This is a genomic window from Rhizobium sp. WYCCWR 11152, from assembly GCF_013087615.1.
GTDB lineage: Bacteria > Pseudomonadota > Alphaproteobacteria > Rhizobiales > Rhizobiaceae > Rhizobium > Rhizobium indicum.
On the sequence record NZ_JABFCP010000005.1, the window covers coordinates 56842 to 112865 of the forward strand.

The 56024-nt window shown below is 60.0% G+C and carries 54 protein-coding genes and 5 pseudogenes (2 of these 59 only partly in view); 36 read left to right on the forward strand and 23 right to left on the reverse strand.

Annotation, left to right across the window (positions count from 1 at the left end; all coding sequences use genetic code 11):
- From G9X67_RS05600 to G9X67_RS05610, 3 genes are all read left to right on the forward strand, one after another.
- Positions 1–32 carry the 3' end of an XdhC family protein gene (locus G9X67_RS05600; RefSeq protein ID WP_138331135.1) on the forward strand. The gene continues 298 nt to the left of window position 1, outside the view, so only the last 32 of its 330 coding nucleotides appear in the window; its start codon lies off the left edge, out of view; its stop codon occupies positions 30–32.
- Positions 32–739, forward strand: coding sequence for an XdhC family protein (locus G9X67_RS05605; RefSeq protein ID WP_138331136.1), 708 nt, complete (start codon positions 32–34; stop codon positions 737–739). The genes G9X67_RS05600 and G9X67_RS05605 overlap by 1 nt, the downstream gene beginning before the upstream one ends.
- A 194-nt stretch (positions 740–933) precedes the next feature.
- The gene (locus tag G9X67_RS05610) at positions 934–1578 is read left to right on the forward strand and encodes a nucleotidyltransferase family protein (protein ID WP_171598370.1); all 645 of its coding nucleotides are present in this window, start codon (positions 934–936) and stop codon (positions 1576–1578) included.
- 249 nt (positions 1579–1827) lie between these two features.
- Here G9X67_RS05610 and G9X67_RS05615 read toward each other — a convergent pair whose 3' ends face one another.
- From G9X67_RS05615 to G9X67_RS05660, 10 genes are all read right to left on the reverse strand, one after another.
- Entirely contained in the window at positions 1828–2985 is a 1158-nt protein-coding gene (locus G9X67_RS05615; RefSeq protein WP_171598344.1) for an iron-containing alcohol dehydrogenase, read from the reverse strand.
- Positions 2986–2996: 11 nt separating this feature from the next.
- A complete protein-coding gene (locus G9X67_RS05620) occupies positions 2997–4748 on the reverse strand; it encodes a nitrilase-related carbon-nitrogen hydrolase (protein ID WP_171598345.1) in 1752 nt (583 codons plus the stop codon).
- A 28-nt stretch (positions 4749–4776) separates the two neighbouring features.
- Complete coding sequence (gene urtE / locus G9X67_RS05625; RefSeq protein ID WP_138331141.1) at positions 4777–5472, reverse strand: urea ABC transporter ATP-binding subunit UrtE; 696 nt, start codon at positions 5470–5472, stop codon at positions 4777–4779.
- On the reverse strand, positions 5472–6221 hold the full coding sequence (gene urtD, locus G9X67_RS05630; protein WP_171598346.1) for an urea ABC transporter ATP-binding protein UrtD: 750 nt from the start codon (positions 6219–6221) through the stop codon (positions 5472–5474). Before urtD ends, urtE begins: the two co-directional genes overlap by 1 nt.
- A gap of 1 nt (position 6222) precedes the next feature.
- On the reverse strand, positions 6223–7362 hold the full coding sequence (gene urtC / locus G9X67_RS05635) for an urea ABC transporter permease subunit UrtC (protein ID WP_138331143.1): 1140 nt from the start codon (positions 7360–7362) through the stop codon (positions 6223–6225).
- Between the two features lies 1 nt (position 7363).
- Positions 7364–8257 (reverse strand): urea ABC transporter permease subunit UrtB, encoded by an 894-nt coding sequence (gene urtB / locus G9X67_RS05640; protein WP_138331144.1) that lies wholly within the window; start codon positions 8255–8257, stop codon positions 7364–7366.
- A 146-nt stretch (positions 8258–8403) separates the two neighbouring features.
- Positions 8404–9654, reverse strand: a complete 1251-nt coding sequence (locus G9X67_RS05645) for a transporter substrate-binding domain-containing protein (RefSeq protein WP_138331145.1) — start codon at positions 9652–9654, stop codon at positions 8404–8406.
- 247 nt (positions 9655–9901) lie between these two features.
- A complete protein-coding gene (locus tag G9X67_RS05650) occupies positions 9902–10510 on the reverse strand; it encodes an ANTAR domain-containing response regulator (protein ID WP_072641334.1) in 609 nt (202 codons plus the stop codon).
- A 12-nt stretch (positions 10511–10522) separates the two neighbouring features.
- Positions 10523–11674, reverse strand: coding sequence for a transporter substrate-binding domain-containing protein (locus G9X67_RS05655; protein WP_138390770.1), 1152 nt, complete (start codon positions 11672–11674; stop codon positions 10523–10525).
- Between the two features lie 147 nt (positions 11675–11821).
- Entirely contained in the window at positions 11822–13432 is a 1611-nt protein-coding gene (locus tag G9X67_RS05660) for a GMC family oxidoreductase N-terminal domain-containing protein (RefSeq protein ID WP_138390771.1), read from the reverse strand.
- 108 nt (positions 13433–13540) lie between these two features.
- On the opposite strand from G9X67_RS05660, the gene G9X67_RS05665 reads away from it, so the two are divergent.
- The gene (locus tag G9X67_RS05665) at positions 13541–14461 is read left to right on the forward strand and encodes a LysR family transcriptional regulator (protein WP_171598347.1); all 921 of its coding nucleotides are present in this window, start codon (positions 13541–13543) and stop codon (positions 14459–14461) included.
- 335 nt (positions 14462–14796) lie between these two features.
- Here the strand turns inward: G9X67_RS05665 and G9X67_RS34865 are convergent.
- Positions 14797–15307, reverse strand: a pseudogene (locus G9X67_RS34865) (LysR substrate-binding domain-containing protein); the annotation flags it as partial.
- Between the two features lie 372 nt (positions 15308–15679).
- On the opposite strand from G9X67_RS34865, the gene G9X67_RS05670 reads away from it, so the two are divergent.
- The 8 genes from G9X67_RS05670 to G9X67_RS05705 all read left to right on the forward strand — a co-directional run bounded on the left by G9X67_RS05670 (position 15680) and on the right by G9X67_RS05705 (position 25206).
- Positions 15680–17263: an ABC transporter substrate-binding protein gene (locus tag G9X67_RS05670; protein WP_171598348.1), complete on the forward strand. Its 1584-nt coding sequence runs from the start codon at positions 15680–15682 to the stop codon at positions 17261–17263.
- Between the two features lie 130 nt (positions 17264–17393).
- On the forward strand, positions 17394–18374 hold the full coding sequence (locus G9X67_RS05675; RefSeq protein WP_171598349.1) for an ABC transporter permease: 981 nt from the start codon (positions 17394–17396) through the stop codon (positions 18372–18374).
- Positions 18374–19297, forward strand: coding sequence for an ABC transporter permease (locus tag G9X67_RS05680; RefSeq protein WP_171598350.1), 924 nt, complete (start codon positions 18374–18376; stop codon positions 19295–19297). Before G9X67_RS05675 ends, G9X67_RS05680 begins: the two co-directional genes overlap by 1 nt.
- Positions 19294–21117 (forward strand): dipeptide ABC transporter ATP-binding protein, encoded by a 1824-nt coding sequence (locus G9X67_RS05685; RefSeq protein WP_171598351.1) that lies wholly within the window; start codon positions 19294–19296, stop codon positions 21115–21117. Before G9X67_RS05680 ends, G9X67_RS05685 begins: the two co-directional genes overlap by 4 nt.
- A 114-nt stretch (positions 21118–21231) precedes the next feature.
- On the forward strand, positions 21232–21996 hold the full coding sequence (locus G9X67_RS05690; protein WP_171598352.1) for a DeoR/GlpR family DNA-binding transcription regulator: 765 nt from the start codon (positions 21232–21234) through the stop codon (positions 21994–21996).
- Complete coding sequence (locus G9X67_RS05695) at positions 21989–23275, forward strand: Zn-dependent hydrolase (RefSeq protein WP_138390774.1); 1287 nt, start codon at positions 21989–21991, stop codon at positions 23273–23275. Before G9X67_RS05690 ends, G9X67_RS05695 begins: the two co-directional genes overlap by 8 nt.
- 12 nt (positions 23276–23287) lie before the next feature.
- Positions 23288–24256, forward strand: coding sequence for a phosphotransferase (locus tag G9X67_RS05700; protein ID WP_138390775.1), 969 nt, complete (start codon positions 23288–23290; stop codon positions 24254–24256).
- Positions 24257–24267: 11 nt separating this feature from the next.
- The gene (locus tag G9X67_RS05705) at positions 24268–25206 is read left to right on the forward strand and encodes a choline/ethanolamine kinase family protein (protein ID WP_138390776.1); all 939 of its coding nucleotides are present in this window, start codon (positions 24268–24270) and stop codon (positions 25204–25206) included.
- Between the two features lie 105 nt (positions 25207–25311).
- Here the strand turns inward: G9X67_RS05705 and G9X67_RS35400 are convergent.
- Positions 25312–25428, reverse strand: a pseudogene (locus tag G9X67_RS35400) (DNA polymerase IV); the annotation flags it as partial.
- Positions 25429–25873: 445 nt separating this feature from the next.
- Between G9X67_RS35400 and G9X67_RS05710 the strand changes: the two are divergent.
- The gene (locus G9X67_RS05710) at positions 25874–26074 is read left to right on the forward strand and encodes a helix-turn-helix domain-containing protein (protein WP_138331155.1); all 201 of its coding nucleotides are present in this window, start codon (positions 25874–25876) and stop codon (positions 26072–26074) included.
- 180 nt (positions 26075–26254) lie between these two features.
- Here the strand turns inward: G9X67_RS05710 and G9X67_RS05715 are convergent.
- Positions 26255–26502 (reverse strand): annotated as a pseudogene (locus G9X67_RS05715) (chloride channel protein); the annotation flags it as partial.
- Between the two features lie 120 nt (positions 26503–26622).
- Positions 26623–27531: a LysR family transcriptional regulator gene (locus G9X67_RS05720; RefSeq protein WP_171598353.1), complete on the reverse strand. Its 909-nt coding sequence runs from the start codon at positions 27529–27531 to the stop codon at positions 26623–26625.
- Positions 27532–27814: 283 nt separating this feature from the next.
- Here G9X67_RS05720 and G9X67_RS05725 point away from each other — a divergent pair, with 283 nt between their 5' ends.
- From G9X67_RS05725 to G9X67_RS05745, 5 genes are read left to right on the forward strand one after another with little or no spacing between them, the layout of a single operon-like run.
- Positions 27815–28591 carry a 5-oxoprolinase subunit PxpA gene (locus G9X67_RS05725; RefSeq protein WP_138390779.1) on the forward strand — a complete coding sequence of 259 codons (777 nt, stop codon included), beginning with the start codon at positions 27815–27817 and terminating at the stop codon, positions 28589–28591.
- A gap of 20 nt (positions 28592–28611) precedes the next feature.
- Positions 28612–28854 carry an acetyl-CoA carboxylase gene (locus G9X67_RS05730; protein ID WP_138390780.1) on the forward strand — a complete coding sequence of 81 codons (243 nt, stop codon included), beginning with the start codon at positions 28612–28614 and terminating at the stop codon, positions 28852–28854.
- Entirely contained in the window at positions 28851–30236 is a 1386-nt protein-coding gene (locus G9X67_RS05735; protein ID WP_138390781.1) for an acetyl-CoA carboxylase biotin carboxylase subunit, read from the forward strand. The genes G9X67_RS05730 and G9X67_RS05735 overlap by 4 nt, the downstream gene beginning before the upstream one ends.
- Positions 30236–31111: a carboxyltransferase domain-containing protein gene (locus G9X67_RS05740; protein WP_138390782.1), complete on the forward strand. Its 876-nt coding sequence runs from the start codon at positions 30236–30238 to the stop codon at positions 31109–31111. The genes G9X67_RS05735 and G9X67_RS05740 overlap by 1 nt, the downstream gene beginning before the upstream one ends.
- Positions 31101–32072 (forward strand): biotin-dependent carboxyltransferase family protein, encoded by a 972-nt coding sequence (locus G9X67_RS05745; RefSeq protein WP_138390783.1) that lies wholly within the window; start codon positions 31101–31103, stop codon positions 32070–32072. Before G9X67_RS05740 ends, G9X67_RS05745 begins: the two co-directional genes overlap by 11 nt.
- Before the next feature lie 71 nt (positions 32073–32143).
- Here the strand turns inward: G9X67_RS05745 and G9X67_RS05750 are convergent, their stop codons facing one another.
- Positions 32144–33154 (reverse strand): GntR family transcriptional regulator, encoded by a 1011-nt coding sequence (locus G9X67_RS05750; protein ID WP_171598354.1) that lies wholly within the window; start codon positions 33152–33154, stop codon positions 32144–32146.
- A gap of 595 nt (positions 33155–33749) precedes the next feature.
- Here G9X67_RS05750 and G9X67_RS05755 point away from each other — a divergent pair.
- From G9X67_RS05755 to G9X67_RS05815, 13 genes and pseudogenes are all read left to right on the forward strand, one after another.
- On the forward strand, positions 33750–34823 hold the full coding sequence (locus tag G9X67_RS05755) for an ABC transporter ATP-binding protein (protein ID WP_138390785.1): 1074 nt from the start codon (positions 33750–33752) through the stop codon (positions 34821–34823).
- Between the two features lie 59 nt (positions 34824–34882).
- Positions 34883–35782 (forward strand): ABC transporter permease, encoded by a 900-nt coding sequence (locus tag G9X67_RS05760; RefSeq protein WP_138390786.1) that lies wholly within the window; start codon positions 34883–34885, stop codon positions 35780–35782.
- Between the two features lie 2 nt (positions 35783–35784).
- Positions 35785–36630: an ABC transporter permease gene (locus G9X67_RS05765; protein ID WP_138390787.1), complete on the forward strand. Its 846-nt coding sequence runs from the start codon at positions 35785–35787 to the stop codon at positions 36628–36630.
- Positions 36630–37373 carry a glucose 1-dehydrogenase gene (locus tag G9X67_RS05770; protein ID WP_138390788.1) on the forward strand — a complete coding sequence of 248 codons (744 nt, stop codon included), beginning with the start codon at positions 36630–36632 and terminating at the stop codon, positions 37371–37373. The genes G9X67_RS05765 and G9X67_RS05770 overlap by 1 nt, the downstream gene beginning before the upstream one ends.
- A 13-nt stretch (positions 37374–37386) precedes the next feature.
- Positions 37387–38154, forward strand: a complete 768-nt coding sequence (locus tag G9X67_RS05775; RefSeq protein ID WP_138390789.1) for a glucose 1-dehydrogenase — start codon at positions 37387–37389, stop codon at positions 38152–38154.
- Positions 38155–38266: 112 nt separating this feature from the next.
- Positions 38267–39499: an extracellular solute-binding protein gene (locus tag G9X67_RS05780; RefSeq protein WP_138390790.1), complete on the forward strand. Its 1233-nt coding sequence runs from the start codon at positions 38267–38269 to the stop codon at positions 39497–39499.
- A gap of 75 nt (positions 39500–39574) precedes the next feature.
- Positions 39575–40684, forward strand: coding sequence for an ABC transporter ATP-binding protein (locus tag G9X67_RS05785; RefSeq protein ID WP_138390791.1), 1110 nt, complete (start codon positions 39575–39577; stop codon positions 40682–40684).
- Positions 40685–40722: 38 nt separating this feature from the next.
- Positions 40723–41604, forward strand: a complete 882-nt coding sequence (locus G9X67_RS05790; RefSeq protein ID WP_171598355.1) for a polysaccharide deacetylase — start codon at positions 40723–40725, stop codon at positions 41602–41604.
- A 56-nt stretch (positions 41605–41660) separates the two neighbouring features.
- Positions 41661–41996, forward strand: coding sequence for a hypothetical protein (locus G9X67_RS05795; protein ID WP_138390792.1), 336 nt, complete (start codon positions 41661–41663; stop codon positions 41994–41996).
- Positions 41986–43056 (forward strand): GTP-binding protein, encoded by a 1071-nt coding sequence (locus G9X67_RS05800; RefSeq protein WP_138390793.1) that lies wholly within the window; start codon positions 41986–41988, stop codon positions 43054–43056. The genes G9X67_RS05795 and G9X67_RS05800 overlap by 11 nt, the downstream gene beginning before the upstream one ends.
- A complete protein-coding gene (locus tag G9X67_RS05805; protein WP_171598356.1) occupies positions 43056–44276 on the forward strand; it encodes an extracellular solute-binding protein in 1221 nt (406 codons plus the stop codon). The genes G9X67_RS05800 and G9X67_RS05805 overlap by 1 nt, the downstream gene beginning before the upstream one ends.
- A gap of 11 nt (positions 44277–44287) precedes the next feature.
- Positions 44288–45649 (forward strand): amidase, encoded by a 1362-nt coding sequence (locus tag G9X67_RS05810; RefSeq protein ID WP_171598357.1) that lies wholly within the window; start codon positions 44288–44290, stop codon positions 45647–45649.
- Positions 45650–46045: 396 nt separating this feature from the next.
- A pseudogene (locus tag G9X67_RS05815) lies at positions 46046–46446 on the forward strand (LysR substrate-binding domain-containing protein); the annotation flags it as partial.
- Between the two features lie 162 nt (positions 46447–46608).
- On the opposite strand, the gene G9X67_RS05820 reads toward G9X67_RS05815, so the two are convergent.
- From G9X67_RS05820 to G9X67_RS05830, 3 genes are read right to left on the reverse strand one after another with little or no spacing between them, the layout of a single operon-like run.
- Complete coding sequence (locus G9X67_RS05820; RefSeq protein ID WP_138390796.1) at positions 46609–47613, reverse strand: DUF3618 domain-containing protein; 1005 nt, start codon at positions 47611–47613, stop codon at positions 46609–46611.
- Positions 47613–48029, reverse strand: a complete 417-nt coding sequence (locus G9X67_RS05825; RefSeq protein WP_138390797.1) for a phage holin family protein — start codon at positions 48027–48029, stop codon at positions 47613–47615. Before G9X67_RS05825 ends, G9X67_RS05820 begins: the two co-directional genes overlap by 1 nt.
- Positions 48022–48591 carry a nutrient deprivation-induced protein gene (locus G9X67_RS05830; protein ID WP_138390798.1) on the reverse strand — a complete coding sequence of 190 codons (570 nt, stop codon included), beginning with the start codon at positions 48589–48591 and terminating at the stop codon, positions 48022–48024. The genes G9X67_RS05825 and G9X67_RS05830 overlap by 8 nt, the downstream gene beginning before the upstream one ends.
- Before the next feature lie 420 nt (positions 48592–49011).
- On the opposite strand from G9X67_RS05830, the gene G9X67_RS05835 reads away from it, so the two are divergent.
- A complete protein-coding gene (locus G9X67_RS05835) occupies positions 49012–49311 on the forward strand; it encodes a hypothetical protein (RefSeq protein WP_171598358.1) in 300 nt (99 codons plus the stop codon).
- A gap of 368 nt (positions 49312–49679) precedes the next feature.
- Here the strand turns inward: G9X67_RS05835 and G9X67_RS05840 are convergent, their stop codons facing one another.
- On the reverse strand, positions 49680–50777 hold the full coding sequence (locus tag G9X67_RS05840; protein ID WP_246413240.1) for an EamA family transporter: 1098 nt from the start codon (positions 50775–50777) through the stop codon (positions 49680–49682).
- A gap of 90 nt (positions 50778–50867) precedes the next feature.
- On the opposite strand from G9X67_RS05840, the gene G9X67_RS05845 reads away from it, so the two are divergent.
- On the forward strand, positions 50868–51485 hold the full coding sequence (locus G9X67_RS05845; protein ID WP_138390800.1) for an ABATE domain-containing protein: 618 nt from the start codon (positions 50868–50870) through the stop codon (positions 51483–51485).
- A 239-nt stretch (positions 51486–51724) separates the two neighbouring features.
- Here the strand turns inward: G9X67_RS05845 and G9X67_RS05850 are convergent, their stop codons facing one another.
- Positions 51725–52900, reverse strand: coding sequence for a zinc-dependent alcohol dehydrogenase (locus G9X67_RS05850; RefSeq protein WP_138390801.1), 1176 nt, complete (start codon positions 52898–52900; stop codon positions 51725–51727).
- Between the two features lie 664 nt (positions 52901–53564).
- Here G9X67_RS05850 and G9X67_RS05855 point away from each other — a divergent pair.
- Positions 53565–54062, forward strand: a complete 498-nt coding sequence (locus tag G9X67_RS05855) for a sigma-70 family RNA polymerase sigma factor (RefSeq protein WP_171598359.1) — start codon at positions 53565–53567, stop codon at positions 54060–54062.
- A 1-nt stretch (position 54063) separates the two neighbouring features.
- Here G9X67_RS05855 and G9X67_RS05860 read toward each other — a convergent pair whose 3' ends face one another.
- Positions 54064–54471 (reverse strand): response regulator, encoded by a 408-nt coding sequence (locus G9X67_RS05860; protein WP_138390826.1) that lies wholly within the window; start codon positions 54469–54471, stop codon positions 54064–54066.
- 151 nt (positions 54472–54622) lie between these two features.
- A complete protein-coding gene (locus G9X67_RS05865) occupies positions 54623–54805 on the reverse strand; it encodes a DUF2934 domain-containing protein (RefSeq protein WP_138390803.1) in 183 nt (60 codons plus the stop codon).
- A gap of 120 nt (positions 54806–54925) precedes the next feature.
- Here G9X67_RS05865 and G9X67_RS05870 point away from each other — a divergent pair, with 120 nt between their 5' ends.
- Entirely contained in the window at positions 54926–55138 is a 213-nt protein-coding gene (locus G9X67_RS05870) for a hypothetical protein (RefSeq protein WP_210258796.1), read from the forward strand.
- Between the two features lie 49 nt (positions 55139–55187).
- On the opposite strand, the pseudogene G9X67_RS05875 reads toward G9X67_RS05870, so the two are convergent.
- Positions 55188–55564, reverse strand: a pseudogene (locus tag G9X67_RS05875) (DUF4142 domain-containing protein).
- 268 nt (positions 55565–55832) lie between these two features.
- Between G9X67_RS05875 and G9X67_RS05880 the strand changes: the two are divergent.
- Positions 55833–56024, forward strand: the 5' portion of a protein-coding gene (locus G9X67_RS05880; protein WP_171598360.1) for a hypothetical protein. The gene runs 177 nt beyond the window's last position; 192 of the gene's 369 nt are visible here — the first part of the coding sequence; the start codon lies at positions 55833–55835; its stop codon lies off the right edge, out of view.

A 56024-nucleotide genomic window follows, 5' to 3' on the forward strand; every position in this document is an offset into this window, starting at 1 on the left:
GTATCCGCGTTTATGTCGAAAGGCTCGACTGATGCAGCTTGCGAGCCTGCAACGCCTAAACGCTGCGCGCCGCAAACGGATCGCTGCGATTCTGCTGGCTGATCTTGACAGTCATACCGAACGCATTGTTCTAAAGGGTGATCCGCTTGACGGGCCGATCGCAGATTTGATCGAAGACGCCTTTCGCTCCGGCCGCTCGATGGCGTTCGATGCAACCGAAGGCAGAGGGTTCCTGAACGTCTATTTACCTGCGCCGCGTATCGCCATTATCGGAGCCGTGCACATTGGCCAGTATCTGACGCAGATAGCAGGGCTTGCCGGTTTCGATGTGCGCATCATCGATCCGCGCACGGCCTTTGCGACTAGCGAACGCTTCCCTGGTGTGCCGCTCTCCACCGACTGGCCTGCCGATGCTTTTCTGCTCGATCCGCTCGACCGTTACACGGCCTTGGTTGCACTCACCCATGATCCGAAGATCGATGATCTTCCGCTAGCCGAGGCGTTGCGGACGGGCTGCTTCTACATCGGCGCGCTGGGTAGCAGAAAGACGCATGCTGCGAGGACCGACAGGCTTGCGTTGGAAGGTTTCACCCCCGATGCGCTTTCAGCCATTCATGCTCCGATCGGGCTCGATATCGGGGCTTCCAATCCGGCCGAGATCGCCGTGGCGATATTGGGCGAAGTCATTCAAGCACTTCGGTCGCGCCCTCTTTCGTTATCTGGGGATGGAGGACCATGAAATTCGGTCAGTTATCCATCGACGACGCTAACGGGCGTGTGCTTGCTCATCCGCTGAGGTTGCCCGAAGGCACTTTTTCGAAAGGCCATGTTCTGAAAGACTGCGACCTCGCGCGGCTAAAGCAGGCTGAGCTTCGCCACGTGACGGATGCGCGCATGAACTCGGATGATGTGGGAGAAGACCAGGCCGCCTGGATGCTGGGACAATCCATCGCGACTGAAGATATAAAGCCAATAGTGGCGATCGTAGTTCTGGCTGCCGGTATGGCGACGCGCATGGGCCCGAACGGCGGCCCCAAACTGCTGGCCGAGTTTGACGGGATGCCGCTCGTCCGCCGTTCGGCGTTCGCTGCGAGCAATAGTCATGCCGAATCCGTCATTGTGGTCGTCGGCCACCGCCAGGACGACATCCGCAAGGCACTCTCCGATCTCCCATTGAACATCGTCGCAAATCGGGATTACGCGTCCGGGATGGCAAGCTCCCTGGTGATAGGCTTTGCCTCTGCCGAGGCGAATGGTGCCGACGGTGTCCTCGTCATGCTCGCGGACATGCCGGGTGTGACCAGCAGCGATCTCAACCGGTTGATTACGGCCTTTCAAGATGGCAAGGGTGCATCGATCGTTCGTGCCGTCTCGCAGGGCAAGCGCGGAAATCCCGTTATCCTGCCGCGGTCGCTGAACAATGCGGTTCTGCGGCTGAAGGGCGATGTCGGCGCCCGCTATTTGATCAAAGCCTCCGGGCTGCCGGTGATTGAGGTCGAGATTGGCGACGCGGCGCAGATCGACGTCGACACGCCCGAGGCCATCATCGCGGCCGGGGGCATTCCTGCGGAAAGCTGACGCGACTCCATTTCGCGTTGGTTCTGATCTACAGCCATAGTTCCATAAATTTGCTTATCAATCACTTAACGCATTGAGTAGGGCGTCGCGGATCAGCTGCTGCATCACCTGACCTGCGCTGGACTTCTGGCAACGCTGGTATGATCAACGCTCCCCTTTCGCAAACTGCGTCGGGGACGGCGCGAATGTCTGCTTCTGCCGGCAATCGGCGTTGTCACATATGGAGCGACCCTGGCGTCCGGCACGTTTTTACCAAGCGACTTCGTAGATCCTGGCGGCATCCGACAGCGACACCGTGCGCGGATTGTTGACCAGCAAGCGGGTCTGTTCCATCGCACTTTCCGCTAGTAGAGGAAGCCCGTCCTTGGGAATTCCGACATCGCGCAGGCGTACGGGCAGGTTCAGGCGCACAGGGATCAATGCCAGTCCTTCGATGAAACCGGAAAGCCGTTCGGCCTGACTGGCAGGCTCAAGGTGAGGAAAGAGACAAGGTGCCAGTTCCGCATAGGCATCACCACACGCGATCGCATTGAAGCGCAGCACATGCGGTAAAACAAGACTGTTGGAAAGGCCGTGCGGAACGTGATAGCGGCCACCGATCGGATAGGCGAGAGCATGGACGGCAGCGACCGGCGAATTGGCAAAGGCCTGACCCGCCAGCATTGCGCCGAGCAGCATCGCCTGTCGGGCGGCCAGATCGCTTCCGTTCATGACCGCAATCTCGATATTTGCCCCGAGAAGCCGAAGAGCCTCCTTGGCAAGGGCACGGGAAACCGGATTGTTGTTCGTACTCGCGGAGGTAAAAGCCTCGATGGCGTGCACCATGGCGTCGATCCCCGTTGCAGCGGTCACGGCCGGTGGAAGGCCGAGGGTCAACTCCGCGTCGAGAAAGGCCGTATCAGGTAGCAGGACCTGCGATACGACGCCCTTTTTCTGGTATGCGCCCGTGGTGACGATGGAAATCGGTGTGACTTCTGATCCGGTGCCTGCCGTTGTCGGCACGAGCACCAGCGGCAAGCGCTGCCCGGTCACGTTTCCAACCCCGTAGATATTGCCGAGCGCTTCTCCGCTTTTGGCCAGAAGAGCCACGAGTTTCGCGACATCGAGCGACGAGCCGCCGCCGATGCCCAATACACCGGTCGCGCCAAACTCGATCGCCCGCGCCACAGCCGCGTGAATAATGGCTTCCGGCGGATCAGCCACAACGCCTGTAAAGATGGATGTTTCAGCGCCACCTGCCGAAAGGCTCGCCAGGGCCGGCTGCACCAGCCCCGCCTTGACGACCCCATCGTCCGAAATCACCAGAACACGCGGCCCAAGCCGCGTTTTCGTCAGCTCTGAAAGTCTGGCGATGCAGCCTGGCCCCGCGATGATCTGCGGGACGGTTGCGAATGTGAATGTGGACATCTGCCTGTCTCTCACTGATGCCATTTGACCAGCGGCTGATAGTGATGCGGCTGGCGCATGACAACAAGATCCTTTCGCCGGACGATGTTCGTCGGATACGGCGTATCGAGATTGGTGGTGTCGACGGCTGCCGCCGCAATCCCGTCCTCGTCCAGGATTGCCGATTCTTGGCGTGGAAAGGCAAAGGAATCCGGCCCGAACACAGCACTCTTGCCCAGGTATCCCCGCGCTGCATCCAGCACATTGGCGAAGGCGAAATAAACGTTGTTCTCGCCACCGCGCACGCGCAACGCATGCCAGTGGTAGGGATCGGCGCCCTTGGGGATCGGATAGTTATGCGGAATTTTCGTGCCGTTGTGGCTGCCGGTGAAAGTGCCGGCTATGGCTGATGGGCAAGCGACCACGTCGCATCCCATGAGCGCGAGCGAACGGATGGCTTCCGGATAGAGCGCGTCGTGGCCGACCGCCAGGCCGACGCGGCCGATGGCAAGATCGTAGACTTTCCATTCGTCGCCGGCCGTCGCCCAGCTGTCGGCAATGCCGAGATGCGTCTTGCGGTAGCTGCCCACAAGACCCTCGGGTCCTGCAAGGACCGCGCTGTTATAGACCTTGTCTCCGTCCGCCTCGGCAAATCCGGCGACAAGATAGAAACCAAGCTTCATTGCCAGACGAACGAAGGCGGATACCGTCGGGCCTGAGAGCGGCTCCGCCCGCGTTTCAGGGCCCCCTAGTCCGGTCAGCGACAGCTCGGGGAAAACCAGAATGTCCGGCGCTGTCGTCGCCTTCGCCTCGGCTGCCAGTTGAGTGATGCGGGCAATATTGTCTGCGATGACAGAGGACGGGGCGAACTGGGCGACAGCGGCGCGCGATGTGCGTCCGCGCGGTATCGGCTGGTATCCGTAGAGACGGAAGTAATCGCCCGGGTTCCAGGTGAAGCTGTTGGTCATCATGTTCATGTAGAGTTCGGGCCGGCGAGACTCGAAAACCGGTTCGCACAGGACCTCGCGGCGGCGGGCAAGAGCGAGATCGATAGTGCCATAGGCGATCCCGTCGCCCGTATCGATGGAGGCGGCGACCGTGCCGTCGGGATCGATCAGGCAGCTTCCGCCGGAAAACTGCACGGTTCTCTCCAACCCCCAACGGTTGCTTTCGATGACATAGCAGGCGTTTTCAAAGGCGCGGTTGATCCAGTAGGGTGCCGGCGTGCGCTCCTGCAGCCAGTTGGAGATATGGCAGATGATGTCGGCACCGGCGAGTGCCTCCAGGCGCGCCGTCTCGAAGAAGTGCAGATCCATGCAGACCAGCATCGAGATCCGGCCGATCTCCGTTTCGAATACCTCGTGGACGATGTCGCCGTTGGCAGCCCATTTCGGCTCCGCGATATAGGGATGCGATTTGCGATGCCGGCCAACGACGCCGTCTGGGCCGATCAGGACGGCGGTATTGTAGTAAAGATCGCTTGCCGGATCGACTTCCGGCATGCCGACGACGATATAGCAGCGGTGTTTGCTGGCAATGGCCTGGAAAACATCCGTGGTCGCTCCGGGGATAGTCTCGACGAAAGGTTTCACCTCGGCCCTGTCGAACCAGCAATAGCCGGTCGTGCCCATTTCGGGCGTGACGATCAGGCGCGCACCTGCCTCCGCTGCCTCTTCGCAAAGGGCTGCCAGCCGGCTGATATTGCGCGCCTTTTCGAACATGGTCGGTTCGAACTGGATGGTGGCCGCGGTATAGCTTTGTGTCGATGTCATGGTTGTTCCCATTGTCTCTATGAAAGGATATCGGTCTGTTTCAGACAGCCATATGCCGATGAACAAGCGCGTCGGAGAGCCTGTCGATGGCGCCGGCCGCGACCACGCCACCCTTCTCCAGCATTGCGAACTGGTGAGACGCGTGCCGCGCAAATGCGACGTTTTGCTCGACGAGGATGATCGTCATGCCGATCTCGCGATTGAGCCGGATGATGATCTTTTCAATCTCCTCGACGATGGAGGGTTGGATACCTTCGTTCGGTTCATCGAGAAGTAGCACTTTCGGATCTGCGGCCAGCGCGCGGGCGATGGCGAGCTGCTGCTGCTGGCCGCCCGAAAGCACGCCGCCCGGCCGATCGAGATTGGCCATCAGGTATGGAAAAAGCTCTGGCACCAGCGCAGGAATCTCGCGTTTGCCATCGGTGCGGGCAAAGGCGCCCATCAGGATGTTCTCGCGGATAGTAAAATCGGGAATGATCTCCCTGCCCTGAGGGACGTAGGCAATACCGGCCCTTGCCCTTTCATGCGTTGGGGATGCGGCCATGTCCTTTCCTTGCAGACGCATCTCGCCAGTCATGCGGTCGGTCAGTGCCATCAGGGTTTTCAACAGGGTCGTCTTGCCAGTGCCGTTGCGGCCGAGAATGCTTGTCACCTTGCCGGCCGGAACATCGAGCGTGATGCCGTGCAGGATATGGCTGCGGCCGTAAAAGCTGTGCACGTCTTTCAACGACAGCATCAGGATATTCCTTTCGAACCGAGATAGGCTTCACGGACTTTCGGATTGCGCTCGATATCTTCGACGCTTCCTTCCGCCAGAACCTCTCCGAGATGGAGAACGGTGATGCGCTCGGCGATTTCGCGGACGAACCCCATGTCGTGTTCGACAACGAGAATCGTATGGCGACCTTTGAGATTGTTGATGATCTGGGCAGTCTTGCGGGTTTCCGCCTGAGTCATGCCGGCCGTCGGCTCGTCGAGCAGAACCACCTTGGGATCCTGAACGATGAGCATGCCGAGCTCCAGCCACTGCGTCTGGCCGTGGCTCAAATAGGCGGCCGTCATGCCGTGCTCGGCATCGAGGCCGATGAGTGCCAGAACGTCGTTCACTCGGCTCGCCTCGGCGCGCGAAAAGCCGAAGCGAAGATTGGCAAGCACCGAAGGGTTGCGGCAATTGGCGACCTCCAGATTCTGTCGCACGGTAAGCTCGCGAAAGACGCTGGGGATCTGGAATTTCCGGCCTATGCCGGCGCGTGCGATGCGGTGTTCGGGCCAGTTGGTGATGTCGGTGTCGTAGACGAACACCTTGCCCTGCGTGCTGTGGGTCTTGCCGCTGACCAGATCCATCAAGGTCGTCTTACCCGCGCCGTTTGCGCCAAGCAGCACACGCAACTCGCCGTCGAAGACGGTGATGCTGACATTGTTGACGGCTCGGAAACCGCCGAAGTCGACGCTAAGACCGTCGATGGTCAATGCGATGGAGCTCATATCACAATGCCTCGCTTTGCTGCGGCAATGCCGGAAACGCCTTGCCTGGTTTGCGCCGACGGACGAACCATCGCAGCACATCATGCGCAACGCCGCCAAGGCCGCGCGGCATAAACAGAACGACCAGCACGAAGATGAGACCGATGATCGCCTTCCATGCCTCGACCAGCGCTTCGGTCTCGCTGACCTCCGCCTCGATCATGTTGATCAGGATCGCGCCGACGCAGGCGCCAAGCAGGGAGGAGCGGCCGCCGACGGCAGCCCAGACCACCATCGTCACGGAGAAGGACAGATCCATGAAGGTCGGAGAGGCGAACTCCGCGACGACCACGTAGAGCATGCCGGCAACGCCGGCGATTCCCGCCGAAATGACAAAGAAGAACACCTGGTAGAGCGAGACGTCGAAGCCGAGATACCGGGCACGCACATGATCGTCGCGGATCGCCTGCAGGATCATGCCCGCGCGGGTTTCAACGATGAGGCGGGCACCGATGAGCGTCAGCGACAGGCATGCGGCACACAGATAATAGGTCGCCCGGCTATAGGGATCGAATTCGATGCCACCGATCGTCAGCCAACCAAGATCCGTCAGGCCGTTGAAGCCGTTTGTCACCGGTTGCGCATCGACCATGACGAGACGGACAAGCAGAACGAGCGCCAGCGTGATGATCGAGACGAAAACGCCGGAAATGCGCTTGCGGAAAACCAGCATGCCGAGTGCTCCGGCAATCACCACCGGAAGCACGATGCCGAGCACGAGACCCACCGACTGGCTTTGAAACGGAAGCCAGAGGAAGGAGCCCTTATTGATGCAGCAAAGCTCCGTCGGCGCGCCGGGCTCGGCATTCCAGAGCATGAAGTCAGGAACCGGTTTGTCGGAGCCCTGTTGGAGACTGGTCAGGCTCGACAGCTTCAGCGACATGGCCAGCATGTATGCGCCGAGACCGAAAAATAGCCCCTGGCCGAGATTGAGAATACCGGCATATCCCCATGTGAGGGCGATGGCGACGCCCAGCATGCCGTAGACCAGGTATTTCGAAATGCGGTTCAGCCAGAATTCGTCGCCAAAAACGGGCGCTGCAAAAATCACCGCGATGAAGAGCACATAGGCGGCGACCTGGAATTTCCGTTCGATGCTCATGTCAGCGCCCCTTGAACGAGAACAGCCCGCTGGGCTTGACGAGAATGACGAGAATGACGACCCCGAACACGACCGCACGTGCCAGGATGTCGTTCGTACCGATGGCGACCAGCGCATTGATTTCGCCGAGCAGCCCTGACGACAGGATGGTGCCGAAAAGGCTGCCGACCCCGCCGGTGACGACGACCATGAAGCCGTCGACGACCATCGTCGTGCCCATGTCGGGAAAGACCGTCTTGAAGCCGGACATCATGACGCCGGCGACGCCGGCAAGGCCGGAACCGAAAGCAAATGTCATGGCGTTGACGCGTTTCACGTCGATTCCGCAGGCTGCGGCCATATTCGGGTTCCGGATGATGGCGCGAACCTGCATGCCGCCCGCCGTCCGGTAGAGAATGAACCATGTCGCCAGTGTCAGCGCGGCGGTAACGGCGATGATGAAGGTGCGGTAGGCGTTGATGTCAGCGCCGGCAAGCCTGAACGTGCCCTGCAGGTAGGCAGGCACCGCGACGTTCTGCAGGCCGGCCCCAAGACCTTCGACATGAATGCCGAAAAAGGACAGGCCGAATTCGAGGCGCACGGCCTGCTGCAGGAGGATGGCGATCCCCCAGGTGGCGAGAAGCGTGTCCAGCAGACGGCCATAAAGCCGCCGGACGACCAGCCGCTCGATCAGCAGACCGAGCAGGGCCGTCACGACGAAGGCCAGCGGGATGGCGAGCAGAAGGCTTGCCTTCAGCCAGATGCCGGAGAGGACGGCGACATAGGCGCCGATCATGACCATCTCTCCATGAGCCATGTTGATGACGCCCATGGCGCCGTAGGTGATGGCAAGGCCGAGCGCCACCAAAAGAAGGATCGAGCCGAGACTGAGGCCGATAAACAGAATGTCGAGCATAGCGCCACCGTTCGTGAGAAGGCCGGGCCGAACTCTCCTGCGCCTTCCCATCCTGACGGCAGGATGACAGCTCGCGGAGGAAGAGAGGGCCGGCCTTCGAGACATGATCCCGCCATCCATGGATGGCGGGACGACGCGGGGAGGGGTCAGCCCTTGAGCTTTGCGGCGTCGAGACCGTTGCTGGTGCAGAACAGATTGCTCTCCGTCTCGCCATAGGCCGAATAGGGCAGAGGCTTGATCGGCGCCGGGTAGGCATTCACCACCTTGCTCTGACCGTCCGCCTGCCATTGCCCGATGCGCGGCGTCAGCCAGCAATGCAGGTTGTCGGGGTCGGTGGTCACCTTGCCGCCGGGTGCTTCGTAGGTTTGGCCGCGAATGCCGGCCCTGATCGCGTCAGCCGAAAGATCGCCGGACTTTTCGACGGCCTGCTTCCACAGAAAGACCTGGAAATAGGCTGCTTCGAGAGAATGGTAGGTGACGGCTTTCGGATCGTTGACGAAGGTCCTGAAGCGGTCGATGAAGCTCTTGTTCGCCGGCGTGTCGATCGACATGAAATAGGGGAAGGAGGTGTAGCTTCCGGCCGCATATTCGGCGCCCATCGCGGCGATTTCGATTTCGGAGGTGACCGTCGCGCAGATCGGCAGAACCTCCTGCGAGAGCCCTTGGTTCTTGAACTCTCGGTAGAAGGCGATGATGGAGTCGCCGACCACGTTGGACAGAACCACGTCGGCGCCCGACTCCTTGATCTTGCTGACCATGACGGCCCATTCCGAATGGCCGAGTTCCAGATATTCATCCGCCACCCATTCGGCGCCGGCCGCCTCGATCAGCTTCTTGGAAACCTTGGCCATTTCGCGCGGATAGACATAGTTCGAGCCGACGATGAAGAATTTCTTCTTGCCCAGTTTCTCGACGATCCAGGGAATGTAGTTGGCGAGCTGCTGGTTCGGAACGGCGCCGGAATAGACGACGTTGCGCGAGCACTCGAAGCCTTCGTAATGCGTCTGGTAGAATAGCATCGCGCCGCGTCGCTCGAAGATCGGCAGCACGGCCTTGCGGCTGGCCGATGTGTGGCAGCCGAACACGGTCGAAATTTTGTCCTTGAGGATCAGTTTCGAAGCCTTCTCGCTGAAGGTTTTCGGATCGGAAGCACCGTCTTCGACGACCACCTCGACTGGGCGACCGAGAACACCGCCGGTCGCGTTGATTTCGGCCACGGCCATCATGACGCCGTTTGCCAGAAGCTTCTCGGCGACAGAAAGCCCGCCCGTCTGCGAGTAGAGAGCGCCGACCTTGATGGCATCGGCTGCGAAGGCGCGGCTGCCCAGAGCCGGCAGGGCGAGTGCGGCAGAAGCGGTCGCTGCGGTTTTCAGAAATTCTCGTCTGTTGAACACCATCTTGGTTCCCCTTTTTTGATTGGCGCGCACGGCGGCACGGCCCGCCGAACGGCAAGGCTTTCATGCCGGAAATGAGTAGAGAACTGACGTCACTGTCAGCAGACAACAAAAAACCCGCGAGGCTTGTCACAGCCTGCGGGCACCCTTGCCATCACCGCATCACGGCTGCGCCGCGTGCAACAGCGGCACATGGCTTCGTCAAACGAAGGGATGTGCCGGAGGTGTTTTGTTGGAAACACGTGAAAAACTAATCATGTTTTTGGGACGGGCGCAAGAGCTGTTCGGCGTTGATAATCGAATTGGCGATTTCATCGATCGGCACGCGCCGAGCCATCGCCTGGTCGCGCATTTCGCGATACGCCTCATTCTCGCTTGTGCCGCGATTGGCCATCAGAATGGCTTTGGCCCGGGCAAGTTTCTGGTCTCCCAGTACCTTGCGCTTGTATTTGCGTGCTTCCTTGACGAGCTTTTGCCGCTCCAGCCAGAGGTTGCGGGCGATGGCGAGATTGGTCAGCAGACCAAAGGGTTTGATCGGTCTCTCGACAATGGCGAGCGCGCCGCTTTCCAGAACGATCTGCAAGGTCGAGGGGTTTTCGTACCCGACGATGGCGAGCATGGTCGGAGCAGGATTGGGGAAAGACTTCAGCAGGCGTTCGATTTCCGGTCGCGCCTCATCTTCCATCGCGAGGAAGACGACATCTGTGCCGTGCGGCAACTCGGCAGGCACCGGCCAAAGGCAACTGACCGTACAACCGATACGGCGCAGGTGATCGACGAGAAACTCTCCTTCGGATGTCCGGGGGTGGATGACCAGAACCTTGAGGTCCCGTAAATCTCTGAGAAGGGCGAAAGACATCGTCGCTCCCTCTCAAACCTGAACACGATGCGGGAAAGTCTGCGTCAAGTCCGGGCGATATTCTCGCATGAACGGGTCTGGCGCCACCCGGAGCGACGGATCGTAGACGATGTCGTAGCCGCCCTGGGGGTTCACCCTTGCCACTCTTGGCCACAGATGCGTGTGGTTTGTCGTCCGGTCTATCTTCACCGCACCCTGCGGTGCATCGTACTCGACATCATAGAGAGCCGGCAGAAGCTGCTCAAGTCCGTCGCCACCGGCGCGCTGCAAAGCCGCCGCATAGAGATAAACCTGGAAATAAGCCGCTTCGGCCGGTGCGGTCGGAAGCATCTGCAGGCCGTATCGCTGTTGGTAAGCCGAGACGAAAGCGCGGGCGCGGGGCGTATCCAGAGAGGCGAAGAAGGGGGCTGCGGTGATATGCCCCTCGGCCACATCCGGCCGCATACGGATCACGTCCGCCTCGCTGGTCGATTGGCTCGCGATCGGCATTGTCGCCGCATCGAACCCGGCCTGCTTGAACGCCGTGTAGAAGGGAATGATACCGTCGCCGACAATCGTCGAATAAATGACATCCGGCTGTACCGCGCGAATGTGCCGGATGATCTTGGCAACGTCCTCGGTTTTGAGGTTCAGGGGAACATACATCTCGTCCAGGACCTGTCCGCCCAGCTGAAGAAACAGGTCGCTGATCGTCCGGTTGGATTCATAAGGATAGACGTAGTTCGAACCCACCAGGAAAACCCGCTTTCCATAGTGCTCGGTCAGGAAGTCGACGAGCTGGACGGAGTTCTGGTTGGGGGCAGCACCTGTATAGATGCAGTGACGGGAGTATTCGAATCCCTCGTAGAGCGTCGGGTAAAACAGCAGTGCATCACGGGCCTCGATGACGGGCAGAACAGCTTTGCGGGTGCTCGACATATGGCAACCGAAAACGACCCGGACCCGATCTTCGTCGCAAAGCTTGACTGCAAGTTCCTTGTAGAGATTGGGCGTCGATTGCGGATCGTACACGACGGGCTCGATCGTCCTGCCGAGCACGCCGCCGGCCGCGTTGATTTCGTCGATCGCCAGCAAGGTCGCGGCCCTCTGGGTTGTTTCCACGGCTCCCGTCACACCCGTTTCGGAGAACAGCACACCGACCCGCCAACTTTCTGAATGCATCATCGCCCACCAAAAAATAAAAAAGCTCCCGCCCGTTTCCGGTCGAGAGCTACCCTGCTCATGGAATATCAGCGGCTCATTGAAGCCAGCCGATCCATGATGTCAGTTTCCGTGTCCGGTGACAATAGCGGAACGAAAGGCCGTGCATGGTTATCGGCTTGCATCCTCAAGGACCATCGCAGCACCTTTCATCGCGATCATCGCCGTCGGCGTATTGGTATTGCCAGAGGTGATCGTCGGCATGATCGACGCATCGATCACGCGAAGACCCGCTACCCCGTGGAGGCGCAGGCGTGCATCGACGACGGACAGCGGATCGTCCGCGCGACCCATCTTCGCGGTCCCGACCGGATGGAAGATGGTGGTGCCGATATCGCCGGCGGCCTTCGCAAGCGATGCGTCGTCGTCGCCGACGGCAATGCCCGGCAGAACTTCCTCCGGCTGGTACGGTCTCAGCGCGGGCTGTGCCATCAGCCGCCGCGTCGCGCGGATAGCGTCCGCTGCCACCCGCCTGTCTTCCGCTGTCGTCAGATAGCGCGGGGCGATGAGCGGCGGTGCGTGGGGATCGGCTGAGCGCAGCCGCACCTCGCCGCGCGACGTTGGCCTCAGATTGCAAGCGCTGACGGTGATCGCGGGAAAACGATGCAACGGTTCGCCGAACCTGTCCAAAGACAGGGGCTGGACGTGAAACTGGATGTTGGCGCGATCGTGCGACCGATCAGAGCGCATGAACAGACCGAGTTGGGACGGCGCCATGGTTAGCGGTCCACGGCGACGCAGGGCGTAGTCGATCCCCATCAGGCCACGGCGCAGAAGCGAGTGATAGGTTTCATTAAGCGTACGGGCGCCGCTGATCCTGTAGACGGCGCGTTGCTGCAGATGATCCTGGAGATTGCGCCCGACGCCGGGCCGCGCGAGAGCCGGTTCGATGCCCGCGGCAGCAAGCCATTCAGCCGGCCCGATGCCCGACCGGTGCAATAGCTGGACGGAGCCGATGGCGCCGGCACTCAGCACGACTTCGCCTCTTGCCGTCGCCGTTCTTAAGACGCCGTCGCGGATATAGCGCACCCCCGTTGCCCGACCGTCTTCGATGACCAGCCTGTCCACCAGAACGCCTGTTTCAAGCCGCAGGTTCGCCCGCGCTAAGACCGGCTTCAGAAAACCCCTTGCCGAAGACCACCGACGACCACGTTTCTGATTGACGTGAAAATAGCCGGATCCTTCATTGTCACCCGTGTTGAAATCCGCGATCTTGGCGACTCCGAGTTCCGCTGCAGCCTCCCGAACGGCGTCGAGGATCGGCCAGGAAAGACGCGGGGCCTCGACGCGCCAGCCGCCGCCTATGCCATGATGCGCGCTTTCCCCCATAAAGTGATCTTCCATCTGCCGGAAATGGGGCAGAACGTCCTGCCAGCCCCAGCCCGCAAGACCAAGGCTCGCCCATCCATCATAGTCCGCCGCCTGACCACGCATGGCGATCATTGCGTTGATTGCGGAGGAGCCGCCGATGACTTTGCCGCGCGGGTAGGACAGCGAACGGCCGTTCAGGCCGGCTTCGGCCTCCGTCTTGAACATCCAGTCGGAGCGGGGATTGCCGATGGTGAAAAGATAACCGACGGGAATATGAAACCAGATCCAGTTGTCCTTGCTGCCGGCCTCAAGGAGCAGCACGCGGTTCCTTGGGCTTTCAGACAGCCTGTTCGCAAGGATACACCCTGCCGTCCCTGCCCCCACGACAATGTAATCATAATCCCCCTCCATCGCTTTTCTCCGCCTTACGATCGATATCCAAAACGGGTTTATCGGCGACGCCACTGAAGACAAGGCGCGGAGAAGCACATACGATGTGCAAAAAGGAGTTCTGGAAAGATGGATTGGGACAATATCAGGGTATTTCTGCACATCGCTCGCACTGGCCGGGTTATCGATGCGGCAAAGGCCCTGGCGCTTGACCACTCAACTATTAGCCGCCGTCTAGCCAAGCTCGAGGAGAGCCTTGGGGTTCAGCTATTCGAACGGGCCGGGCGGCGGTTGCGCATCACGTCGGCCGGCGAAGATCTCAGACGCTCGGCGGTCAAGCTGGAATCGATCGTCCTCCAGGAGATCGGCGGGCTCGGTGCCGAGACGACAACCGGCATGACGGGCCGCGTGCGGATCGGTGCACCGGAGGGGCTCGGAGTAGGTTACCTCGGCGGACGCATCGCAGCCATCATGCAAGACTATCCGAACCTTGACATCGAGCTTGTTGCTTTACCTCAGACCTATTCGCTTTCTTCGCGGGAAGCCGACATCGCTATTTCGCTCGATCGCCCGGAAGAAGGCAGCCTGGCGACACGCAAGCTGACCGATTATGAGTTGGGCTTTTACGCCACCCGTGACTATCTCGGGCGAAACGGCTTTCCCCAGACGCTGGACGATTTGACCGGCCACACGCTCTGCGGCTACATCGCGGGGCTTCTCCACACGAGGGAGCTTGCCTATCTCGACATTGCGGATCTGAAGCCGGCGATGCGGTTCACGAGTACGAGCATCATTGCCCAATGCGCCATGATTGAAAGCGGCATGGCAATGGGCGTTCTGCCGGCCTATCTTGCTGCAGGAAAACACCTGCTTGTCCCGGTCCTGCAGCCGTCGTTCCTCTTGCGCCGCAGCTACTGGCTGTCGGTTCATGAGGACCTTCGGCGTCATGCCCGAATTCGCAAGACTATCGACTTACTCACCGCGGCAGTTCGAAGGGAAAGATCGTTGTTTGCTAAGGCTTCTTCGACACGCGATACGTCAGCATCGTAACATGCCTCTATCCGGACGATCAAAAGGGGTTTCAACATAGCGTCCTATATTGTCCGCCAGCAGAGGCAGTCCGTTCTTTGGAATTCCGACATCCCTCAGGCGCACGGGCAGGTTCAGGTGTACAGGCAACAATCCCAATCCTTCGCTGAAGATCAAGAGCCGGAATTTTCAATGATGCCGAAGGTAGAGGACTGGGTTTCGGGTTCAAATCTTTTCAAGAGCTTTTAAATGCTCTCCCGCTATCGGCGCCCATTGCGGACCCATCCGAGGCATCGATCAACGATTATGTCGCCGATTTGTCGAAGGTGTCTCAGCTGTGGCTTCATCAACCGCCGCTATCTGCCGATTCGCCTTCCTGGCAAGGCGGCGACCTCGTCCAGCAGCCATGCGCGGAACGCCCGACAGGGCGGAAGTCCTTCCTGCTCAGTGGCGCGACCGCATGATAGGCGCTGGTGCTTTTGACCTGATGTGGAAGGCTTGAACGAGCTGGCCATTTGCGAGCTCGGAGTCGATGAGGAAAAGCGGCGCAACGCGAGCCCCAGTCCGGCAATGCAGGCTTGGGCCATGTTGCTAAACTGTTCGAACCGCATGGCCTGCGATGGGGTGCCGGTGACTTGGAGGATTTCAAGAAATGGCTCGAGGCCTGGGACGCCATCCGCAGCAGCGACAGGCGAAGCAGATCTTCGGCCCTCACGATTGGATGTGACCTGAGAAAAGACGGGGACGCGATCGGTGCTACCATCTCGTTCATAAGAAATATGCTTTCCGCACCGGGCCAATCGGGCTGGCCGATATGAATCGCCATGTCTATGTCGCACGGTCGGAATCGAACACGCCTATGTGGGAATGGCCGCAAAAGGAGCAACTGTTGTCGGTGGAGATGGCGAGATTTGCGCGTTGCCTTTCCCTGCGTATTTTTTAGGCGCCAAAATGTGATTTTGTGATATTTATAGAAATATCTGATCCGCTTATTCTGCCTGAGCAATAGATAAATGCTGAAAAATTCACCATTCTTGAGATCTTCGCTAGCGCCGCAGCGATCGAATTTTCCGAAAATGCACTTATAATCAACAGAATACAAGTCGTCGGAGTCGGCTTGCGACGAGAGTATGGCATTGCGGTTTTCTAATTTACGAGAGCCCATTGAAAAAGGAAAAAATGCCCGATATCGTGGAATAATAAGAAAGCCACATAAAACCACAAAAAGGGAAGCAGCTTATGAATGACATCAGCAGACGCAATTTCCTCGCCGGGCTTGGTGCGGCTGGCACGGGTGCCGGTCTCCTGCAGATCAACCCGGATTTTCTGTTCTCCTCGGCCTTTGCCCAATCGGGTAAGGCGGTGGTGTTCCTGTCGGCGGAAAACATTACGGGCAACTGGGACCCGACCGGTCACACGACGCTGTCGCAGAAGAATATCGAAGGCTTCGTCATGGGTTTCCTGACGCGGACGCCGATGACTGTCGAAAAGCCCGATGAAGTGGTCTATGAACTGGCCACCAGCATCAAGCCTCTCGATCCGAACAAGCTCGAGATCAAGCTGCGCGAAGGCGTCAAATTCCACGACGGCAAACCCTTCAAGGCCGAAGACGTCAAGGCGACCTTCGAATACGGCTCCAGGCCGGACCGCCCGGCCCAATTCTATCCCGGCCCGACCGAGACGCTTGTTATCACCACCCCTGACGACTACACGGTCATCGTCGATACCTCCAAGGGCGGATATCCGGCCCATCTGTTCATCTTCCTCGCCTCATACCTGCCGATCATGTCGGCGACCGATGTCGCCGGCGGCCCGACCGGCCCGCTGACGCAGCGCCTGAACGGCACCGGCCCGTTCAAGTTCGTCAAGCAGGAAGGCAATGCCACGATCCTCGAAGCCTATCCTGATTATTTCCTCGGTACGCCGAAGATTCCGGGCATCAGCTTCAATTTCGTCGGCGACAGCACGACACGCATGTTGTCCCTGCTCAACGGCCAGGCCTCGATCGTCGAGCGTCTGGAACCGGAACAGGTGACCTCGCTCGAGGGCAACGACAAGATCGCCATCAGCAGCGTCGTCTCGGTCGAGAACAAATATCTCTGGTTCCGCTGCTCGAAGGCGCCGTTCGACAACCCGCTCATCCGCAAGGCGGCCTGCCACGCGATCGACCGCTCGATGATCGTCGAAATTCTGGGCTCGGCCGGCCATGCTTCGTCCAATTACGTGTCGCCGGTGAAGTTCGGCTATGTCGACCTGCCGAACTATCCGGAATACAGCCCGGAAAAATGCCAGGCGCTGCTGGCCGAGGCCGGCTTCCCCAAGGGCGAGGGTCTGCCGCCGCTGGAATACATCACCTCCGTCGGCTTCTACCCGAAGACCAAGGAGTACGGCGAGGTCATCACCGCCATGCTGCAGGAACAAGGTTTTCAGGTGTCGCTCTCCGTTCTGGAAATCGCCGCCTGGAACGAACGCCTCTACGATCGTCCGGGCGGCGGCCCCGGCCATATGGTCGATTGCGGCTGGTCCACCGGTTCGCCCGAACCCGACCTCGTGCTGCGCACGCATTTCCATTCGACCTCGAAGCGCATCACCGGCATCGTCGACAAGGAACTCGACGCGACACTCGACAAGGAGCGCAGTGCCCCGTCGCTCGATGAGCGCAAGAAAATCCTGCAGACCGAAACCATGCCCATGCTTGCCGAAAAGGTGCCGGCCCTGTCACTGTTCACTTCGGTGATGATCCACGCGATGGACAAGTCGCTGGCCGGTCTCTTCATCTATCCTGACGGGTCCATGGACGCCTCGAAGGCTGCGTTCGGCTGACGCTGGCTTGCGTTTTCCGCGGCACCGGAGGCCGGCGCCGCGGAGATTTTCGTTTCGCTCATGATGTCAACAAACGACCGAGACCGTCGCCGCTCAGGGCGGATCGCTCCGATTGCTGCCAGGATATGACATGTTCATTCTCAGTTTTCTGGTTCGACGGCTGGCGCAAGGTGCACTGATCGTCTTTCTGGTGACGCTGCTTATCTTCACGCTGCTGCGTGTGGTTCCCGGCGATCCGGTCCGGCTGATGGCCGGCGGCATGGCGCCGGAAGCGCTGATCGAGCAGATCGCCAAGGACATGGGCCTGCGTGATCCCATCCTCGTGCAGTTCGGCCGCTACATGAGCGGCGTCGTCAGGGGGGATCTCGGGCAATCCTTCGTGCGGCCTGCAAGCGGTGCTTCCACCGGCGGTTCCAGTTTCGGCGATTCCACCCGCGGCGAGCGCGCCGAAGTGCTAACCCTGATCGGCGACACCCTGCCGATGACGCTGCAACTCGGCGGACTGGCAATATTTTTCGCCCTGGTCTTCTCCTTTCTCGTCGGCATTCCCGGCGGACTGGCGCCCGGACGATGGCCGGATCGCGTGGCCTTCTACATTTCCTCGATTTTCATATCGCTGCCGAACTTCTGGCTCGGCATCGTCCTTGCCATGCTTCTGTCGGTCAAGCTCGGTTGGCTGCCGGCGATCGGCTACTCCGGCTTTGCCTATACCATCCTGCCGGCGATCGTTCTTGCCGTCGAACTGGCGCCGGTGCTGATCCGGACGCTGACCGGATCGGTGGCTACCGTGATGATGGAGCCCTTCATTGCAGTCGGCAATGTCCGCGGCCTTAGCCGAAGCCGCATCATCGTCGCCCATGCGCTGCGGAATGCCTCCGTTCCGCTGCTCAACCTGATCGGCATCCAGATCAGCGGCCTGCTGGGCGGCGTCCTCGTCGTCGAATTCATCTTCGACTATCCGGGCCTTGGACTTTTGACCATCACCGCCGTGCTGCAGCGAGATTTCCCGCTGATCCAGGGGATCGCCATCGTCACCAGCGCGATCTTCGTCTTCATCAACATCGCAGTCGACCTGATTGCCACCATGATCGATCCAAGGTTGGAATATTGATGAGCGTGACAGAGACAGACATGCCGGCAAACCCGGTTCCGGCAACACAACGCGGTGCTTCGGTGGCGCGGCGTATCTGGCGGATTGCCCTTGCCTCCAACGAATTCCGTGTCGGCGCTGCGATTTTCATCGTTTTAGTTCTGGCGGCCCTGCTTTATCCGCAACTGAGCGGCATCGACCCCACGAAGATGAGTGTCGCCACGCGCCTGCATGCGCCGCCGTTCATGGGCGACAAATGGAGCTGGACGGCGCCGCTCGGCACTGACCAGATCGGCCGCGACATGCTGGTGCGCAGCCTTGTCGGCCTGCGTTACTCGTTGCTGATAGGGCTTTCCACCGTTCTCGTCATGCTGATTATCGGCTGTTCGCTCGGCACGATCGCCGGCTACTATGGCGGCCGCGTCGACATGGCGATCATGCGCCTGACCGATGCCCAGCTGTCGATCCCGATGATCATCCTGGCGATCACCGTGCTTGGCGTCTCGCGTCCGACGATCCCGGCGATCATCCTCGTCCTCGGCCTGTCGAGCTGGCCGGTCTATGCCCGCGTCACCCGTAGCGTCGTGATGACCGAGCGCAAGCGGGAATATGTGCGCGCCGCCGAAATCTATGGTGCGTCCGATTTCCGCATCATGGTGCGCCTGCTGGCGCCCTTGGTACTGCCGCCGATCATCTTCGTGTCGGTGCTCGATGTCGCCCGGATGATGATCTTCGAATCCATCCTCGGCTTCATCGGGTTGGGCGTTCAGCCGCCGACGCCGACCTTCGGCAACATCATCGCCGACGGCCGCAAGTATCTGCTCAATGCCTGGTGGATCGCCACCATGCCGGGCGTGTTCCTGTGTCTGTGCCTGACCAGCATCAACCTGATGGGCGCATCGCTCGAACGGGCTCGCAATCGTATCTATGGAGGCAAATCGTGACTGGCACACCGCTTCTGCAGGTTCGCGATCTGAGCGTTGGCCTGGAAACGGGCGCTAGCATGCGTCCGATCATTTCCGATATCGACTTCGATCTGGCCCCGTGCGAAATTCTCGGAATCATCGGCGCGAGTGGTGCCGGCAAGACCGTGCTCTCGCGTGCACTCGTCAACTGGATCGATCCGCCGCTGAAAGTCACCTCCGGATCGGTGGTCTACAAATCCCAGAACATCCTCGATCTGCCGGCACAGAAGCTGCGCACGCTGCGCCGTGAGATCGCCTATGTCGGCGCTAATCCGGCGGGGGCTCTCGATCCGACCCTGCCGGTCGGCCAGCAGATCGTCGAGAAACTGCGCGCGGTCGCACCGGAGATTGCGCATGAGGAAGCCAGGAAGCGGGTCATCGATCTGCTTGGCGCGGTGCGCATCCCTTCGCCGCAGATGCGTTATCACGAATATCCATCGCAATTCAGCGGCGGCATGATGCAGCGCGCCCTGATCGTCGATGCGCTGGTCAGCAATCCGGCTTTCCTCGTCGCCGACAATGTGACCCAGCCGCTTGATGTTACGGTCGCCGCCCAGGTGCTGCGCCTGATGCGGGAGTTGACCACGCGTTTCGACACGGCGATCGTCTTCATATCCTCGTCGCTGCCGCTGGTGAGCGACGCTGCCGATCAGATCCTGGTGCTGGCCGAAGGCAAGGTCGTGGAGCGGCAGGCAACGAAGGCACTCGTCAACACGCCGGAGCATCCCTATACCCGCGAGCTGATCAGCCAGATCCCGAAGATTTGGACGAGCGAAGCTGTTACCATCGACCTGCCGGCTGAGACCCGCGAGCCGATCATCAGCATTCGCGATGCCACGCGTTCCTACCGGGTGCGTAAGCGCGGCACCTTTGCCAGCTACAGCACCGTGCGTGCCGTGCGCAACGTCACCTTCGACGTCTTTCCGGGCGAGAACTTCGGCATCGTTGGCGAATCCGGCTGCGGCAAGTCCACTCTCATGCGCTTGCTCAGCCGGCTGGAACGGCCCGATAGCGGCCAGGTCCTCTGCGACGGACAGGATATCACCAGGCTTTCCGGCAAGGGGCTTTTGAAATTCCGGCGCGATTTTCAGCTGGTGCTGCAGGATCCCTTCAATTCGCTGCCGCCACGCACCGCCATCGGCGCCATCATCGAGGAGCCGCTGAAGACGCACGGCATCGTCAGGGGCGCGGAGTTGCGTGACCGCGTGCTCGCCGTGATGCGTGAGGTCGGTCTGCCCGGTACGCTCTACGATGAGCTTCCGCTGGGTTTGAGTGCCGGCCAGCGCCAGCGCGTCAACGTCGCCCGCGCCATGGTGCTGGAGCCGAAGGTGTTGATCATGGACGAGACGCTGTCGTCGCTTGACCAGACCGAGCAGTTCAAATTGCTGAAGCTGTTCGAGCAGTTGCAGGCCCAGCACGGCCTGACCTATGTCTACATTTCTCACGATCTGGCGATGGTACGGCGTGTCTGCAATCGCGTTGCGGTCATGTATCTCGGCGAAGTCGTCGAGATCGCCGACAACGGCCGGCTGTTCTTCGATCCAGGCCATCCCTACACCAAGGCCTTGCTCAGCGCCGTGCCGACGCTGGAGGAGCGCCGCTACAAGCCGGAAGAGTGTCTGCTGGAAGGAGAGCCGCCAAGCCCGATCGACCTGCCGCCCGGTTGCAGTTTCGCCAGCCGCTGCCCGAACGCATTCGGCCGCTGTCACAAGCAAAGCCCGGTCCTGACCGCCCGCGGCAACAAGGATCTGGCTGCTTGCTTTTTGGTGGAAAACACGCTTTCCCATACCGCAGCTTGAAACCGCAAATTGCATCGAAACCCGGGGGGATCAGAGGATGAAAGAAACAGCAACTGCGGCGGGACACGCCTGTTCGACAGACTTGCCCATGGGCTTGTGACCGGGAAAGCCCTCATGACCGACCATCCCCAGGCACGTCTGCAACACATTCTCGAAGAGCTGGCCAAGCATGGCCGGGTCACGGTCAAGGAACTGGCGACGGAATTTTCCGTCAGCCCGGAAACCGTGCGCCGCGACCTGAAGCAGCTGGAGATGGAAGGGCACCTGCGCTGCATCTATGGCGGCGGCGTGACGCCGCGTCGGGATGCCGATCAGCCGATCTCGCAACGCATGCGCGTCAATGCCCGTGAAAAGGCAAAAATAGCAACCCTCGCTGCCAGGGAGCTGCGCGACCATACCAAGATCTTCCTCGACAGCGGCACGACGATGCTGGCGCTGTCGCGCTATCTAGTCGATCGGCCGCTGATCAATATCTACACCAACTCGCTGGATATCATCCAGACCTTGTCGGGGGTGGAATCCAATAACGTGGTCGCGGTCGGCGGCGTTCTGCGGCCGAGCTACCGGGCGTTTCTCGGCGCCGATACGCTCAATGTGATCCGCGAACATCTCTTCGATATCGCCTTCGTCAGCGCGGTGACGGTCGATGTCAATCTCGGTTTCATGGACCTCGGCGAGGACGAGGCGCTGGTGCGCCGGGCGTTGCGCCGCCATGCCAAGCAGGTGGTGATGCTCGCCGACAGCAGCAAGTTCGGCCGCCAGGGTAATTTCTGCACCTATAATTTTCGTGACGTTGATCTGCTCATCACTGATGCGCCTCCGCGGGCAGATTTCCTTGAAAAGTTGGAAGAGGCGCGAGTGAAGGTGATTTATGCTTGAAACCCGCAACGAGCCGGCATCCCTGCCTGAGGTCGATGCCGAAGCCCTGCACCGGATGATGGAGGAAGTCTCCGTCTTCGGCGGCGGGCCGGGTGGTGCGATGACGCGGCTGACCCTGTCACGGGAAGACAAGGCGGCACGTGACTGGCTGGCGAACTGGCTGAAGAATTCGGGCCTGCGCCTGGAGATCGACCCGATGGGCAACATGTACGGCTTCCTCGATTGGGCCGGGCCGGATGCACCTCTGGTCATGAGCGGGTCGCACCTCGACAGCCAGCCGAACGGCGGCCGCTTCGATGGCGCCTACGGCGTGATTGCCGCCTGCGCGGCGATGGACGCCATACGCAAGCAGGTTGCCGCGGCTGGGGTCACGCCGAAAGTCAATTTCTGCATCGTCAACTGGACCAACGAGGAGGGCGCCCGCTTCCAGCCGAGCCTTCTCGGCAGCGGCGTCAATGCCGGCGAACTGACACTCGATTTCGCGCTCGCCCGCAAGGATGGCGACGGCATTTCCGTCAATCACGCTCTTGATGACATCGGTTATGCCGGCACCTTCGGCCCGGTTATTCCCGATGCGCTGATCGAACTGCATATCGAGGGTTCGGCCGAGCTGGAAAAGAACGGCATGCGCTTTGCCATCTTCAACCGTTTCTGGGGCAACGTCAAATACCGGCTCGCCTTCATCGGCCGCCAGGCGCACACCGGCCCGACGCCGATGGCCGAGCGCCATGACGCGCTCCTGGCCGCGGCCTACCTGATCGCCGAGTTGAAGGGTTTTGCCGACCAAGCCGGGATCGACCTGCACACCTCCTGCGGTCGTCTCGAGGTCTATCCGAATTCTCCCAACGTCGTGCCCGGCGAGGCGGTGATGTTCATCGAATTGCGCTCTGCCAAGCCCGATGTGTTGGCCTGGGCGGAAGCCCAGCTCAACGAGAAAGCTGACCTCTGCGCCAAGAAAGCGGATGTCGGCTTCGAGGTCCGCTCGATCGACCGCCGCCGCGCCGGGAACATGGACGAGCGACTGGTTGCCCTGGCCCAGGATACTGCTGCCGGCTTCGGCCTTGAAACCTTGTTGCTCGACACCATCGGCGGACATGACGCGGTCAGCATGACGGCCGTTTCCCCGGCCGTTGTCATCGCCGTGCCGAGCGTCGGCGGCGTCATCCACCACCCAACGGAGTTCACCACGCCGGAAGACCGGTTGCTGGGCGCGGAAATCCTCAGCGCCATGCTGTGGAAATTCTGCCTCAACGGCAACATCCTGAAAACCATCGACTGAAGGATTGGGAGCATGAAGGCACTCGGGCAAGCATCCACAGTGGATGAGAAGGCGGCTGAAGCCGCCATCCGCGCCGTTTCGGGCTGGGCAAACGCCGATATGCGTTATGCGCCGGGCATTGCGGGTGTCGCCTCGCCGACGCACCGCGCCGTCGACAGCCAGAACTGGTTCGTTGCCAGGGGAGATGCGCCCGCCACCTATTTCCTGAAAATTCTCCATACGGACCAGTCGGATTTCATCGATCTGGAGAGGTCCGTTAGCGCCGCGCGTCAGGCTTCAACCCTGGGCCTGACGCCGGCGCCCCTTTGGCACAGCCCGGAAATGTCGGCGGTCGTTTTCGACCGCCTGTCGGAAGCCTGGCATACCGCCAGAATGGACGACCTGCGCAAGCGCGATGTTCTGGAAAGTGTCATCGCCGCCAAGAGCGCCCTGCATGGCAGCAGGCCGCTTGGCGAAACGTGGACAGTGTTCGACCGCATCCGCGTCGTCGAAAAAGCGCTTGCCGATGCAGGCATCGCAGAGGTTGCCGCAGACGGATGGTGGATGCGCGAATGCGTCGGAGATATCGAAGCGGCGATCATCGCTACCGGCTTCGATGAAAAACCAGCCCATGCCGACGGTCTTGCCTCCAACATCATGATCGCGCCGGATGGTAGAGTGCAACTGGTCGATTTCGACGAGGCCCGCAATGTCGATCCGTTCTACGACATCGGCATCCTGCTCAACGAGGCCTTCCAGTTCGACAGCGAAATGCAGCCGGCGCTCGAAATCTTCGAGGGACAATTTCGCCAGACGTCGCTCAACCGCTGCCGCCTTTACGGCATTGCTGACGATCTCTTCTGGGGCATGTGGGGCATGCTGATGGACAGGGTTTCGCCGCGCGGCGGTATCGAATTCCTGAAATATGCACAATGGCGCCTGTTGCGCTGCCGAATGGAGCTTCGCAATCCGCGTTTCGAATTCATGCTCCGCACACTCTGAGGGATCAAACCATGGAAAAACGATTGGGGGAAGCGACAAACGAGGCGGAAGGGGAAATCGAATCCCTGCTGCGCGAAATTGAGCCGTGGTCTGAACGTGAACTCCATTACCGTCCGGTGCACGGCGGTATCAGCAATTCGAACTGGCGGGTCAGGGTCGCTGGCGAACAGGGCCATTTCTTCGTCAAGGTGCCCGGCCGCGGCACCGAGATGTTCATCGACCGCAAGGCGGCGCTGGACGCCAGCCGCCGGGCGCAGGACCTCGGCATTGGCCCGAAGATTTATGAGTATCTCGCTGACAAGGGTGTCGAGATCGCCGACTATATCGAAGGTCGGCGTGCCTGCACCAACCGCGATTTCCAGGATCCGACAGTGCGCAAAGCCGTCGTCGGGCTCTACCGCACCTTCAACGATTCAGGCCGCTTGCCGCTGACCAAGACGGTATTTGACATGATCGACGAGCATATCGAGCAGGTGCGCGAATTGGGCGGTGCCTTTCCGATCGATTTTGCCTGGCTTTACAAGCAATACCGGCTCGCGCGCGCAGCTCTCGAAGCTTCCGGCATTGATCTCGTTGCTTGCTTTAACGATCCTATGGCGGGTAATTTTATGGTCGCCGACGACAAGTCGCTGATGCTCATCGACTACGAATATGCCTCCAATAACGACCGTTGCTACGATATCGGCATTTGGTGCGGCGAGATGTTCTTCTCCGATGCCGTGGAGGCAGAGGTCATAGAGGAATATTTCGGCCGCTTCGATCCGCGAATGAAAGCCCGTCTTGCCGTGCATCGGGCGCTTGCCGATGTGAAATGGTCGACTTGGGCCATGGTCCAGAATGTCGTCTCGGCGCTCGATTTTGATTTCTACAAATATGGCGCCTGGAAACACATGCGCGCTCGCGTGGCCATGCAGGATCCGCGCTGGGTCGAGTATCTCAAGGCCGTTTGATCCGGTGGATTTTTCAGATGATCGGCGGAAAACCTGACTCGAATTCCAGCGCATTTCTTAGGCGCGCGATAATCGCATGAGCATGCCACTCTGGCATAGTGTGGTGGCCGTCGTCTGCGCTTCGCGCCGGGTGACGTCCGAATATTTGATTTTGCCGGTCACCGTCTTGCCGCTGATGTCCTGCGTCTCGCAATAGCGCCAGACTTTCTCAGCAAGCGGCTTCTCGGCTCACAAGCGCGAGGGTGCGTGTTTCGGTAGACAAAGACCCGCGATGCGACGATGGCATCTTGGTAACGCGGCCGCAACGGCTGTGCAATTGCCTAATGTCGTACAATCGTGCCAAGGCGAACTACCAAATACCCCGGACCTCCAATTTGAACCAAAAGGTCTGCGCTCATCTCCCTGTCAGTGACGACCTTAATTTTGGTCCATTTGTCTATCTTTGTATCAAGGGGTACGGGTAAGCCCTCTCGCAGCAAGAGGGTAAGGTCAGGTGCTCTATCCGACTTATATATGCAAATCCTCATTCGCACGGCGCCCCTCACTGCACAGATGTGTGACAGTTATATTGCGCTGCATTATCAACTATTGCAATGCCGCAAACTTTACGCTCCTCATCTTCATTCCCGACTGTCAAATTGGCAACGGCAGCACCATATGTGGTTTTATGGAGCCTCGAGTAACGCCGCGTGAAAAGGAAGTACTAACGCTCATGTGCGAGGGAAAAAGCGCCCAGGAAATTGCGATAATCCTGGGTTGTTCCGCCTATACGGTGCGCACGCACATCGGTCGCTTAAAGGACGAGTTCAACGTTTATAAGGACACTGCGTTGATCGCCGCCGCTTTCCGCAAGAGGATCATCGAATAGGAACCACGCGCCTGGACGTTGGCACTTCTTTCGCCAGTTGTATCCGGACCTCCGGATCGACACGCGGCGGGGCCGTGGCTGCGGGGCGCCTCACCTTGCAGAGAATGCTTGTTGGAACGGCCTGCATGACTTTGACCGTTCCGTATTGCTCGACCGCAAGGATCCAATGGCAAAGCAGCTGATCATCGACACTGCCATGATCGGGATAACGGCCTGGTGGTCGCCGGTCATTTCCAGGATGATGACGAAGGCAGTCATCGGTGCCTGCACTACGCCCGCGAAATAACGCGCCATGCCAGGGATGGCCGCCAACGTGATGCTGGTACCGAGCAGCGAACCGACCGTGCTTCCGAATCCAGCACCGACAGGAAGCTGGCGGCGAGCTTCTCGACGAAGAACGGCAACCGCAGGGCCCTTCCTTCGAGCGCCACCGCCGACACCACGGGTCAGAACCAGGCCCCAGTCGCGACAGTTCGGTCGGCGCGCCGCAAATCGCGAGGCGTCACCGGTTCGACTGGCATCAAGGCGAGCAATACAAACCTATAGTCTTAGCGCGCATTCCCTGGCAGGTGGAATGCCTGCTGGAAATAGGATCGGAAGGCGAGCATCGGCGGTGAAAGTTCGATGTTCTTACGCCATGCAAGACCAACATCCATGGCCGGCACCGGATCGCGCACATTGATGGTTTCGATCCGCCGTCCTTCCAGTGACCAAGGCCGGTGCACCATGTCGGAGAGGATTGCCACGCCTTGGCCGTTGGCGACGAGGGATCGCACCGCCTCGACGGATGACGTGCGCAGGATCACCTGGGGCTGGTAGGGCGAGGCGCTCCAGTATTTCAGCGACGAATGGGCCGCCTCGTCGACGGTCAGCATGATGTAAGGTTCCTCGGCGATTTCCTCCAAACCCACTGAATCTGCCTGAAGCAGGTGATGCTGCGCCGGCACCCACAGGCGGCGGGTCGAACTCAACACCTTTTCCGTCACAAGCGATGGGTTGAGGATGTTGGAGGTGAGTAGCACCGACATATCATAGCGGTTGGTCAGAAGACCTTCCTCGATCGATTCCCGTGTCAATTCGAAGAGTTGGATATCGAGCTTGGGGAAGAGGCGCCGCAGCCGTTCGATGTGCAGGGGCAGAAAATAGCCGATGACGGTATAGGTTGCCGCCACCGTCAGGGTACCCTCGACTTCGTTGTTGACGACGTTCAGGTGCGTTGCCTCATCCACCTTTTTCAGGATGTCATAGGCATGCGACAGGAACTGGCGCCCGGCCGCCGTCAGGTCCATGCCGTGTGGGGCACGGATGAACAGGCTGGCGCCGACGGTCTGCTCCAGTTCCTTGATCGCCGTCGTCACGGCGGACTGCGAAATGGAAAGATCTAGCGCAGCCTGTGATATCTGGCCGAGTTCCGCGGTCGCGACAAAATAACGAAGCTGCCGGAGACTGAGCGCCATGACGATGCCTTCCTATTCAATAAACCAAAACATGCCATCGGAAAATCAGAAGAGCCGACCCAAAAAGCGGCATAGATCCGCACGCAAAGGCGCACGCTCGTCTCAACTGATTGTAATTACGTGTTTCTGGGGTGCATCAAATCTGAGCACTGTATTCTGATTTTTAGATAGAAAGCATAAAAAAATAGAATTTTTCAAATGAATTAATTCGTCCTAGCCTGATTTTGTCAAAAAAGCGGCAGACGGAAGCGTGGCCCCATGCAGGCAGGCGAGGAACAGTACGTTGATCGATGCAGTAGACATCAATTGCGACATGGGCGAAGCCTTCGGCCGGTGGCGCGTCGGCGATACCGACGACACAACGCTGATGGCGTTGATCAGTTCGGCCAATATCGCCGCCGGTTTTCACGCCGGCGATCCGAACCTCATGGATCAGACGGTTCGTCTCGCGACGGAGCATGGCGTCGGCATCGGCGCGCATCCAGGCTATAACGATCTTCAGGGTTTCGGCCGCCGCAAGATTGCCGGAACGGCCAAGGAACTGGTCAACGACATGGTCTATCAGGTCGGCGCGCTGCGGGAGTTCGCCCGTCGCCACGGCGCCCGCCTGCAGCATGTGAAGCCGCACGGCGCTCTCTATATGGAAATGGCTGTGAACGCCGAGCTCTCGCAGATCTTCGTGCAATACATGCGCACCGTCGAGCCCAATGCCTACATCTTCTGCATGGGCGGTTCGGAAACCTACCGGGTCGCAAAGGAAGCCGGCCAGCCGGTCGTGCGCGAGTTCTACGCGGACCGCGACTACGACGACACCGGCTCAATCGTCTTTACCCGCGATGCCGGGCGTCCGGATCCCGCCGCGATCGCCCGAAAGGTCGTGCGCGCCTGCAGGGAAGGCAAGGTCAGGACGGTCACCGGCAGCGATGTCGACATCGCCTTTGAATCCATCTGCTTCCATTCCGATACGCTTGGCGCGCTCGATATCGTGCGCCAGATGCGCGCGGCGCTGAATGCCGAAGGCATCCGCATCGCGCCGGTTTCGGAAATCGCAGGCCACTGAGACTTTAAGCGGAGAGAGACATGAGCAAGCTCGAAATCAGATCGCCCTTGCCGGGCACGTTCTACCGGACGCCGGCGCCGGACGCGGCCCCGTTCAAGGCGGACGGCGACGCGGTCGCAAGTGCCGACACCATCGGCATGATCGAGGTGATGAAGACATTCCAGGAAATCCCGGCAGGCATCGACGGCACGGCCATCCGCTTCCTCGTCGATAATGAAGAGCCGGTGATGGCCGGCCAGGTGATCGCAGAGGTGGACGCATGACCATCCGCTCGCTCCTCGTTGCTAACCGCGGCGAGATCGCGGTGCGTATCATCAAGGCGGCAAAGGCGCTCGGCATTCGCACCGTGCAGGTCCACAGTGCCGCGGACGCCGATATGTTGGCCGTGAAGCTTGCCGACGAGGCCGTCAACATCGGCCCGCCATCCGCCGCCAAATCCTATCTCAATATCAATGCCGTTGTTTCTGCCGCCAAGGCGACCGGCGTCGATGCAGTGCACCCGGGCTATGGCTTCCTCTCCGAAAATGCCGATTTCGCCGACGCGGTCGAAGCTGCGGGCCTGATCTTCATCGGTCCCAAGGGTGATGCGATCCGCCTGCTTGGCGACAAGGTCGCCGCCCGCGCGGTGGCCGCCCGCGCCGGCGTGCCGACCGTTCCCGGCAGTGCCGGACGAATCGCCAGCCTCGATGAGGCCCGCGCCATCGCGGACAAGACCGGCTTCCCGATAATGATCAAGGCGGCTGCCGGTGGCGGCGGGCGCGGCATTCGCATCGCCGACAACATGGCGGACCTGGAAAGGCATTTCCCGCAGGCCTCGGCGGAGGCCGCTGCCGCCTTCGGCGATGGCGGGCTTTATCTCGAGAAGGTCATCACCAAGGCACGTCATGTCGAAGTGCAGATCCTTGGTGACGGCGAGAATTTCGTTCATTGCTTCGAGCGCGAATGCTCGCTGCAGCGCCGCCGCCAGAAGGTCTGGGAAGAAGCGCCGTCCTTCCTGCTGCCAGCGGACGTGCGTGAAAAGCTGTGCGCCAGCGCGGTGGCGCTTGCCAGGGAGGTCGGCTATCGCGGCGCGGGCACTGTCGAATATCTCTACGACGAGATCGCCCGCGAATTCTACTTCATCGAGGTCAACACCCGTATCCAGGTGGAGCATCCGGTGACCGAGATGATCACCGGCATCGACCTCGTGCAGGAGATGATCAAGGTTTGCGGCGGCGCCAAGCTGTCGATCGCACAGAAGGATATCGTCGCGCGCGGCCACGCCATCGAATGCCGCATCAATGCCGAGGATCCGTCCCGCAATTTCATGCCGGCACCAGGGCGGATCGAGACGCTGAAAGTTCCTGAGGGCGAAGCCATCCGCTTCGACACTATGCTCTACGAAGGTTATTCCATCCCTCCGTTCTACGATTCGCTCGTCGGCAAGCTGATCGTCTGGGCCGAAAGCCGCGACGCATGCCTTGAGCGGCTGAAGAGCGCGCTCGAAGGCCTGACGATTACCGGCATTCCAACGACGGTGCCGCTGCATCTGGCGCTTGCCAGCGACGAGAGCGTCCGGCGCGGCGCGTTCCACACTCGCTTCCTCGAAACATGGCTTGAAACCGAATTCGCCGGTCTTTCCGGCAAGACCGCGGAGGTTGCCTGATGAGCATACGATATACGTTCGGGGGCGATGAGCATCTGTTCATCGAATGCAGTGAGGAGATGTCGCTCGAAGCATTCTTCACCAGCCTGTCGATGGCAACCGGGGTTCGCGAAAGTGGCATCAAGGGGGTGACCGAAATCTGCCCGGCCAACGCATCGTTCCAGATCAAGTTCAATCCCGACATCATCCACCCCGACGATATCCTGCGGGAGGTAAAGTCGATCGAAGGAGCCGCCAGCAAGGCCGAACCGGTGATCAGGACCCGCATCGTCGAAATTCCGGTGTTCTACAATGATCCCTGGACGCACGAAACGCTCATGCGCTTCCGCGAGCGCCACCAGGATCCTGCGGGTACCGATCTCGACTACGCCGCCCGCATCAACAATTTCGGTTCGGTCGATGATTTCGTCGCCGCCCATTCGGGTTCGCCCTGGTTCGTCTCCATGGTTGGTTTCGTCGCCGGGCTGCCGTTCATGTACCAGATGGTCGAGCGCCAAAGGCAGATCCAGGTTCCGAAATACCTTCGCCCGCGCACCGATACCCCGAGACTGACCGTCGGCCATGGCGGTTGCTTCGGATGCATCTACTCGGTACGCGGTGCCGGCGGCTACCAGATGTTCGGCATCACCCCGATGCCGATCTTCGATCCGACCCAGACCACCAGCTATCTCCGAGACTTCATGGTGTTCTTCCGCCCCGGCGACATCGTCAAGTTCAAGCCGATCGGCCGCGATGCCTACGACCAGGCGGTCGAGGATGTCGACAAGGGCCGGTTTGCTCCGCCGATCCGCGAGGTCAGCTTCGATCTCAGGGAGTTCCAGAAGGACATCGACGGCTACAACGCCACGCTGGAGGGCATGCTCAATGGCCATTAAGGTTCTCCACCATGGTCTCGCCACCACCGTCCAGGATCTCGGCCGGCCCGGCTATTTCCACCTCGGCATACCCGTCGGCGGTGCGATGGACCGTTATGCGATGCGGGCGGCAAACCTGCTCGTTGGCAATGACGAGGGTGCTGCCGGGCTTGAAGCCGTCTTCATCGGGCCGAAGCTTGAATTCACCGAGGATGCACTGGTTGCCGTCACCGGCGCCGAGATGCCGGCCAAGGTCGACGGCGTCGCGCAACCCGGCTGGACCGCCTTCAAGGTCAAGGCCGGGCAGACCCTGACCTTCGACTACCTTAAATCCGGCGCACGTATCTGCATCGCTGTCTCGGGCGGCATCGATGTGCCGGAAGCACTTGGCAGCCGCTCGACCTATCCGATCGGCGCGCTCGGCGGCTACAAGGGCCGGGCGATCGCAGCCGGCGACGAACTTCCGGTCAGCACTGCTAGTCTTGCGACCGAGGGTCGGACGGTCACCGAGGATTTGCGCCGTAAGCCGGGCATGCTGGCGGAGCTTCGCGTTTTGCCGGGCCTCTACTGGCACCGCGTCACGGAAGAATCGCAGCAAAACTTCTTCGCCGACGAATGGAAGGTCGCCAACGAGGCCGACCGCATGGGTTATCGCTTCAAGGGCGGACGCAAGCTCGATTTCGTTGAGCGCGAGCAACCTTTTGGCGCGGGTTCCGATCCGTCGAACATCGTCGACAGCTGCTATCCCTATGGCTCCATTCAGGTCCCGGGCGGCACCGAACCGATCATCCTGCACCGGGACGCCGTCTCGGGTGGCGGCTACTTCATGGTTGGAACGGTCATCTCCGCCGACATGGATCTTATCGGCCAGCTCCAGCCTCATACGCCCACCCGCTTCGTCAAGGTGACGATGGACGAGGCGCTTAAGGCGCGGGCGGACCGGCAAGCCCTGTTGACCAGCCTTCGCACGGCATTGGCCTAGGAAGGGGCGATCCGATGCGGGCTTTGCGACATGGCGACTGTGGCAGCGGGAAAGGCAAGTCGGCGTTGCCGCTATTCCATCACCCGCGTCAGATAATCGGCCGTGACGCTCGGGCCTGGAATGATCGCAACGATCTTCATCTGGGCGATCGTGCGGTTGACGGAGGCATCGAGGTGGCTCTCCATCATAGCGGCAGCGGCCGTCGCCGCGCCACGCATCAGCAGCTCGGCGATCAGCCGAAGCTCGGTGATGATCGCCGGATCGCCGGGAAGGCCAAGGCGGCGAAGCAGGCGCTCGGTCGCCGTCACCGGCAGAAGATTGTTGCGGATCAGATCCTTCAGCCGTTCGTTCGGAGTCGCCAGAACGCAGGTTTCGATGAAGCTGGACTGGATGGCCTCGACCGCACCGAGATAATCTTTCGGCTGTTGCTGCTCCAGCGTGGAGAGGCGGGTAAACAGATCGGTCAGGACGGCGTGGTCGATATGCCCTGCACCGACAACGATAGCCTGTGGCTCCAGCATGCGCCGCAGAACGAAGTGATCCTTGACGATCTGGGCCGTCAGCGGGCCGGCGATCCAATGCGAACTCTGGTTCTTGCGCACGAGCCCGCGCTCGCGCAGCCGGGTCAGCACGTCGCGCACGACGGTGCGGCTGACGTTGAAATGGTTTGCAAGCTCGATCTCGACGATGCGGTACTGGCCGAACACGACGCATCCGGCCACATCCGCCTCGACGGTATTGTAGATGCGCTCCCAGGACGATCGGCTCTGGAGTGCCTCGTCGGCATGGCTCGTAATGTGCAGTCCAAGCGCCTTGATATCGGTGCGGTTGGGCTCGATGCCTCGATTCGGCGCTCCGACGAGATAGCCCCGGCCGCTGAAGCGATGCAGAAGCCCCTCGGTTTCAAGAGTTTGCAGCGCACGTTGAACGGGCGCGCGGGAAATTTGCAGGATGTCCGCAATGGGACCTTCGAGCAGCACCAGACCCTCCGGCAGAACGCCGTCGATAATGTTACTGCGCAGAATATCCTCGGCGATTTCGTATCGCTTCTGTGCGGTCGATCTGGTTCGATCTTCGGTCATGAAATCCGGCGCTTTCCCTCTGGCCGATGTCCTAAATTCAGTTTTACGCATTTGCAGGGAGTAAGGACAGGGCAAAAATAAAATGATTATTGAATACAATGTCACGATAAAATTCATTTTGTCGAGAGAGTGAATGAATGGGTAGCGACCTCGGGCTGAGGTCGACCTGATAAGGCACCCGCATTCTGCTGCTTGATCAGCTGCTCCGGTTTATTGCCAGTTTTGTTGGGAATAGTTCTCTTATGAGGTGCAAAGTGTGTTTGGACTTGCGTAGATCGTCTGCGGCACGAAAAAGCTGTGCTGGCTTTCGAAGGGTGCCCCTGTGTCTTCGGGTGCGCCGAGCCGACATGTCTTGATTTTGTAAAAAAGCCTATTGAATACAAAAATCATTCATGTCATAGTTTTTGCAATGCAGGCGCTCGCAAGAAGCGTAACAGGTGGAACTTTCTTAAAAACGCCAAGGAACATCTCTTGACGCGCGTGTGATGTTTGCGCGAACGGCTTTTGCTTGCCTGCCGGGACCTATCAGCGGTTCGGGTATGGGCGAAGCTTTGCCGGAAGAATGTTCCTTGCCTTTGAAACTGGCAGGATAGCGATGTCGGCAGCTCTTCAACTCATGAACGTCTCGAAATCCTACGGCGACCTCAAGGCGTTGGACAGGGTCGAACTGGCCTTGCCCGATGATGCCTATATCTCGCTTCTCGGCCCGAGCGGGTCCGGCAAGACCACGCTTCTGCGGGTGATTGCCGGTTTCGAGGAGCCGGAACAGGGCGCGATCCTGTTCGGCGGCAAGCGGATTGACGGCATCGCGCCGCACAATCGCGGTATCGGTTTCGTCTTCCAGAATTTCGCCCTGTTTCCGCATCTTTCGGTCTCGGAAAACATCGCCTTCGGCCTTGTCAACCGCGAGCTTAACCCGGTCACCGATGCCGCCAGCGTCAAGGCCAGGGTGCGCGACATCATTTCGCTGGTCGGACTGACGGGCCTTGAAGACCGGGCCGTGACGCAGATTTCCGGTGGCCAGCGCCAGCGCGTCGCTCTGGCCCGCACGCTGGTGACCGAGCCGAAGATGGTTCTGCTCGACGAGCCGCTCGGCGCGCTCGACGCCAATCTGCGCTCCCGGATGCGCACCGAACTGCGTGCTATCCGCGAGCGCTGCGGCGTCACCTTCCTGCATGTCACCGGTAGCGAAAGCGAGGCGCTCGCCATGGGCGATACGGTGCTGGTGCTCGACCGTGGGCACATCGCCCAGTCCGCTCACTCCGATCTCCTCTACAACCGCCCGGCATCGTCTGCCGTCGCGCGCTTTCTCAATTGCTACAATCTGTTTTCCGGCAGTGTTGCAGGTGATGTTTTCGTCAGTCCGACCGGACGATTTGCGCTGGGGGGCTTTCGCCAGCCGGCATCGCAGCCTGCCTATGCGATCCGCTACGACCGGGTCGATATCCGCGAGCAGAATGCGCCGATCCTTCAGGGAGAGGTTCGTCTGGAGGGCATTTTCGTCGCCAGCGAATATTCCGGGGCGGCAATCAATTCTTTCTTCGCGCTCGATGACGGCCGAGTGTTCGAGGTGGAATCGCACCTCAGCCGCTCCGCACCGCAAACCTATGTCGAGAAAGGCCGCTACGCGCTGGTCTGGAAGCGGGAGGACGCTCTTGTCTTTGCCTGAAAACGCCCTGCCTGAAAAGTCCGGTCGCAAACGCCCTTGCCTATTCTGGAGAATGAGAGATGACGATGGTCGCGATTGGCGATGAAGCGCAGGTCGAAACGACCAGCAAACGGAAGTTCTCCGGCCCCGCGTTCTGGCTGCTGGCGCCCGGCGTGATCTGGATGGTGCTGTTTCTGGTGCTGCCGATCCTGATGATGGTCTATGTCTCGTTCTGGACGCAGACGACCTTCAAGATCGAACCGACCCTGACGCTGAGGAGCTGGATCACCTTCTTCAGCAGCGAGACCTATCTGGGTGCGCTCTGGACGACGGTGCGCATCTGGCTGATCGTGCTATTCTCGACGGTGCTGGTCGGCTATCCGGCCGCCCTTTTCGTCGGTCTGTTCGTCAGGAACAAGACGATCCAGACCGTTCTTCTGGTCCTCTGCGTCATTCCCTTCTGGACCTCGTTCCTTATCCGCGTCTTGGCTTGGCGGCCGATGCTCGGCAAGGAAGGTGCGATCAACCTGATCCTGATGAAGATCGGTGTCGTCCAGCAGCCGATCGAGATCCTGCTATTTTCCGAACTGTCGGTCATCATCGGCATGACGCAGATCTACTGCGTCTTCATGGTCGGTCCGATCGCTTTCATGCTCGGCCGTATCGATCCTTCGGTGATCGAGGCTGCACAGGATCTGGGAGCCAGCTTCGGCCGCATCTTCCGCACCATCATCCTGCCGCTGTCCATGCCGGGCGTGGTCGTCGGCGGCATCTTCGTCTCGGTTATGGTTCTTGGCGAATTCGCCACCTCGGCCGCACTTTCGGGCCGCAAGGTCAACCTGCTCGGCAACATCATCGTTACCCAGGTCGGGTCGCTCAAATGGGCCTTCGCGGCGGTGGCAGGCGTGGTGCTGACGATCCTCATGGGCGCCGTGGTCGCTGCCTTGCTCAGGATCGTCGATCTCAGGAAGGAGCTCTGATCATGAACGCAACCGGCATCAAATTCGGTCTCGGCACCTATACCGCGCTCTTCCTCGTCTTCCTGTACGGGCCGCTCGTGGTTCTGGCGATCCTGTCGTTCCAGACAGGGCCGGAAGGCGGACCGCAGTTTCCAATCATCGAATGGTCGACCTACTGGTACAAGCATCTCTTCGGTCTGACGCCGCCCTCGCGCATCGCACCGTTGCCGATTGAGCAGGCGCTCGTCCGGTCGATGGGGCTGGCGGTGATGACGATGATCGTCTCGACGGTTCTCGGTGTTTCGGCGGCGCAGGCGTTCCGTCGCAAGTTCAAGGGCTCGGGCTTTGTGTTCTATCTGATCGTGCTCGGCATGATGGTGCCCGGCGTGCTCGTCGGCCTCGGCATGGCGCTGGTTGCCAACTCGCTCGGCATCGACCGCCATTGGTGGGGCACGGCCTTCGTGCTGCACGTCGTCTATACTTTCCCCTTCGCCTTTCTGGTTATGCTGGCCATTTTCAACCGCTTCGATCCGAGCGTCGAAGAGGCGGCCTGGTCGCTCGGGGTCTCGCCGGCGCGGACCTTCCGCAAGATCACCTTTCCGCTGATCTTTCCGGGCGTGCTGTCGGCCATGCTGTTCGCCTTCACGCTGTCTTACGACGAGTTCTCGCGCACGCTGTTTGCCTCGGGCCGTGACCTGACGTTGCCGCTGGCCATCTACGGCACTTTCTCGGTGGAAGTGCATCCGAATGTCTTCGCCTTCGGGGTGCTGACCACACTGTTCTCCTTTGCGCTGCTGGGCACCTACGCCGTGCTGATGACGCTGTCCGTGCGCCGCGCCAAGCAGACGGCAATCCAGGAGGAGGCGTGATGGTGACGCAAAAGCGCTCCGCGATCGTCACGGGTGCCGGCTCCGGTATCGGCCGGGCCATCGCCCACAAGCTGGCAGCCGAGGGCTACGCGGTGATGGTCAACGATCTGTCGCTGGTCCGGGCCGATGCGGTCGCCGGTGAAATTCAGGCGGCAGGCGGAACGGCTGCCGCCATTGCCGGGGACGTGTCATCCGAAGACGACGTGGCTGCCATCCACGCCGCTGCGGTGACGGCGCATGGCGAGACGCATCTCCTCGTCAACAATGCCGGCATCGCCCATCAGGCGCTGTTCGAAAATCTCGAGGTCAAGGATTTCGACCGGATGTTCGCCGTGCATGTGCGCGGCACCTTCCTGATGACCAAGGCGGTGCTACCGGCGATGCTGGACCGCGGCGAGGGGGGCGTCGTCAATGTCGCCTCGCAACTCGGCCAGATCGGCGGCGTCGAGCTTGTGCATTATTCCAGCGCCAAGGCGGCCATCATCGGCATGACCAAGGCGCTGGCCCGCGAGGTTTCCAAGCGCGGCGTGCGGGTGAACGCCGTGGCGCCGGGGCCGATCAACACGCCGCTGGTGATGGCGCTGTCCGACGACTGGCGCACCGCCAAGAAGGCCCAACTGCCGCTTGGGCGTTTCGGCGAGCCTGAGGAGGTGGCCGAAACGGTCGCCTTCCTCGCATCGTCGGCAGCGAGCCTGTTCGTCGGCCAGACGCTCGGGCCGAATTCCGGCGATGTGATGCTGTGAGAGGGACAAAACCATGACTGGACCATCGAAACGTATTGCCATCGTCACCGGCGCCGGGATCGGCATCGGGCAGGCGACGGCCAAGGCGCTTGCCGCGCGTGGCGACCACGTCATCGTCACCGACATTCTGGAAAAGCAGGGAATGGAGACAGCGCAGGCCATTCTGTCGGCTGGCGGATCGGCGGAATTCCAGCTTTACGACGTGCGATCGACCGAGGCCACCGAGGCGCTGGTGGCAGACATAGAAACCCGCCACGGCGGTATCGATGTGGTCGTCGCCAATGCGGGAATCGCACACCGCACGCCGCTGGCAAATCTCACCGACGAAAAGTGGGACCTGACCTTCGACATCGATCTCAAGGGCATTTTCCGGCTGGCGCGGGCGGCGGCTCCCGGCATGCGTTCGCGCAAATCCGGCAGCATCGTCGCGCTTTCCTCGATCATGGGCATCGCCTATGGCTGGGACGAGCATGTGCATTATTCGGCGGCCAAGTCCGGCGTCATCGGCCTCGTGCGCGGTCTGGCCGTGGAATTGGCGCGAGACGGCGTGCGGGTCAACGGCATCGCGCCCGGATACATCCGAACGGCGCAGCTTCTGTCCGAAGAAAATTCTCTGGGTCCGGCTGGGGCTGAAAAGGCTGCCGAATTCATCCCGATGGGGCGGCTCGGCACGCCTGACGATATCGCGGACGTCATCGCATTTCTGGCGTCGAACGACGCGAGATACATGACCGGCCAGGTGCTGGTCGTGGATGGAGGCCTCCTCGTGGGGCGCTACTGAACCGTTGAGGCTTGAGCGGTGGCTGTTATCGCCGCCAGCGGCCTGCGGAGACTGAGGAAGGGGCCGCGATCAAACGGGGTTCCGGGGAATAACAATCAACTGGAGAAGAGACATGTCCAACATGGAAATCAATCGCCGCTCCCTTCTGAAGCGGTCCGCAGGCGTCATGGCGCTTGCCATGGGCGGCGGCACGCATCTGCTGTCGTCGCGCGCAGCCTATGCGCAGGCGGCCGACCTTGCCGGCCAGCAGCTGCGCACTATCGGCCTTTCGGTCACGGTTCAGGAACGCATTCTTGAAGAATTCAAGAAGGCGTCCGGCGTCGGCGGCACCTCTGGAACGGCAGCGACCTTCCCGGATGCGCAGACCAAGATCCTGTCCGGTTCGAAGGACTATGATTGCTGGGAAATCATCGCCGAGCGTCTGCCGTCGATCGTCATGACCGACAATGTCGAAGTGATCCCGGCCGCATCGTTGAAGAACTGGGCGAACATTCGCGAGGTGTTCACCAAGCCGAGCGACAAGTGGGACGTGAAATCGCAGATCACCGGCCAGATCTGGGCCGACGAGGCGCAGACCACGCTCAACATGGTGCCTGCCGTCTATAACTACGATTCGATCGGCTACAATCCCGACGTCGTCAGCGCCGAGGAAGCCAACACCTGGGCGGCGATCTTCGATCCGAAGTGGAAGGGCAAGTCCGGCCTCAACACCGACCCGCTGATCGCTTTCGGCCAAGCCATCATGGCGATGAACACCCTCGGCCTTTCCAACGTAAAAAATCCCGGCAATGCCACGGCGGCTGAAATCGACGAGGCGGCTGCGTTCCTGATTTCGAAGAAGAAGGAAGGTCAGTTCCGCGCGCTGTGGGGTGATTTCGGCGAGCTCGTCAACTTGATGGCATCGGGCGAAATGGTCGTCTGCGACGCCTGGCAGCCGGCGGTCATGGCCGTCAAGGCGCAGGGCAAGCCCTGCAAGTACGCGGTGCCGAAGGAAGGTTATCGCGGCTGGGCGATCGGCCCAACGATGATCGCCGGTACGACCAACAAGGAAGCCGTTATCGCCTACGCCGACTACTGGCTTTCCGGGGAGCCCGGCATCGCGGTTTCCGAGCAGGGCTACTATTCGCCATCGACGAACATCAAGGATGTCATGGCACCGGAGAAATATGCCTTCTGGTATGAGGGCAAGCCCTGGGTCGGCGCGGAAGAGCGCGGCATCAAGGAAGGCGATCTTCGGGACGGTGGTTCGCTTGAGGAGCGCGCGGCCAATGTCGCCTATTGGCACCAGTGGCCGGATGAATACGACCACCTCATCCAGAAGTGGGATGAGTTCCTGAGCGCATAAGCTTCTTTCTACCCTCCCCCTCTCAAGGGGAGGGTACACAATCAGACGTATCCCAGACCGTCCGGAGCGACACCCATGATCTACGACCTCGAACTCAGAAATGTTGGCAAGGTCTACGACAACGGCACACCGGCCGTCATCGACTTCAACCTTTCGGTCACCAAGGGCGAGTTTATCGCGTTTCTCGGACCGTCCGGCTGCGGCAAGACGACGACGCTACGTATGATCGCCGGCTTCGAGGGGATTTCCTCCGGCGACATGATGATCAAGGGCGTGCGGATGAACGACGTGTCGCCGCAGGGGCGGCCGACCTCGATGATCTTCCAGAGTTATGCGTTGTTTCCGCACATGACCGTGCGCCGCAATGTCGGCTACGGTCTGGAGGTCAAGGGCCTGGCAAGGGCGGAGCGTGATGCCAAGGTCGATCGCATCCTTGCGACACTCGGCCTGGAGGATATCGCCGATCGCAAGCCGGACAAGTTGTCGGGTGGCCAGCGCCAGCGCATCGCGCTTGCACGCGGCCTCGTCGTGGAGCCGGATATACTGTTGCTCGATGAGCCGCTCGGCGCGCTCGACGCCAATCTGCGCAAGGCGATCCAGAACGAATTGAAATTGCTACAGAAGACACTGGGCATCACCTTCATCTTCGTCACTCACGCGCAGTCGGAAGCACTGGCGCTGTCCGACCGCATCGTCGTCATGAATCAGGGCCGCATCGAGCAGATCAGCCCGCCGCATCAGCTCTATACAAGGCCGAACACGCCGTTCGTGGCTCAGTTCATCGGCCGCAACACAATCTTTCAGGGCGAGGTGCAGGGCGCCGACGGGGAAAACACCGCCGTGTCTACGCCTGTCGGCATGCTGTCGGGGCGCGCCAATGGCACAGTGCCCGGCAAGACCAAGGTCAATCTGGTCATTCCCGCCGAGGCGATCGAAGTACATGCGGCCGATGCACAGTTGCGCGAGCGTCTTGTCGGCAAGATCGGCGGCAATGTCGTCGATGCGCGGATCGAGCGGTTCGACGTGGTCGGCCACGTCTCGCACCTGACGGCCAGTCTGCCGGACGGGCGCTCCGTCGCGCTCGAGGCGCACATCGACAAATATCAGCCCGAGGCCTTTCCGGTCGGCTCCGGCGTTCTTCTATCCTGGAACCCGGCGGAAGCCACCGTCATTCCGGTCCACTGAAACACTTTCTGATAAGAAACCACAAGGAGACATAACCCATGGCGAAGGAAATCTTTTGCAGCTTCGGCGTTGACGTTGATGCCGTTGCAGGCTGGCTCGGATCGTATGGCGGCGAGGATTCGCCGGACGATATTTCGCGCGGGCTTTTTGCCGGCGAGGTGGGCAGCCCACGCCTGCTGAAGCTGTTCGAGCGTTTCGGTATCAAGACGACCTGGTTCATCCCCGGTCACTCGATCGAGACCTTTCCGGAGCAGATGCAGGCGGTGGCTGATGCCGGCCACGAGATCGGCATTCATGGCTATACCCATGAAAACCCGATCGCGATGACCCGCGAGCAGGAAACCGAAATTTTCGACAAGTGCATCGATCTCGTCACCAAGCTTTCCGGCAAGCGGCCGACCGGCTATGTCGCGCCGTGGTGGGAGTTTTCCAACGTCACCAATGAATTGCTTCTTGAGCGCGGCATCAAGTACGACCACTCGCTGATGCACAACGACTTCACGCCCTACTACGTGCGTGTCGGCGACAGCTGGACCAAGATCGACTATTCGAAGAAGCCGTCCGACTGGATGGTCCCGCTGAAGCGCGGCCAGGAAACCGACCTGATCGAAATTCCCGCTTCCTGGTATCTCGACGACTTGCCGCCGATGATGTTCATCAAGAAGGCACCGAACAGCCACGGTTTCGTCAATCCGCACGATATCGAGCAGATGTGGCGCGACCAGTTCGACTGGGTCTATCGCGAAATGGATTATGCCGTCTTCCCGATCACCATCCATCCGGATGTCGCCGGCCGTCCGCAGGTGCTGATGATGCTGGAGCGGCTTTTTGCGCATATGAGCAAGCATCCGGGCGTCAAGTTCGTTACCATGAACGAGATCGCCGACGATTTCGCCAAGCGCTTTCCGCGCAAGAAGTAAACGGCAAGACGAGGAGCGGGCGATGTCGGCTCCTTTCACATATTCAAGGAAATACTATGTGCTCGCTGTGCGGGGTTCTCGGAGGAAATGAACACTGGGCCGATGCGGTGGCGCGGCCCGGCGTTTTCACGCGCAATGTCGAGCGGATCGACCGGCGGCGCGAGCGTGCCAACCGGGTGCGGGTGGCAAACCGGGTGCTGGCGGGTTTCGGCATGACGCTGTCGGACTGGCAGGGGGCGTCCTTTGTGTTGTCGACGCGTACCGGCAAAAGCGAGATCATCGAAGATCTCGGCCATCTCTGGCCGGCTGCCGAGCGGCTTTCAGGCCGGATCTGCGATCCCCTGAATATCGATATCATCGGGCGGATGGAGGCGGCGCGCGATGGCGAATAGCCCGGCCTTTACTCCTGTCAACCTGCTCACCGGCTTTCTCGGCTCGGGCAAGACGACGCTGCTGAAGCGGCTGCTGACCGACCCGGCGCTGGCAGAGACGGCCGTGCTCATCAACGAGTTCGGCGAAGTCGGCCTCGATCATTATCTGCTTGAGCGGATCGACGAGACGATGGTGTTGCTGCAATCGGGATGCCTCTGCTGCACCGTTCGCGGTGAACTGGCCGATGCGCTGCGCGACCTGCATTCCAGGCGCGAGCGTGGGCTCATTCCGAATTTCAAGCGCGTGGTGATCGAAAGCACCGGCCTTGCCGATCCCTTTCCCGTGCTGTCGACGTTGAAGGCCGACCCGGTGTTGCGGCATCACTTCCGGCTGGGCAACGTCATCGCGACGGTCGATGCCGTGAACGGCATGCGCCAGCTCGATACCTATATCGAATCCAACCGGCAAGCGGCGATCGCCGACCGGCTGGTGTTGACGAAGACGGACATTGCCGATGAAGACGGTCTGGACCTTCTTCGGGAGCGGCTGCGGCGGATCAACCCCGATGCCGCTCTGCTATCAACGGCGGATAAGGAGCTGGATGTCGCGGGGCTGTTTGACGAGGCTGTTGCCACACGTGGCAGCATCGCTCAATCGCCGAGCGGCTTTTATTGCGAAACACCGGCCATGCTGGAGACGGCCGACGGCGGCACCCATCAGGCGGCCGTCACCTCCTTCGTCATGAGCGTCGAGGGGGCCATAGACTGGACTGCGTTCGGCGTCTGGCTGACCATGTTACTCCACCGGCACGGCGAACGGGTGTTGCGGGTGAAGGGCATCCTCAATCTTGAGGGCGAGGCCCGGCCCGTGGCCATCCATGGCGTGCAGCATCTTGTTCACCCGCCCACGCATATGGCTGCCTGGCCCTCGGACGATCGCCGCTCGCATATCGTCTTTATTGTTGACGGACTCGATGCCAGTCTGCTGAAACGGTCCTTCGAGGCCTTCACCCTCGCAGGACCGGAGCCCTCCCTGGCGGGGGGAGCACCGTCAGCACGACAGGACGTCCAGACCTCTTGATGAACAAGCATCATCCAAACCCGCAACCACCTGCCACGCCTGCGCTTCATCTTCAGGGCCGGCCGAAGCTGCGCGTGCTCGGCACGGCAATCTCCCTGCTGGAGGAACTACGTCTGCAGGCCGAGCAGGATCTCGGCATCGACGTCACCTTCGATAACAACGACTTCCTGACGACGCAGCACAAGGCGGCGCAGGAGCCTGGAAGCTACGACATTTACGACCAGTGTTTCCACAATCTGGATATCGTCTGGTACTGGCGCGCCGTGCAGCCGATCGATACCAGCCGGATCAAGCTGTGGTCCGAGATCAACGATCTCACCAAGACCGGGCATATCGGGCCTAACGCGCGGCTGGGACAGGGCGATGTACCGGCCAAGAAGCTGTTCGTACAGCCGAACCTCGCGCTTGGCGATACGCCATCGCCGCGCATTTCGATGTTGCCGACGACGCACAATTTCGACAGTTTCGCCTACCGTACTGACGTGGTGAAGCATACCGTCGAGATGAATTCCTGGGCGTCGCTGCTGAACGAGAAATGGGCGGGCCGCGTCTCCTTGGTCGATGAGCCGGCCATCGGCATTTTCGATGCTGCGCTGGCCGCGCAGGCGGCAGGACTGATGTCGTTCAACAATATCGGCAATATGACGGTGGCCGAAATCGACCGGCTGATCGATCTACTGGAAGCACGCAAGAAGGACGGTTTCTTCCGGGAGTTCTGGCGAACGGCAGAGGATGCCGCTCGGTTGATGGTCGATGCTGAAACCGATGTACAGAGCATGTGGTCGACGGGGATTAACATTCTGAATGGGCAGGGCATTCCCGTCGAGCAGGCGGTCCCCGTCGAGGGCTACCGAGCCTGGCATGGCGGTCTGTGCCTGTCAAAAGATCTGAGTGGCCGGATGCTCGATGTCGCCTACGAATATCTGAACTGGTGGATATCAGGCTGGCCCGGTGCCGTCGTCGCGCGTCAGGGTTATTACATCTCGACGCCGCAACGTTCCCGGCAGTTCATGATGCCGGCAGAGTGGGATTACTGGTACGGGGGGCTCCCCGCCGCCACCGATCTTCCCGGCCCGGATGGATCGGTGCGAATTCGCAAGGGCAGCATAAGGGCCGGCGGGTCATACTGGCAAAGGGCAAACTGCATCGCCGTTTGGAACACGACGATGGATGAACACAATTATCTCGTCCGCCGGTGGATGCAGCTTGTCGGGCGGTAGAAGGGGAATGCATGATGCCGTCTCACGGTGGAAAAACAGTCGCCCAGCTTTCCGTGCTGATCCAGAACGGCGCGCTTGATCCGGTGGCGCTCGCTGAGGAAACATTTGTCGCCATTAACAGCTGCAAGGACCAGTCGATCTTCGTCAACCTGCTGGAACAGCGGGCGAGGGCTGAAGCCGCAGCTTCGTCCAAGCGCATCAGGGATGGTCGTTCGCTTGGCCTGCTCGACGGCATTCCGGTTGCCTGGAAGGATCTTTTCGATATCGAGGGGCTTGCAACAACGGCCGGCTCCACCGTGCTCAAGACATCGGTACCCGCAACTCGGGACGCCGATGTCGTTGCGGCGCTTGCCGGGGCCGGCATGGTCAGCATCGGCCGTGTCAATATGAGCGAGTTTGCCTTTTCAGGGCTCGGCATAAATCCTCACTACGGAACGCCGCAGAACCCGGCCTCGACCGATGGTGCACGGTTGCCCGGCGGTTCTTCGTCCGGCTCCGGCGTTGCGGTGGCATCCGGACTGGTCCCGGTTTCGATCGGGACGGACACGGGCGGATCGGTTCGCATCCCGGCAGCCTTCAACGGCATCGTCGGCTACAAGGCAACCCGCGGCCGCTATTTCATGCGAGGTGTTTTCCCGCTGTCGAAAAGCCTCGATTCGCTCGGGCCGCTCTGCCATACCGTGCAGGATGCGGTGTGGATCGATGCGGCGATGCGCGGCCTCGGCGCACCCGATGTTCGCCGTAGCTCGGTCGAGGGTCTTTCACTCGTCGTTCCCGAAACCATCGTTTTCGATGATGCGGAAGCGGGCGTGGTGTCGGCCTTCGAGGCGGCCTTGAAGCTGCTGGAAAAGTCCGGGGCAAAAATTCGGCGGCAGGCGTTTCCGGCCTATGCCGCAATCTTTGAGCTGATGGCGAAATACGGCCCGCTGGTGACGGCGGAAGCCTTCGTGCTGCACCGGGAGCGTTTGGCTGGACCGGAGGCCGAGGGAATGGACCCTCGCGTGGTTGCTCGCACGCGGCTGGGCGAGAAGATCACTACGACAGGCTATATCGAGACATTGGCCACCCGTGAGCATCTGATGGCGGAATTTGCGTCAAGCATCGGACCGGGCGAACTGGTCGTGTCGCCGACCTTGCCGCATGTCGCGCCCCTGACCGCACCGCTTTTGATCAACGACGAGCTTTTCGTGAAAACCAATGCCAAGACGTTGCGCAACACGCTGATCGGCAACTTCCTCGACGGCTGCAGTGTCTCGATCCCCTGTGGCGTGGGCGATGCCGGCATGCCTGTCGGTCTGCTGCTTTCCGGCTTGCCGAATGGCGACGAGCATTTGCTTTCGGTCGCGCTGGCCACAGAAGATGCCATACGATAGCTCCAATCTGACTGTGCTATTCTTGCTGATTGCTGAAGCACCTCGGTCTCGACTGACTTCGCGAGGACTACCTTCTAGCGTGATGCTCCGCGCTTGCGTGTAAGCGGTTGCCACCTCAGAAAGATCGCCATAGCGGACGAGCACCCTCTAGTTTCTGTGGTCTTCGCTGGGCTGCTAAGTGCCTTCGGGTATAAGAGGCGATGTCGTCTCGGACGTATTTGGGGCGTAGCGCTGCACGTGAATGACCGGATCGCCAGTTCGAATCCTACAAGGCGTTCACATCTGGCCCCAAAGCGGCACTGCGGCGATCGCTGGTTCAAGGAGCGGACCGGCGCGCCGGGGGCTGTCGATCCCGGTTTCCGGCTTTTTGCCGCATAAGGCAGATCAGGATCGACGACCACCGGTGTGCTGCCAGCGTTTCTGGCAAAGATCGCCCGAAAGTACCCAGATATCCGCATCCATACCGCACACGGCAATACCGGCGAAATCATCCGCGGCCTGGAAAGCGGCCAGATCAATCTCGGCTTCATCAGGCCGGTGGAAGACATCGGCTCCTTGCGCTCTCCTCGATCGCCCATGAGCGATATCTGTTGGCGTCGCCCGTACCAACCGGCTGCCGGAGCAGGCGGAAATCGCCATCGACGACCTGCGCTCGGAAAAGATCATCGCCGTCAATCGCAAGGACCTCTCCTACACCGAGCGGTACTTCAACGAAAAGTTCGAGGAATACGACCTGACCGGCAACGCTGGTCTCGGCCGGCCTTGGCATCGGCTTTGCGCCGGAATGGACCGAGGGCATGCTCGAGTAACTGCCGCACCGGGTTGCACGATATTCGAGGCCGCGTCACCGCCGGCGCTCATGGCGGCGCCATCGCTCACGTTTCCGCAAGCGTCGATTCGCTTACCGGACGCATGCGCGATTAAAGGATGTGACTCAGCGATTCGCGCCGTCGCGGCTGTCAATTCGATTGGCGATCACTACCCTGCGTACCCGCCTTGAATCCATCGACCTCAGTGACGACACGATCCTTGACGGCATCGTGGGCATCTGAGGCGATCGAAGCTGCCTTTTCGTAGACCTCCGTTGCCACCTCTTTGCCTTGGTCAACAACGTCCAGCGCCTGAGCGCTGAGCTTGTCTGTGGTGGCATCGGAAGCCTCGCCGAGCAACTCGTCTTCAGTGTCGGTGTGCGGCAACGCTGCGCCGATAGCCGCTCCGACGGCGAAAGCCAGAGCGCCCCCCACCAACGGCTGATCGCGGAACTGCGTGAGGATTATCTTGTTGAGCTTGCTGGTTTGCTCTTGGAGACTTGTCGCCGCTGAAGACGATTGGGTAGACAGCGAGCTCGCGGCCGCGGACGCACGCGCACTCATCCCGCTTGCGGCGCTTTTTGCCTGCTCCCATCTCTCCGCTGCCCAGCCAGTTGCCGCGTCGAACATTGCACCCGTCTCGTCGGTGATCTGATCGACGTGTTTGCCGGTGGCATCCGCAAACCCGCGATAAGACTTACCTGCTTCATCGACGAAGTGACCCGCACGATCTCCGGTTTCATCGGTCAGCGCCTTAAGCCTCTTGCCAGAGCTGTCTGCGAAGTGACTGTAGCGCGATCCGTTCTCAGTCTCGGGTGGGCCAAGACGGCGGACCGCGCCGTTCGCCGGATATAGCGGATATTCAGGTTCGGGCTGATGGCTGGCAGCCGTGCTTGCCGGGGTACCCTTGGCCATGAGCCACGCAAGGCTCACACCCATCAATGCGACGGGCAGTGGATTTGCCTTCAGCGCTTGGCCGAGGTTGCTAACATACTCTCCCCCGCCGCTGCCCTTTGCGTAGGCAAGGACCTCATCGACCAACTGGCCTGGCGACATCCGTTCTTGAATAGCGTCGATGCGATCTCCGATGCGCTGGCGATCCTGATCAATCTCTCTCTGAAGGTCGGCGGATGTTTTTTCGGTTGAAGTTTCCATCAGATTTTTTCCTTCACAACGTCGACGTCGCGGCGAAGCGAGGTCGCGGTTCGATCCAGTTTCATGTTGCTTTTACGAAGTGCAGTGAGGCCTCGAGAGACCATCGCCCACGCGATGAGAGCGATGACCACGCCTACGATAAGGGAGGCGAGCGCACCGGCGCTTGTTTCGGTCAAACCCTGAGTGACCAGGAAGGCCGCAACCCCTGCAACCAGGGCGCTCAGCAGGACGCCCACAGCGCCCACCGCAAGGACAAGCCCGAAAATAACCACTTCTACGCCGTTGAGCGCTTGCGAGAATTTTTCGGACACCTCCGTCTTCGCGAGATCTATTTCCTTGCGTAACAGGCCCGTGACATCGGCAACGAGACCGCCAATCAGCTCTGAAAGGGGAACACTGTCAGGAGATTTAGCCATTGGTGTAGCCTCCCGTCGCAGATGACGCCCTGGGCGTAGCCGGGGGTGTCCGCCTTGTTGCTTGTGTTGGCGGTCGCTTGGCGGAAGCAGTCAAAAATCTGCTCGCGCTCAATCCCGCAAGTGCTGCAATGCCAAGAAACGCTAGCGGCTGCTTGCGGCCGAATTCCTCAGCCATGGCCGCGATTTCGCCGATGTCTTTGTCTTTCATCTGCGTGGCGAAGCCTTGGACGCTTCGTCCGATCTGCTTGGCATAGCGTCCGACCTCCGGTTGGTCGGATGCTTCCAGTTCAGCGCCTACTTTCTCAAGCGCCGTTGCCACGCCGCCAACCTGGCGGGCAGCGAAGTTCGTTTGATCGGAAACCACCTCTTTGACCTTCTCGACTGCGGTATCCGCTCCTTCTTTTATGGTGTCTTTGGCGGCGGTCACGTCATCAGCCAACTTCTCCTTCAATCCCGCAAGTGACGAGGAAGGTTGCGGTGATGATACTGCATCCCCAGATTGCAATGATGTCTCGGATGACGGCCTTGGCCTGCCATCCATTTCTGTGAATTCGTTTGACACTGAAGCCTCCCATGACTGAACGAGCGGCGGTTGCCGCACCCACGAACCTTGAGTGGCCGGCTTTGTTCCCCGACTTTTAAGCGATGTTGCTGCCTTCGACCCCGGCAGCCCTTGGCGTTACGGACGCGGTCCCGTGCGTGGGATTATCCTACCGGCCCTCAGAGTAACGAGCGGCGCTCCATCATCCACAACGTGGTTCACGCACGTCCGGTTGGCGGCCATTTTTGCCGTTCTTATTGGGGGCAAAAGCCGCCGACTTCCGCAGGGGGAGAAAACCCGCGAAGAGATTGCTTGTGGAGGGGCGCGCACCATATGTCTTCCTTGGCGAACCTATCATCTCCTTCGGCGTCGGATAATCCGGAACAGAAGAGCGATCGTGATGTTAGGGAGTCGCAACGTAACCTACGAAGGAAATGAAAAATGAATATCAAGCTCATCTGCGTGTCGCTGCTTGCGGCTGGGATGGCCACAAGCGCTTTTGCCCAGTCCAGCACCGGAGCTGGAACGACGATGGAACCCAATGCCGCCGGTGCCGATGAGCAGCCGATGACATCTGATCCAAGCTCAACCGGCAGCACGTCGAATAGACCAATGGGCTCGACCATGCCAGGAGGTTGCAGCGGCGGTAGTGATCCTGCAAGCTCCACTGCTTCGGGCTCGGTCCAGACCCAGGGTGGTTTGAGCGACGCGACACCACAGGGTCAGGCGTGCGCTCAGTAAGCAGGCAGGCCTCCAAAAGAATAAGAGGCGGCGGTAGCATGACATCAATGATACCCGCCGCCGCCAATTCATGCGATTGTCTTGACCGCGTCCTGGCGAATGAGATGGCTTAGCGGATTGCGCCAGAACCTACCTCCTACTCCATGACGGTAGAGAGCCATGTCGGCTTCCGCGTCACGTTATGCACATAGCTTTCTCAAAACCGCATGATGTCACATCCCTGACGATTTCAAGCAGCTCCGATCCATCGGTCGTTGACCGCATCGCGACTGAAGGCTTGGTATCGCGCTTTCCGATTGGGGGAGACTCAGCGGCGAGCCTTGGAGGGCTACGGAGAGAGGGGAGGTGCGGCCGCATAATAGTGGATGTTAACGCCTCCCCGAGCGATTTTCAGCCTCACCGCAGTCGCTCAGGGCAGGCCCGGTTGCAGGCTCACGGTATTGCCGACCCTCTTCGATGAACGCGCGAATTTGGCGTTCGGGGTCGTTGTCTAGATCTTCGTGAGGCCGTTTCCAGTCGGGTACACTTTCAAGAGCGGCTGCTTCGGTTGCTGGCGCTCCTGACATGGCGAGGTAGGCGCCACTCAGCATCACGATGATGCCAATCACATCCATTACGGTGATCTGCTCGGCGAAGACAGCGGCGCCAAGGGCGACAGCGATCACCGGTGACACGAAGGCATAGCTGCCTGCGCGAGATGCGCCGATATCTCGCAGCAGGCGCATGAAGGTCGTGTAGCCGATCAGCGAGCCGAAGATCACAAGGAAGAACCAGCCGAGCCAGGCGACTGTGCCCCAGTCGCCGGATAGGGCGGAAACTGCCCCCGGTTCGAAAGCCAGGGCTGCAATCAGCAGCACGATGCCTCCGACCAAGGTCGTCACACCTGAAACGAACAAGGCCGGATAGGTTCGCAGAAGTGGACGGGCCAGCACCGAGCCGTAGCCATAGGTGAAGGCCGCTGATGCAACCGCCAATCCGCCCCATAGGCTCGCGCCTGGGAAGGCTTCAGCAGCGGGCAGACTTACATAGGCGGAGGCCGGCCAGAACAGGACGACCAGTCCACAGACCCCCAGAGCGATCGCAAGGATGCGACGGCCATCCAACGTCTCTTCGTTGAGCAGGAGAGCGAACACGAGGAGTGCGATGGGGGTGAGCGACATTTCCAGAACGGCGGCAGTCCCGGAATCGATGTATTGCATGCCCCAGAACAGCGGGCCGTAGCAGAGCGTAATCATCAGGATGCTGACGACGAGAAAGCGAAAGCCGTCTTGCACCTTGAAGCTAGCAGTCTCGCCTTTGGCCAGCGTATATAGAAGAAGCAAAATACCGGCCGCGGTGAAACGGGTGCCGGCAAACAGGAGAGGCGGAACGGCCTCGATGCCCGCCTTCGTTCCGATCCAGGTGCTCCCCCAGATCATGCACAGCATCAGAAAGCGCAGCTGATTTTTGTTGACGCAGGTGAGCATGAGGGCTCCGATCATTGTAACGAGTAAAAGTTATTTATCTCGTTACAACCCGCTCTTGTTCAAATCGTTCCGCAGAACGATATTCAAGTCATGAATACGCAAAAGACGATCTACGACATCAGCCTTCTTGGCGGTCATCCGGCACTCGACTTCGTCAACACGGTCGATAGTCGCGGTGAACGTTGGGGCCGGGATTTCCTGAATAGCTACGATGACCTCGTGGCCTGGGCCTGTCGTCTCGATGTGATCGATGACGAGGAACGCGACACCTTGCTCGTCAAGGCTGGCAAATCGGCTGCTGACGCTGAAAAAGAACTTGAACAAGCAAAGGCCTTGCGGGAGGTCCTCTACCGGCTCTTCCTGTCCGAGTTTGATGAAAGCCCGGTCAGCCAGGAAGATCTCGATTTTGTCGCCGACATGGCCCGACGTGCGCAGTCGCAACAATCACTGGGCCTAGTTGCGGGCAATATCGCGTGGCGTCCTGCGGATGCCAAGGACTTGAATGCAATCAGAAGCCGTGTCGCTCAGTCAGCTGCCGAACTGCTGACGTCGCGAGACGGACGCCGTCTTGTGCGCGCGTGCCAAGGTCGAAATTGCGGCTGGCTTTTCCTGGACCAGTCTCGTGGCGGTCACAGGCGGTGGTGCTCGGACAAGACCTGCGGATCGCATGCACGAGTGCGCAAGTTCCGGGCTGCCCAAGCCGACTGAAGGTGGATTGTGTTACGGCAAAGAACTTCAGGGAAACTATCATGGTTACGGAAAGGGACGTGCTGCGCCAACGGCTGGCCACCAAAACGGCATGGGTGAGGCCTCTGGCTTAGGTCCCCTCAAGGCAGGATAGCACGACGCGGCGCACCGCATACATCGCTTGGTACGAGGGAAGCCGCGTCATTACCGTTTACGCGCTCGCGTCCGGCGGAGCGCGTTTACCGTTCGTGCATTTCTAATTAGGGAGTCAGCACAACTTTGATGCAATTGTCCTTCTTGTCCCGGAACGTCTCGTAAAGTTCGGGACCGTCTTCCAGTGTCGCGCGATGTGTGATCACGAAGCTAGGGTCGATCTCGCCTTCCTCGATGCGGCGCAAGAGGTCCAGCGAGTATCGGTTCACGTGCGTCTGTCCCGTACGGATCGTCAGGCCCTTGTTCATGGCGGCGCCGAATGGGATCTTGTCAAGAAAGCCGCCATAGACGCCAGGTACTGAAACAATGCCACCTGGCCGGCACGCCATGATCGCAGTTCTGAGGGCATGGGGCCTGTCGGTCCCCAGCAAAGTAGCGGCTTTGACCTTATCGATCACCGCATCGAACGACGCCGTCGCATGAGACTCCGCGCCAACCGCGTCGATACACTTGTCGGCGCCGTGACCATGGGTAATGTCCTTAATGCGGTCGGGTATTGTGCCGTCGATCTCATCGAAATTGATGATCTCCGCTCCCGCGAGCTGTGCCAGCGCCAGCCTTTCTTGCACATTATCGATTGCGATCACGCGTGCGGCGCCCTGCATAAATGCGCTCTTGATGCAGAACTGGCCGACCGGGCCGCATCCCCACACAGCGACTATATCGGTCGGCTCTATTTCGCAATTGGCAGCCGCCATCCATCCCGTCGGAAAAATATCGCCGAGGAAGAGAGCCTGCTCGTCCGGGATGCCGTTTGGTATCACGATGGGAGAAACGTCGGCATATGGAACTCTGACGTATTCCGCCTGCCCCCCCGCAAACGCGCCTGTCAGATGAGAGTAACCAAAAAGGCCGGCCGTCTGATAGCCGAAAGCTTTTATTGCGTTATCAGCATTACGGTTGGTCCGCTCGCAAACCGACCAATTGCCTCTGAGGCACTGCGGGCATTCGCCACAGCAAATTGTAAATGGAACTACGACGCGATCGCCGACTTTAAGTTTCTTATTGGCGCGTCCGACATCCACGACTTCGCCCATAAATTCATGACCTAGAATGTCGCCCTTTTCCATAAAGGGAATATAACCATCCATAAGGTGGAGGTCCGAACCGCAGATTGCGCAGGCAGTCACCTTTACGATCACATCCCGCCCATCCTCGATCTTGGGGTCGGGGACGCTGTCACAACGAATGTCCCCCTTGCCGTGCCAGCATAGAGCTTTCATCTTCTATCTCCTCAAACGGACAATGCGCTATCCTCAGCGCGGATTTGGTGGTGGTTGAGAGAACCGACGCAAGTACACCGATGACATAGATCTCGATTGCGTCCCGGTCCGGAAGTCGATCCAGATCGGAGCGAGAATGATGACGGCAATGCCAACCGGAACGCGTTTAGGTTAGAAGGCCCCCATATAATGGAGTAGGCGGTGGATCTTCATCTGTACGACGCGCATTGCTAGTTCCCTTCGAGTGATGCCAACGAACCTTCGCCGTCGGCTATTGTTCCTGGGGCACAAAAAAACGCAGATTTCTTTTCGACCGCTCGACACCACGCCGACGATGACCAGCTAAAGTCATTTTTAGGCGCGCGCCGGGGTTCCCAGCGAGGGCTCTCTACTCAGGTGGGAGCAATCCCACGTTGCTCGCCAAAACCTTGAATGGCGGTTCCAGACCGGTGGTTCCCCGGACCGTCGGCCTGTGGGCTTCGTTGGTCATGCTGCTATTCCTTTGTTCTTGTGTTGCTTGCGGCATGGCTAACAGTGCGCTGGAACTGCGCGAATTCGGGGCTCGGATTCCGTCGTCGGCGAGCGCGGGCGCGGCTATAAGAATCCGCGATCCGAGTGGAACGGAACAGGCAAGGCGAAGTTCACTCACCAGAGGAGAACCCCAATGCCCACTGATAATCGTCAAGGTTTTACGGACGCCGAACTGCTTGAAAATATGCCGGCTCTCAGATCTTTCGCCAAACGCTTCAACCATTCGACGAGCGACATGGATGATCTTGTTCAGGAAACGCTTGCCAAAGCGATCGCGCATTCCGGGAAATATCAGCGCGGCACTCAGTTGCGCTCCTGGCTGTTCACGATCATGCGCAATACATTCTGCACCAAATTCAAAATATCCAAACGAGAACAGGTCGGTGGGGACGAAGATTCCGCCGCTTGGGCGTCGTCGCCGCCCTCGCAGATCTGGGAGTTGCGCGGCCGCGAGCTAGAGGTTGCGATTTCTGCCTTGCCCACTAACTATCGAACCGCCATCGTCCTGGTATTTGTTCAGGGTGTCAGCTATGAGGCCGCTGCAGACCGGTGCGGCGTTCCGATTGGGACAATCAAGAGCAGGGTCAACCGGGCTCGCTGTCATCTGACGAAGGCCCTCGACTGCGAATGATCTAGTGATATTCGCGTGCCCTTTGGCCGAACAACGCTTCCGCGATCTTTCCCAATTCGGTTGGCTTCTCGCAAAGCGCGAAGCCTGTGAACCTTGCCGGGATTACCGACGGGTCGAAGGCTGTGGCGAAGACAAATGGGATATCGCGGCGCTCAAGCTCGTCGGCGACCGGAAATACTAAATCGCCTTCCAGGTGGACATCCAGGATTGCTGCGTCGATCTGCTCATTCTCGACAAGATCCAGAGCGGCAGTCACACCAGCGACCGGACCGATAACTGTTGCGCCTGCTTTCTCAAGTTTCCGCCGTGTCTCATCCGCCAGAAAATATTCATCCTCGACGATCAGTACGCGCTTTCCTGCAAAGAGCTCGATGGCCAAATTTTCCAAATCCTCGCTCCTCCGCCCCATTGTGACGGGCTGGTATATAGATGATTTGTCCGCAGACAAGCGAGTGTGGTAGCAGCCATGGCGGGGTTATGAAACTAGACGCAATCATTCGACTGGCTTGTTTGAGCCGGTCCGGCCGGAACCACGCGATTTGCCACCCATCCGATCCGTTTTACCCCCCGCCTTGAACATGGCCGTCCTCGCCTGCCTGCGCTAACTGAGGCCGTGAACTGTCCGCCTGCGATTCCGCTTCGGCTTCCTGCCAGTGCTGCTCATGCCGTCCATCGGGCTTGCCTTCCCTTTCCCATTTAGCGTGAGCCAACTGCCGGACTGCTTCTTCCCGATCGTTTGCCATCGTACGTCTCCTTGATCTGGTTGGACAACCAACATGCCGCAGCGGCGAATGTTCCCGGCGTTTCCAAAGAGGGCTGGAACATTGGAAGAGCCGTGAGGTTGGCTCTTTGAAACCAGGAGAATGACGATGAATGGAACTGAGTGGGCGATGCTTTTCGGGACGCTGACGCTCATGTGCTGGATGGGAGCGGGTTTTGTTGCGGTTATACTCGACACCAAATATGAATCCCGGAATGAAGAAATGCGGAAGGGCTCCGAAGTCATCAAGCTCGGCCTGACTGCGCTTGGCCTCGTTTCCGCCTTCGCAATGGCCGCGGCAATTGTATTATTATGACAATGGCCCGACAGTGATGAAAAAACCGGCTTCCGGATCATCTCGACCGTCATTTCGATGCCGGGCCGCGGATTCGCGTCAAATGCATTCGAAGGTCCGGCAGGATCCTTTCAGCCGTCCGCTTGAGTTGCCCGTCCGGCCCCTGCTTTGAATAGCTGTCGAAGAGGTTCACGGCTTCTTCGTGCGCGGTCACTTGAGTGGAAAGATAGGCCTGATCGAGATTGGCGGCGTCGCTTTGCCGGAGGGCGGCCAGCTTCGCAGTATACTCGGCGTCGAGAGCGGCGGGCAGTTCGATGCCGTCCTGTTCGCGGCATCATTCAGAACGCCGTGATCCCTGATCATGTCATGCGCGAACTGTTTGGCGTCATCAGCCTTTCCGCTCGCGATCTCGATCTTCGCGGCCTCGATCTCGAACATGTTGGACATGGCGGCCTTCGCCGCGAAGTCGGTGGCGTGCTGCTTGGCAGCGTCGTCTGCTGCCGTGGCGGAAAATCCATTCAAGCAGACGAGAAGGGAGGCGAGAACGATTTCATGGAGGTCTCCATCACAGGAATTGCCGTCTGCAACCTCAGCGCGCGGCAAATGTGCCGGAGATTTTTGCCGAGCCGCAATCGGCGCTGCGCTTCGGCGAAAAACTTTGGAACTTCCGCATCGGGCGGCGGTTTGGTGCGGTCCACCCCAGGGAGTTTTTATGATGACGAATTCGAACCACCAGTCGCAGCGCCAGCCCGAGCAGGTGACCGAGAACACGACAGACGCGAGACAGGGGCGATACGGCAAGCCTGTGCTTGCGGTGCTCGTCGGTGGTCTCGTGCTGGCGATGGTTGCCTGGGGCGCGGCGGAGATCTGGGGAGAAAGCATCGACACCGATCCGAAACCCACGGCA

What these genes read in the sequence shown, in the direction of transcription:
- G9X67_RS05605 (WP_138331136.1), top strand. Translation starts at nt 32, where the DNA reads ATGCAGCTTGCGAGCCTGCAACGCCTAAACGCTGCGCGCCGCAAACGG.
- G9X67_RS05610 (WP_171598370.1), top strand. Translation starts at nt 934, where the DNA reads ATGCTGGGACAATCCATCGCGACTGAAGATATAAAGCCAATAGTGGCG.
- G9X67_RS05615 (WP_171598344.1), bottom strand. Translation starts at nt 2,985, where the DNA reads ATGTCCACATTCACATTCGCAACCGTCCCGCAGATCATCGCGGGGCCA.
- G9X67_RS05620 (WP_171598345.1), bottom strand. Translation starts at nt 4,748, where the DNA reads ATGGGAACAACCATGACATCGACACAAAGCTATACCGCGGCCACCATC.
- urtE (WP_138331141.1), bottom strand. Translation starts at nt 5,472, where the DNA reads ATGCTGTCGTTGAAAGACGTGCACAGCTTTTACGGCCGCAGCCATATC.
- urtD (WP_171598346.1), bottom strand. Translation starts at nt 6,221, where the DNA reads ATGAGCTCCATCGCATTGACCATCGACGGTCTTAGCGTCGACTTCGGC.
- urtC (WP_138331143.1), bottom strand. Translation starts at nt 7,362, where the DNA reads ATGAGCATCGAACGGAAATTCCAGGTCGCCGCCTATGTGCTCTTCATC.
- urtB (WP_138331144.1), bottom strand. Translation starts at nt 8,257, where the DNA reads ATGCTCGACATTCTGTTTATCGGCCTCAGTCTCGGCTCGATCCTTCTT.
- G9X67_RS05645 (WP_138331145.1), bottom strand. Translation starts at nt 9,654, where the DNA reads ATGGTGTTCAACAGACGAGAATTTCTGAAAACCGCAGCGACCGCTTCT.
- G9X67_RS05650 (WP_072641334.1), bottom strand. Translation starts at nt 10,510, where the DNA reads ATGTCTTTCGCCCTTCTCAGAGATTTACGGGACCTCAAGGTTCTGGTC.
- G9X67_RS05655 (WP_138390770.1), bottom strand. Translation starts at nt 11,674, where the DNA reads ATGATGCATTCAGAAAGTTGGCGGGTCGGTGTGCTGTTCTCCGAAACG.
- G9X67_RS05660 (WP_138390771.1), bottom strand. Translation starts at nt 13,432, where the DNA reads ATGGAGGGGGATTATGATTACATTGTCGTGGGGGCAGGGACGGCAGGG.
- G9X67_RS05665 (WP_171598347.1), top strand. Translation starts at nt 13,541, where the DNA reads ATGGATTGGGACAATATCAGGGTATTTCTGCACATCGCTCGCACTGGC.
- G9X67_RS05670 (WP_171598348.1), top strand. Translation starts at nt 15,680, where the DNA reads ATGAATGACATCAGCAGACGCAATTTCCTCGCCGGGCTTGGTGCGGCT.
- G9X67_RS05675 (WP_171598349.1), top strand. Translation starts at nt 17,394, where the DNA reads ATGTTCATTCTCAGTTTTCTGGTTCGACGGCTGGCGCAAGGTGCACTG.
- G9X67_RS05680 (WP_171598350.1), top strand. Translation starts at nt 18,374, where the DNA reads ATGAGCGTGACAGAGACAGACATGCCGGCAAACCCGGTTCCGGCAACA.
- G9X67_RS05690 (WP_171598352.1), top strand. Translation starts at nt 21,232, where the DNA reads ATGACCGACCATCCCCAGGCACGTCTGCAACACATTCTCGAAGAGCTG.
- G9X67_RS05695 (WP_138390774.1), top strand. Translation starts at nt 21,989, where the DNA reads ATGCTTGAAACCCGCAACGAGCCGGCATCCCTGCCTGAGGTCGATGCC.
- G9X67_RS05700 (WP_138390775.1), top strand. Translation starts at nt 23,288, where the DNA reads ATGAAGGCACTCGGGCAAGCATCCACAGTGGATGAGAAGGCGGCTGAA.
- G9X67_RS05705 (WP_138390776.1), top strand. Translation starts at nt 24,268, where the DNA reads ATGGAAAAACGATTGGGGGAAGCGACAAACGAGGCGGAAGGGGAAATC.
- G9X67_RS05710 (WP_138331155.1), top strand. Translation starts at nt 25,874, where the DNA reads ATGGAGCCTCGAGTAACGCCGCGTGAAAAGGAAGTACTAACGCTCATG.
- G9X67_RS05720 (WP_171598353.1), bottom strand. Translation starts at nt 27,531, where the DNA reads ATGGCGCTCAGTCTCCGGCAGCTTCGTTATTTTGTCGCGACCGCGGAA.
- G9X67_RS05730 (WP_138390780.1), top strand. Translation starts at nt 28,612, where the DNA reads ATGAGCAAGCTCGAAATCAGATCGCCCTTGCCGGGCACGTTCTACCGG.
- G9X67_RS05735 (WP_138390781.1), top strand. Translation starts at nt 28,851, where the DNA reads ATGACCATCCGCTCGCTCCTCGTTGCTAACCGCGGCGAGATCGCGGTG.
- G9X67_RS05740 (WP_138390782.1), top strand. Translation starts at nt 30,236, where the DNA reads ATGAGCATACGATATACGTTCGGGGGCGATGAGCATCTGTTCATCGAA.
- G9X67_RS05745 (WP_138390783.1), top strand. Translation starts at nt 31,101, where the DNA reads ATGGCCATTAAGGTTCTCCACCATGGTCTCGCCACCACCGTCCAGGAT.
- G9X67_RS05750 (WP_171598354.1), bottom strand. Translation starts at nt 33,154, where the DNA reads ATGACCGAAGATCGAACCAGATCGACCGCACAGAAGCGATACGAAATC.
- G9X67_RS05755 (WP_138390785.1), top strand. Translation starts at nt 33,750, where the DNA reads ATGTCGGCAGCTCTTCAACTCATGAACGTCTCGAAATCCTACGGCGAC.
- G9X67_RS05760 (WP_138390786.1), top strand. Translation starts at nt 34,883, where the DNA reads ATGACGATGGTCGCGATTGGCGATGAAGCGCAGGTCGAAACGACCAGC.
- G9X67_RS05765 (WP_138390787.1), top strand. Translation starts at nt 35,785, where the DNA reads ATGAACGCAACCGGCATCAAATTCGGTCTCGGCACCTATACCGCGCTC.
- G9X67_RS05770 (WP_138390788.1), top strand. Translation starts at nt 36,630, where the DNA reads ATGGTGACGCAAAAGCGCTCCGCGATCGTCACGGGTGCCGGCTCCGGT.
- G9X67_RS05775 (WP_138390789.1), top strand. Translation starts at nt 37,387, where the DNA reads ATGACTGGACCATCGAAACGTATTGCCATCGTCACCGGCGCCGGGATC.
- G9X67_RS05780 (WP_138390790.1), top strand. Translation starts at nt 38,267, where the DNA reads ATGTCCAACATGGAAATCAATCGCCGCTCCCTTCTGAAGCGGTCCGCA.
- G9X67_RS05785 (WP_138390791.1), top strand. Translation starts at nt 39,575, where the DNA reads ATGATCTACGACCTCGAACTCAGAAATGTTGGCAAGGTCTACGACAAC.
- G9X67_RS05790 (WP_171598355.1), top strand. Translation starts at nt 40,723, where the DNA reads ATGGCGAAGGAAATCTTTTGCAGCTTCGGCGTTGACGTTGATGCCGTT.
- G9X67_RS05795 (WP_138390792.1), top strand. Translation starts at nt 41,661, where the DNA reads ATGTGCTCGCTGTGCGGGGTTCTCGGAGGAAATGAACACTGGGCCGAT.
- G9X67_RS05800 (WP_138390793.1), top strand. Translation starts at nt 41,986, where the DNA reads ATGGCGAATAGCCCGGCCTTTACTCCTGTCAACCTGCTCACCGGCTTT.
- G9X67_RS05805 (WP_171598356.1), top strand. Translation starts at nt 43,056, where the DNA reads ATGAACAAGCATCATCCAAACCCGCAACCACCTGCCACGCCTGCGCTT.
- G9X67_RS05810 (WP_171598357.1), top strand. Translation starts at nt 44,288, where the DNA reads ATGATGCCGTCTCACGGTGGAAAAACAGTCGCCCAGCTTTCCGTGCTG.
- G9X67_RS05820 (WP_138390796.1), bottom strand. Translation starts at nt 47,613, where the DNA reads ATGGAAACTTCAACCGAAAAAACATCCGCCGACCTTCAGAGAGAGATT.
- G9X67_RS05825 (WP_138390797.1), bottom strand. Translation starts at nt 48,029, where the DNA reads ATGGCTAAATCTCCTGACAGTGTTCCCCTTTCAGAGCTGATTGGCGGT.
- G9X67_RS05835 (WP_171598358.1), top strand. Translation starts at nt 49,012, where the DNA reads ATGAATATCAAGCTCATCTGCGTGTCGCTGCTTGCGGCTGGGATGGCC.
- G9X67_RS05840 (WP_246413240.1), bottom strand. Translation starts at nt 50,777, where the DNA reads ATGCTCACCTGCGTCAACAAAAATCAGCTGCGCTTTCTGATGCTGTGC.
- G9X67_RS05845 (WP_138390800.1), top strand. Translation starts at nt 50,868, where the DNA reads ATGAATACGCAAAAGACGATCTACGACATCAGCCTTCTTGGCGGTCAT.
- G9X67_RS05850 (WP_138390801.1), bottom strand. Translation starts at nt 52,900, where the DNA reads ATGAAAGCTCTATGCTGGCACGGCAAGGGGGACATTCGTTGTGACAGC.
- G9X67_RS05855 (WP_171598359.1), top strand. Translation starts at nt 53,565, where the DNA reads ATGCCCACTGATAATCGTCAAGGTTTTACGGACGCCGAACTGCTTGAA.
- G9X67_RS05860 (WP_138390826.1), bottom strand. Translation starts at nt 54,471, where the DNA reads ATGGGGCGGAGGAGCGAGGATTTGGAAAATTTGGCCATCGAGCTCTTT.
- G9X67_RS05865 (WP_138390803.1), bottom strand. Translation starts at nt 54,805, where the DNA reads ATGGCAAACGATCGGGAAGAAGCAGTCCGGCAGTTGGCTCACGCTAAA.
- G9X67_RS05870 (WP_210258796.1), top strand. Translation starts at nt 54,926, where the DNA reads ATGACGATGAATGGAACTGAGTGGGCGATGCTTTTCGGGACGCTGACG.